General features: G+C 38.1%; 49 protein-coding genes and 1 other RNA gene. 39 read left to right on the top strand and 11 right to left on the bottom strand.

What is annotated here, in order from left to right:
- Positions 1–518: 518 nt before the first annotated feature.
- Positions 519–882, top strand: a transfer-messenger RNA (tmRNA) gene (ssrA, locus tag J2S08_RS17325).
- A 195-nt stretch (positions 883–1,077) separates the two neighbouring features.
- On the opposite strand, the gene J2S08_RS22620 is transcribed toward ssrA, so the two are convergent.
- The 3 genes from J2S08_RS22620 to J2S08_RS17315 form a co-directional block, all read right to left on the bottom strand.
- Positions 1,078–1,380 carry a tyrosine-type recombinase/integrase gene (locus tag J2S08_RS22620; protein ID WP_370875709.1) on the bottom strand — a complete coding sequence of 101 codons (303 nt, stop codon included), beginning with the start codon at positions 1,378–1,380 and terminating at the stop codon, positions 1,078–1,080.
- A gap of 234 nt (positions 1,381–1,614) precedes the next feature.
- Positions 1,615–2,538, bottom strand: a complete 924-nt coding sequence (locus tag J2S08_RS17320) for a hypothetical protein (RefSeq protein WP_307231749.1) — start codon at positions 2,536–2,538, stop codon at positions 1,615–1,617.
- Positions 2,539–2,917: 379 nt separating this feature from the next.
- Positions 2,918–3,703, bottom strand: coding sequence for a sulfite exporter TauE/SafE family protein (locus tag J2S08_RS17315; RefSeq protein ID WP_307231747.1), 786 nt, complete (start codon positions 3,701–3,703; stop codon positions 2,918–2,920).
- 160 nt (positions 3,704–3,863) lie between these two features.
- Here J2S08_RS17315 and J2S08_RS17310 point away from each other — a divergent pair, with 160 nt between their 5' ends.
- From J2S08_RS17310 to adhE, 16 genes are all read left to right on the top strand, one after another.
- On the top strand, positions 3,864–4,670 hold the full coding sequence (locus tag J2S08_RS17310; protein ID WP_307231746.1) for a PTS mannose/fructose/sorbose/N-acetylgalactosamine transporter subunit IIC: 807 nt from the start codon (positions 3,864–3,866) through the stop codon (positions 4,668–4,670).
- A complete protein-coding gene (locus J2S08_RS17305) occupies positions 4,663–5,481 on the top strand; it encodes a PTS system mannose/fructose/sorbose family transporter subunit IID (RefSeq protein WP_307231744.1) in 819 nt (272 codons plus the stop codon). Before J2S08_RS17310 ends, J2S08_RS17305 begins: the two co-directional genes overlap by 8 nt.
- 70 nt (positions 5,482–5,551) lie before the next feature.
- The gene (locus tag J2S08_RS17300) at positions 5,552–6,028 is read left to right on the top strand and encodes a PTS system mannose/fructose/N-acetylgalactosamine-transporter subunit IIB (RefSeq protein ID WP_307231742.1); all 477 of its coding nucleotides are present in this window, start codon (positions 5,552–5,554) and stop codon (positions 6,026–6,028) included.
- Positions 6,029–6,051: 23 nt separating this feature from the next.
- Entirely contained in the window at positions 6,052–6,903 is an 852-nt protein-coding gene (locus J2S08_RS17295; RefSeq protein WP_307231740.1) for a MurR/RpiR family transcriptional regulator, read from the top strand.
- Positions 6,903–7,829, top strand: coding sequence for an N-acetylmuramic acid 6-phosphate etherase (murQ, locus tag J2S08_RS17290; protein WP_370875708.1), 927 nt, complete (start codon positions 6,903–6,905; stop codon positions 7,827–7,829). Before J2S08_RS17295 ends, murQ begins: the two co-directional genes overlap by 1 nt.
- A complete protein-coding gene (locus J2S08_RS17285) occupies positions 7,822–8,001 on the top strand; it encodes a hypothetical protein (RefSeq protein WP_307231738.1) in 180 nt (59 codons plus the stop codon). The genes murQ and J2S08_RS17285 overlap by 8 nt, the downstream gene beginning before the upstream one ends.
- A 10-nt stretch (positions 8,002–8,011) precedes the next feature.
- Positions 8,012–8,962, top strand: coding sequence for a serine hydrolase domain-containing protein (locus J2S08_RS17280; protein WP_307231735.1), 951 nt, complete (start codon positions 8,012–8,014; stop codon positions 8,960–8,962).
- A gap of 24 nt (positions 8,963–8,986) precedes the next feature.
- Positions 8,987–9,409: a PTS sugar transporter subunit IIA gene (locus tag J2S08_RS17275; protein ID WP_307231734.1), complete on the top strand. Its 423-nt coding sequence runs from the start codon at positions 8,987–8,989 to the stop codon at positions 9,407–9,409.
- Between the two features lie 566 nt (positions 9,410–9,975).
- A complete protein-coding gene (locus J2S08_RS17270; protein WP_307231732.1) occupies positions 9,976–10,749 on the top strand; it encodes a GntR family transcriptional regulator in 774 nt (257 codons plus the stop codon).
- Position 10,750: 1 nt separating this feature from the next.
- Complete coding sequence (locus tag J2S08_RS17265; protein ID WP_307231730.1) at positions 10,751–11,182, top strand: PTS sugar transporter subunit IIA; 432 nt, start codon at positions 10,751–10,753, stop codon at positions 11,180–11,182.
- A gap of 12 nt (positions 11,183–11,194) precedes the next feature.
- Complete coding sequence (locus J2S08_RS17260) at positions 11,195–11,482, top strand: PTS sugar transporter subunit IIB (protein ID WP_307231728.1); 288 nt, start codon at positions 11,195–11,197, stop codon at positions 11,480–11,482.
- Entirely contained in the window at positions 11,482–12,750 is a 1,269-nt protein-coding gene (locus tag J2S08_RS17255; RefSeq protein WP_307231726.1) for a PTS ascorbate transporter subunit IIC, read from the top strand. Before J2S08_RS17260 ends, J2S08_RS17255 begins: the two co-directional genes overlap by 1 nt.
- A gap of 35 nt (positions 12,751–12,785) precedes the next feature.
- Positions 12,786–13,700, top strand: a complete 915-nt coding sequence (locus J2S08_RS17250) for a phosphotriesterase family protein (RefSeq protein WP_307231724.1) — start codon at positions 12,786–12,788, stop codon at positions 13,698–13,700.
- Between the two features lie 12 nt (positions 13,701–13,712).
- Positions 13,713–14,336, top strand: a complete 624-nt coding sequence (locus tag J2S08_RS17245) for a bifunctional 4-hydroxy-2-oxoglutarate aldolase/2-dehydro-3-deoxy-phosphogluconate aldolase (protein WP_307231722.1) — start codon at positions 13,713–13,715, stop codon at positions 14,334–14,336.
- Positions 14,337–15,089, top strand: a complete 753-nt coding sequence (locus J2S08_RS17240) for a creatininase family protein (RefSeq protein WP_307231720.1) — start codon at positions 14,337–14,339, stop codon at positions 15,087–15,089. It abuts the gene before it with no gap.
- A gap of 420 nt (positions 15,090–15,509) precedes the next feature.
- Positions 15,510–18,113 carry a bifunctional acetaldehyde-CoA/alcohol dehydrogenase gene (gene adhE / locus J2S08_RS17235; protein WP_307231719.1) on the top strand — a complete coding sequence of 868 codons (2,604 nt, stop codon included), beginning with the start codon at positions 15,510–15,512 and terminating at the stop codon, positions 18,111–18,113.
- Positions 18,114–18,252: 139 nt separating this feature from the next.
- Here adhE and J2S08_RS17230 read toward each other — a convergent pair whose 3' ends face one another.
- Positions 18,253–18,906: a lysoplasmalogenase gene (locus tag J2S08_RS17230; RefSeq protein ID WP_307231717.1), complete on the bottom strand. Its 654-nt coding sequence runs from the start codon at positions 18,904–18,906 to the stop codon at positions 18,253–18,255.
- Between the two features lie 599 nt (positions 18,907–19,505).
- Between J2S08_RS17230 and J2S08_RS17225 the strand changes: the two genes are divergently transcribed.
- The 7 genes from J2S08_RS17225 (at position 19,506) to J2S08_RS17195 (ending at position 29,583) form a co-directional block, all read left to right on the top strand.
- The gene (locus J2S08_RS17225) at positions 19,506–21,374 is read left to right on the top strand and encodes an anaerobic ribonucleoside triphosphate reductase (RefSeq protein WP_307231715.1); all 1,869 of its coding nucleotides are present in this window, start codon (positions 19,506–19,508) and stop codon (positions 21,372–21,374) included.
- A complete protein-coding gene (nrdG, locus tag J2S08_RS17220; protein ID WP_307231713.1) occupies positions 21,371–21,820 on the top strand; it encodes an anaerobic ribonucleoside-triphosphate reductase activating protein in 450 nt (149 codons plus the stop codon). Before J2S08_RS17225 ends, nrdG begins: the two co-directional genes overlap by 4 nt.
- Positions 21,821–22,542: 722 nt before the next feature.
- Positions 22,543–23,520 (top strand): thiamine pyrophosphate-dependent dehydrogenase E1 component subunit alpha, encoded by a 978-nt coding sequence (locus J2S08_RS17215; protein ID WP_307231781.1) that lies wholly within the window; start codon positions 22,543–22,545, stop codon positions 23,518–23,520.
- 15 nt (positions 23,521–23,535) lie between these two features.
- Positions 23,536–24,564, top strand: a complete 1,029-nt coding sequence (locus J2S08_RS17210) for an alpha-ketoacid dehydrogenase subunit beta (RefSeq protein ID WP_307231711.1) — start codon at positions 23,536–23,538, stop codon at positions 24,562–24,564.
- Between the two features lie 101 nt (positions 24,565–24,665).
- Positions 24,666–25,880: a dihydrolipoamide acetyltransferase family protein gene (locus tag J2S08_RS17205; RefSeq protein WP_307231709.1), complete on the top strand. Its 1,215-nt coding sequence runs from the start codon at positions 24,666–24,668 to the stop codon at positions 25,878–25,880.
- Between the two features lie 107 nt (positions 25,881–25,987).
- Complete coding sequence (lpdA, locus tag J2S08_RS17200) at positions 25,988–27,370, top strand: dihydrolipoyl dehydrogenase (protein WP_307231707.1); 1,383 nt, start codon at positions 25,988–25,990, stop codon at positions 27,368–27,370.
- Positions 27,371–27,705: 335 nt separating this feature from the next.
- Positions 27,706–29,583, top strand: coding sequence for a sigma-54-dependent Fis family transcriptional regulator (locus J2S08_RS17195; RefSeq protein ID WP_307231705.1), 1,878 nt, complete (start codon positions 27,706–27,708; stop codon positions 29,581–29,583).
- A gap of 187 nt (positions 29,584–29,770) precedes the next feature.
- Here the strand turns inward: J2S08_RS17195 and J2S08_RS17190 are convergent, their stop codons facing one another.
- From J2S08_RS17190 to J2S08_RS17180, 3 genes are all read right to left on the bottom strand, one after another.
- Positions 29,771–29,911, bottom strand: a complete 141-nt coding sequence (locus J2S08_RS17190) for a lmo0937 family membrane protein (protein ID WP_307231703.1) — start codon at positions 29,909–29,911, stop codon at positions 29,771–29,773.
- A 131-nt stretch (positions 29,912–30,042) separates the two neighbouring features.
- Complete coding sequence (locus tag J2S08_RS17185; protein ID WP_307231701.1) at positions 30,043–31,614, bottom strand: MFS transporter; 1,572 nt, start codon at positions 31,612–31,614, stop codon at positions 30,043–30,045.
- A 195-nt stretch (positions 31,615–31,809) separates the two neighbouring features.
- A complete protein-coding gene (locus J2S08_RS17180) occupies positions 31,810–32,235 on the bottom strand; it encodes a MarR family transcriptional regulator (RefSeq protein WP_307231699.1) in 426 nt (141 codons plus the stop codon).
- A 338-nt stretch (positions 32,236–32,573) separates the two neighbouring features.
- Between J2S08_RS17180 and J2S08_RS17175 the strand changes: the two genes are divergently transcribed.
- The 14 genes from J2S08_RS17175 (at position 32,574) to J2S08_RS17110 (ending at position 51,382) form a co-directional block, all read left to right on the top strand.
- Positions 32,574–33,452: a YIEGIA family protein gene (locus tag J2S08_RS17175; protein ID WP_307231697.1), complete on the top strand. Its 879-nt coding sequence runs from the start codon at positions 32,574–32,576 to the stop codon at positions 33,450–33,452.
- Positions 33,453–33,473: 21 nt separating this feature from the next.
- Complete coding sequence (locus tag J2S08_RS17170) at positions 33,474–33,659, top strand: capping complex subunit for YIEGIA (RefSeq protein WP_307231695.1); 186 nt, start codon at positions 33,474–33,476, stop codon at positions 33,657–33,659.
- A gap of 467 nt (positions 33,660–34,126) precedes the next feature.
- Complete coding sequence (locus J2S08_RS17165) at positions 34,127–34,714, top strand: beta-class carbonic anhydrase (protein ID WP_307231692.1); 588 nt, start codon at positions 34,127–34,129, stop codon at positions 34,712–34,714.
- A 379-nt stretch (positions 34,715–35,093) separates the two neighbouring features.
- A complete protein-coding gene (locus tag J2S08_RS22775) occupies positions 35,094–37,598 on the top strand; it encodes an NTTRR-F1 domain (RefSeq protein WP_307231689.1) in 2,505 nt (834 codons plus the stop codon).
- 207 nt (positions 37,599–37,805) lie between these two features.
- Complete coding sequence (locus tag J2S08_RS17155) at positions 37,806–38,909, top strand: tetratricopeptide repeat-containing glycosyltransferase family 2 protein (RefSeq protein ID WP_307231687.1); 1,104 nt, start codon at positions 37,806–37,808, stop codon at positions 38,907–38,909.
- 408 nt (positions 38,910–39,317) lie between these two features.
- The gene (locus J2S08_RS17150; RefSeq protein WP_307231686.1) at positions 39,318–40,571 is read left to right on the top strand and encodes a glycosyltransferase family 4 protein; all 1,254 of its coding nucleotides are present in this window, start codon (positions 39,318–39,320) and stop codon (positions 40,569–40,571) included.
- Positions 40,540–41,517 carry a hypothetical protein gene (locus J2S08_RS17145; protein ID WP_307231683.1) on the top strand — a complete coding sequence of 326 codons (978 nt, stop codon included), beginning with the start codon at positions 40,540–40,542 and terminating at the stop codon, positions 41,515–41,517. Before J2S08_RS17150 ends, J2S08_RS17145 begins: the two co-directional genes overlap by 32 nt.
- 158 nt (positions 41,518–41,675) lie before the next feature.
- Positions 41,676–42,602, top strand: a complete 927-nt coding sequence (locus J2S08_RS17140; protein WP_307231681.1) for an NAD-dependent epimerase/dehydratase family protein — start codon at positions 41,676–41,678, stop codon at positions 42,600–42,602.
- A gap of 700 nt (positions 42,603–43,302) precedes the next feature.
- Positions 43,303–43,926 (top strand): DUF1796 family putative cysteine peptidase, encoded by a 624-nt coding sequence (locus J2S08_RS17135; protein ID WP_307231679.1) that lies wholly within the window; start codon positions 43,303–43,305, stop codon positions 43,924–43,926.
- Between the two features lie 19 nt (positions 43,927–43,945).
- Positions 43,946–44,929, top strand: a complete 984-nt coding sequence (locus tag J2S08_RS17130; protein WP_307231677.1) for a polysaccharide biosynthesis protein — start codon at positions 43,946–43,948, stop codon at positions 44,927–44,929.
- 538 nt (positions 44,930–45,467) lie between these two features.
- Positions 45,468–46,367, top strand: a complete 900-nt coding sequence (locus J2S08_RS17125) for an NAD-dependent epimerase/dehydratase family protein (protein WP_307231675.1) — start codon at positions 45,468–45,470, stop codon at positions 46,365–46,367.
- Positions 46,368–47,007: 640 nt separating this feature from the next.
- Complete coding sequence (locus tag J2S08_RS17120) at positions 47,008–47,538, top strand: HXXEE domain-containing protein (protein WP_307231779.1); 531 nt, start codon at positions 47,008–47,010, stop codon at positions 47,536–47,538.
- A gap of 288 nt (positions 47,539–47,826) precedes the next feature.
- Positions 47,827–49,962: a DNA topoisomerase III gene (locus J2S08_RS17115; protein ID WP_307231672.1), complete on the top strand. Its 2,136-nt coding sequence runs from the start codon at positions 47,827–47,829 to the stop codon at positions 49,960–49,962.
- A gap of 220 nt (positions 49,963–50,182) precedes the next feature.
- The gene (locus J2S08_RS17110; protein WP_307231670.1) at positions 50,183–51,382 is read left to right on the top strand and encodes an FtsW/RodA/SpoVE family cell cycle protein; all 1,200 of its coding nucleotides are present in this window, start codon (positions 50,183–50,185) and stop codon (positions 51,380–51,382) included.
- Positions 51,383–51,635: 253 nt separating this feature from the next.
- Here the strand turns inward: J2S08_RS17110 and J2S08_RS17105 are convergent, their stop codons facing one another.
- Complete coding sequence (locus tag J2S08_RS17105; RefSeq protein ID WP_307231668.1) at positions 51,636–51,950, bottom strand: thioredoxin family protein; 315 nt, start codon at positions 51,948–51,950, stop codon at positions 51,636–51,638.
- A 297-nt stretch (positions 51,951–52,247) separates the two neighbouring features.
- On the opposite strand from J2S08_RS17105, the gene J2S08_RS17100 reads away from it, so the two are divergent.
- On the top strand, positions 52,248–53,456 hold the full coding sequence (locus tag J2S08_RS17100) for an FtsW/RodA/SpoVE family cell cycle protein (RefSeq protein ID WP_307231667.1): 1,209 nt from the start codon (positions 52,248–52,250) through the stop codon (positions 53,454–53,456).
- 20 nt (positions 53,457–53,476) lie between these two features.
- Here J2S08_RS17100 and J2S08_RS17095 read toward each other — a convergent pair whose 3' ends face one another.
- From J2S08_RS17095 to J2S08_RS17085, 3 genes are all read right to left on the bottom strand, one after another.
- Positions 53,477–54,826, bottom strand: coding sequence for a (Fe-S)-binding protein (locus tag J2S08_RS17095; protein ID WP_307231665.1), 1,350 nt, complete (start codon positions 54,824–54,826; stop codon positions 53,477–53,479).
- A complete protein-coding gene (gene glcD, locus J2S08_RS17090; RefSeq protein ID WP_307231663.1) occupies positions 54,823–56,232 on the bottom strand; it encodes a glycolate oxidase subunit GlcD in 1,410 nt (469 codons plus the stop codon). Before glcD ends, J2S08_RS17095 begins: the two co-directional genes overlap by 4 nt.
- 174 nt (positions 56,233–56,406) lie before the next feature.
- Positions 56,407–57,498: a CdaR family transcriptional regulator gene (locus J2S08_RS17085; protein WP_307231661.1), complete on the bottom strand. Its 1,092-nt coding sequence runs from the start codon at positions 57,496–57,498 to the stop codon at positions 56,407–56,409.
- Positions 57,499–57,671 lie beyond the last annotated feature (173 nt).

The raw sequence follows: 57,671 nt of genomic DNA, 5'->3' as shown, positions 1-57,671 counted from the left end.
CAAATATTAGTAATTGCAATTCAGCGAACATATGTTATAATAGAACATGCGCGGTAACGCATCTGCCGCCAGAACCGGAACGAAAACAATCAGACGAAGATTTTCACCGGTAGAATTAATTCCGACCAAACTTGGGAGAAATGATACCAAGAAAATCAAGGAAGCGCCGTGCAGAGAGAACCGGAACGTACAAAACGTACATGAGGATTCGAACAAACAAGCTGACACAGAGTTTCGCCGGTAGCATTTTTCACAAAAAATCTTGTGAGAAATTGTACCAAGAAAATCAAGGAAGCGCCGTGCAGAGAGAACCGGAACGTACAAAACGTACGTGAGGATTCGAACAAACAAGCTGACGCAGAGTTTCGCCGGTAGCATTTTTCACAAAAAATCTTGTGAGAAATTGTACCAAGAAAATCAAGGAAGCGCCGTGCAGAGAGAACCGGAACGTACAAAACGTACGTGAGGATTCGAACAAACAAGCTGACGCAGAGTTTCGCCGGTAGAATTTATCACAAGGGGACGTTACGGATTCGACAGGGATAGTTTGAGCTTAAGTTGCGAGTCGAGGGGATCGGCCTCGTTAAAACGTCAACGCCAATAATAACTGGCAAAGAAAACAATAACCTCGCTTTCGCTGCTTAATAACAGCTGAGCGGATCCTCCCTCCATCGCCCATGTGGTAGGGTCAGGGTCTCACTCTTAGTGGGCTACGCCGGATGTCCTCCGCCTGTGGACGAAGGAAGAGACCAATCAGGCTAGCACTTCCGACGCCCGTCGATAGGCAAACGAAGCTGTGAAACACTAATATATCGACTATGCTCGTAGACGCTTAAGTGGCAATATTTCTGGACGCGGGTTCGACTCCCGCCGTCTCCATTTTAAGAAATTAAGTAATTTCGGTAAACGTCAAAACCCTCAATAGATAAGGGTTTTGGCGTTCTTTCTATTTCATATGATTTCGTTCAATTATATTTAACCGTAGTTAAAGTCCTAGTTAAATCCGTAGTTGGATTTCAAACTAATTATTCAGGTAGTTATTGAATTTTCGAATAGCCTCCGATTTAGCTTTTTGGGTCAGGTGAGTATATATATCCATCGTGGTTTTAATATCAGAATGGCCCAAGCGGTCTTGAACTTCTTTAAACTCGCATCCGCTTCGAATAGGAGGGAGCAGTGTGTATGACGTAGCCCATGCGTAGTAATCGGCTTTAGGTTATATTTTTTTAGTATATCAACTAGCCATTTACGGGTTTTAGTCGGCTGTAAAAATTCATTTTTCGTATTACTAAAAACGAGCTGCTCTTTATTTAATGTATTAAACCCTAAAATTAGGTAATCCTTTCGTTGTTGCTTTTTCCATAACGCTAACGTATGCATCGTTAGGTCGACTTTTATTGTGTTTATTCATCTTCTTTTTATATTATTAGTTCAAACTTCCGCTTTACTAGAACTTCTATCCAAATACAAAGTTTGGTTTTAAATAAAACACATATCACTGTATAAAGCTAAAGCGATTCCTTTGTTTTAGGAATGGCTCCTTTTTGAGCACACATTATTTCCTAAAACTCCTTATGTAGATTATTTAAAAGCTGAAAGAATTATCCTAGTAGCTTAGAGTCTTTTCATAAGTTCATCTGACAAACCACTGTAATCCCTCCCCTTATTAGAAGGAGAATACCCACGAGTAACTATTTCAAATACACTATATACTTTTTTGTTGTCAAAGTTAATTTGCTTAAATTTCTCGATTAATGTTAAAAATATCGAACATCTACCATCAATTTTACCATTATGTTTATAGGAGTCATCAGTAAGTTCAACCGATATAGTGTGTTGTATATCGGTTTCTTCATATGGTTCATCATTTTCAATTCTATATTCCAAGTCATTCCATATATCCACTATAAAATCTTCTTCAGTAAAATTATAATTCTCTTGTAATTTATTGTTCTGAAAAACACTTCTTACCTTGGCTTCTAAGTCATTATAAAATGTCAATGTATCAAAAATAAGATATGAACCAACCTCACTAATAGATAAAAATTCTTTTATCTCAAAGGTCGAGATATTACTTTTAATCACTTCAACTATATGTTTTCTAGCTTCTGTCTTATTTTTTTCATTTAGACTATAACAAAGTGGTCTTCTAAATTTTATATCAAAAGGTAGGTCGTCGAAAGAACCATAATCTGTATTGAAAATGCATATTATTTTATTCCAGCCTAGCACTTTCGCTGCATAACCTAATTCAATTAAAACATTTGGATTAGGAGTTTTTCTTTTCTTGTAATCCGAATTGATAATACTAACGTCTGCAATAAATAATTTTGACTTCTCAATTTTTGAAAATATTGTTTCTGCAATATGAGGAGTCCCATTTTTATCTTTTGTATCTTTATCAATGCTAAATTCTATATCGTACCTATCAGTCATATTTAATTCCTTTAAAGCCTTTTCAATACAACCTTCAAGAAAGCCTCGGTTAGTATTATTCGGTAAATCTGATTGCCAAGAGTAAAAAACATAGTTTTTCATTAAACCACCTCGATTTTATTAAAATATTGCATAGATTTGTTAGAATTTTATTTCATTTACTATAATCAACTTATAAAAATTTCCTCTTTACTATCACTTGTGATACGGCTCATCATGGCTATAAACAAGAGTATTGTATTTCACAACTATAGCATATAATTCCTCATTGTTTTGAAGCCTTTAGACAGGTTTTTAAGAAATACAATAATCAAATAATGACTAATAATGATAAAATTCCATGAGTGGGGGTTTTCTCTCATCCCCCACTCATAAAAAATAGAACAAAGGCCAAGATCGTAACGTCCTGTTATTACTATCTTATTTCAGCTTTACAATCTTGAGACACCTAAATATTATAGTTCAAAATGTGAAAATAAAATCATTTAATACAAACCGAGATTAAATTATATATATTAATGAATATAATAAAAACGACAACAGCGTTATAAAAAAACAAGACCCGTTTTTCTGATAGCATGAAGCTAATTTTACTTCCTATATAACCACCTAACAATGCGGCAGGGATGATACAAAACAACATTTTTAAATCAAACATGCCAAAACCTGTTGTCAATGCGATAGTTGATAACTTTGCTAATTGTGAGAAAAAGATAGTAACGATCGAATACACAACAGCAGTCTTAATATCAAGACTGAACGCAAAAATGAACATAGCTACATTTATTGGCCCTCCTCCAATTCCTAAAAAAGTTGAAAGACTACCTAAAAGAATGCCTATAAGAATATAATAATGCAATTTTGATAGATTTAACTTCTTGTTACTAAACTTATTGTAATATAATATCAACAATAAAGTAAAAATCATCAATATATATTGAATGACTTGCACTTTATGATCATTTTTAAAAAAAGAGATAAAAAACGTTAAAATGATATCCCCGAAAACACCTCCAATTAAAGATCCTATAGAAAGTCCTAAAACATTTTTATAATTAATCATAACGCTATTCCTGATTTGTTTATAAATGGATGAGATAGACATCGTAAATACAGCGATGCTGGAATAGAAAGTAATAGATTTTAATGAATGTAGGCCAATTGTATCTAGAACAGGCTTTATAATGACACCTCCACCCATGCCAGAAATTGCCCCCAATGTATTTGAAAGGAGAATGGTAAAAAAATATATTAGTATTGTTTTCATGATGTTTGCTCCTTGCTCTACGCTGTTACTTTTATCATAATATATCTATCTAAGAAATTCAATTTCAAAATAAAAGAAAATAAAATTACACTTGAAATGATATTTCATAGATGTTACGATGATTTTGACTTAAAGAAAACGCTAGCAAGGAGGAGAAGCGATGGAAATTTCATTCGGTATCATTCTAATTTTATGTTTGTACACGGTGATAGGAGTTCTTGACCAGATCTCGATTCAAATTGGACCTTACACCCCACTTTTTGCAGCTACAGTAACTGGTCTTGTGATGGGAGACCTAGCTACGGGGCTTGCAGTTGGCGCTACATTACAATTAATGACATTAGGTGTTGCAACCTACGGAGGTGCCACAGTACCGGATTTCCTATCGGGAGCGATTATGGGTACTGCGTATGCAATTATTTCTGGACAAGGTGCGGAGTACGGAATTGGGATCGCAATTCCGATTGGATTGTTATTAACACAATTAGACATTTTAGGGCGTATGACCAATACAATCTTTCAACATAAAGCTGATCGATATGCAGCTGAAGGGAACTACAAGGGGGTTGAAAGATGTAATGTATTAGGAATGATACCTTGGACACTTTCTCGTGTGATTCCTGTATTTATCGGTTTAGCTTTCGGTGAACAAGTCGTAAATGTAATAAATGAATTAATTCCAGTTTGGGTAATGACAGGATTAAAGGCTGCTGGTGCGATTTTACCTGCGATGGGGATTGCCATTTTAATGCGTTACTTGCCGATTAAAAAATATTGGCCTTACTTTATCCTTGGATTTGTCTTGTTAGCATATGGTGCAGAATTCTTCTCTGTATTAGGAGTTGCTTTAGTAGGTCTTGCATTAGCTGCTATGTATGTAATGAATCAAAATAACAAAGGTGGTATGGTAACTACAGCTGGGAATGTTGTTTATGAAGATGATGAGGAGGTAGAAATTGATGACTAATAAATTAACAAAAAGCGATCTTAATAAAGTGTATGTTAGAAATTTATTTGGTCTTCAATGGGGTTGGAACTATGAAAAAATGCAAGGACTTGGTTATTCTTATGTCATGATGCCTGCATTAAAAAAGCTGTATGCAGACGATCCTGAAAAAATGAAAAAAGCATTGCAAACACAGCTTGGATTCTTCAACACGACGCCTGCGATGTCTCACTTAATTATCGGAGCAGATATTGCTTTTGAAGAAGAATTTGGAATTGAAGATGAAACCGCTATTACCGGGTTGAAAACAGGTTTAATGGGGCCTTTTGCCGGGGTGGGAGATACGATTTTTATCGCTATTTACCGAGCAATTGTTTTCTCCATCGCTGCTTATATGGCTCAAGGTGGACAAGTAGTAGGATTATTGATTCCTTTAATAGCTGGTTTAGCTGTTTTAGGGGTTCGCTATAAATTTACTTTTATAGGTTATAGTCAAGGGAAAAAAATAGCGACAGAATTTGCTGATAAAATGAAAATTTTTACTGCTGCAGCTGCTATCCTAGGATTAACCGTAGTCGGTGGCTTAATTCCATCTGTTATTACGTACAAATTAGATTTGACCTATAAGCTAGGTGAAGTATCACTATCAGTTCAAGAAATGTTTGACAAAATTCTACCGGGACTTGTGCCATTAGCAATTGTATTACTATCTTATTGGTTGTTAGGCAAGAAAAAAATGAATTCAACTCGTTTGATTTTCGTCTTAATTTTACTAGGAATGGTTTTAGGAAATTTACAAGGCGTCTTCGCTTGGGTTGGCGGACTATTCTAATTGTTCGATCATGTAAGCGCAATTGTTAAACGAAAGTAAATTATATTTTTATAGAAAGGATGTATGATGAATGTCAATTATACATGCAAGAGTAGATGAACGATTAATTCATGGGCAAGTAGCCACAGTTTGGACAAATTCGTTAGGAGCACAAAGAATCATGGTAGTAAATGATTTTGCTGTAAAAGATCAAATGCAAATTGGTGCTTTAAAAATGGCAAAACCAGCGGGAATAAAATTATCCATCTTGTCAAAAAGAAAAGCTGTTGAAAAAATCTTGGCTAATCATTATGAAGATGAAAAAGTATTTTTAATTACAAAGGATATTACAGATATGGCATATTTAATTGATAATGGCATTCCTTTGAAGTCATTCAATGTTGGTAATATGTCACAAAAAGAAGGAAGCAAAGCCATTAAAAAATCAGTAAGTGTGACAGATGACGATATCACAACAATTAAACGTTTGATTGATCAAGGAATAGAGATTACTGCTCAAATGATTCCTTCGGAGTCTAATGAATCTATTTTAAGTTTTATTAAGTAAGGTGTAAAAAGGGGAGTCTGATTATGAATGCATTAGTAAGAATAAGAAACCAGTATAAGGATTTTTCCAAGGTTAACAAGCAGATTGCGGATTGTATTTTACATGAACCTGCATCCATTTTATCATTAACAGCTACTGATATTGCAGAAAAGAGTCAGACTTCTCCTGCTTCTGTTATTCGCTTTGCGAAATCTTTAGGATTCAATGGATTGGATGATTTAAAATTAAGCATTGCTACCCAACAGGGAACACAAAAAAATAAAAAAATAGTAGATCCAATTATTTCTAGACAAGATTCTATTGATGTATTATGTGAAAAAGTTGAAGCACTCATTAATTCTACAATGACAGATTTATTGTATGTATTAGATAAACAGGAACTTGAAAAAGCAATTGCGGCAATAAAAAAAGCCGAAACAATTTATTTGTTAGGAATTGGAGCTTCTTCTTTAACAACTTACAATTTGTACCATAAATTTAATAGAGCAGGAAGAAAAGCTGTGTTTAATTTTGATGCACAAATGAACATTGAATTCATAAACTATGCTTCAGAAAAAGATGTTGTCATTGCAGTTTCTTACAGTGGCAAAACAAAAGAGGTTTTACATGCGTGTGAAACGGCTAAGAAAAATAACTGTCATACAATATTTATAACAAAGAATGATAGTCAAAGAATAAGAGAACTTTCGAATGAGATTCTTTTGGTTCCTGATAACGAACATATTATCAGGGTAGGTGCGATTTCTTCTGTGACTTCTTCTATGGCTGTGGGGGATATTTTGTATCTTGGATCGATTCAAGAAGAAATCGAAGAAGGCATTGAACAGAAGATGATTGAAACAAATAAATTAGTAAATCAATTTAAAGAGGACTAGTGGTGAAAAAAATGGATTTAAACTCTTTAACAACGGAAACAAGAAACGAGGCAAGCATCAACATCGATCAACTTGATACATTAGAGATCGTTAAAGTGATAAATAATGAAGATAAAAAAGTTGCAGCAGCTATTTCGAGGGTTTTGCCTGAAATAGCGGAAGCGATTGATGCGATTACGGAGAGATTCAATAAAGGCGGGAGAATCATTTACTGTGGTGCTGGCACATCAGGCAGATTAGGTGCTTTAGATGCCATTGAATTAACACCTACTTATAGTGTTTCTCCAGATAGAGCCTTTGGCATAATGGCTGGCGGTAAAGAAGCGATGTTTAAAGCCATTGAAGGCGCGGAAGACTCAAAAGAATTAGCAATTGCTGACTTAAAAGCAGTAGAGTTATCTCCAAACGATGTAGTAATAGCAATTGCTGCAAGTGGGCGTACGCCGTATACGATAGCTGCAATTGAATATGGAAATGAGTTGGGTGCTTTAACTGTTTCAGTTTCTTGCAACCAATACGGGCAAATGAATCAAATTGCACAAATTGGTATCGCACCAGTTGTAGGACCGGAAGTGATAACTGGATCAACTCGCATGAAGGCTGGAACTGCGCAAAAAATGATACTGAATATGATTTCTACTGGTGTCATGATAAAAACAGGGAAAGTATATCAAAATTTGATGATAAATGTGCAGCCGACAAATGAAAAACTCATTCAGCGTTCCATTAATATCATTGTTGATGCAACAGGAATCGAGAATCATCTAGCTGCGGATTTCCTAGAAAGAGCTGATAACAATGTTGCGGCAGCTATTGTGATGATTAAAACTGGTGTTTCAAATAAAGAAGCAATACAATTACTAAAGGATTACAAGGGACGAATTTCTGACATTTTACAAATGAATGAAAGTAAGTATAATGCCTAGTAAAGAACAAGCTTTTTCTAATAAAATTGTTTCATTCGTTCATCAAAGAATGATTGCTGGTGCTTCTTGGACGATAGTAAAAGGTTCAAAAAGTACACCATATTATGATGGCATGAAAGGAAGTATTCCTCCTTTCAACCAAGAATCATTAACCGTTTCTTCCGTAATATGATTTAGCGTCTTTGACAAAAGTTGTTGGTACTGCGACAAGAATTTTGCAATTAATTGATGAATGTAAAATTGATTGGGATTCTAAAATAAATGATCTATTAGTAGATTTCCCTAATCTAGCACTGTCAATTGCAGACTTGTTGTTGCATACGAGTGGATTACCGGCTGATTTTGAGAATAAGAATATATCAGAAGAAAAAGTGTATTCATTTTTTAAAAACTGGGTTTCTAATGAGAATGTTAAGCATAAAACAGTATATTCAGATATTGGTTTTATCTTATTAGGTTTTGTAATAGAAGCAATTGATAAAATGGATTTAGAAAGAAGTTTTAACAAACATATTTTCAAACCATTGAAAATGAATGAAACAAGTTATGCTCCAAAGAACAAAATGGATGTTATTCCTACTGAGGTAACGCCAAATCGAGGTGTTATTCAAGGAGAGGTGCATGACTCCAAAGCTTGGTTAATAGATAAACCAATTGGCAGCGCAGGATTGTTTTCTACATTAACGGATTTAACAAAATTTGTTCAAGCGATCATGAATAATAAAAAAGCAGACAATCGTTTATTTTTTCAGAAAGAAACGTATCAGAAATTAATCCATACAAATGAAAGAATGCGAACGTATGGGTGGGAGCTTTTATTTACAAATGTAGAAGCACCTGTGCTTTTTCATACTGGATTTACGGGTACATCTATAGGAATAGATGTGTTTAGAAAAGAATCTCTTATATTACTAACGAATCGTGTTCACCCAGATCGAGAAGACCGAGGATTTATCCCACATCTAACTGGCAGTAAGACCCCCACCTCGAAAGTAAGAGGAACGAAGAAGTCTAGGTGGGGGATAACTGCCAGTAAATGTCCGATTGGTTCAACTAACCATCAGTGGGGGATGGGAAAAACCCCCACTGATGGAAGTTTCATTTTATCAAGGCACGAAAACAGGCTTATATAGAATATTTTAGTTAGGAGGATAACGATGAAACCAAGTATTATTTTAATGAGTCATGGAAAAATGGCTGAAGAAACACTGCACTCTGCGCAAATGATTGTAGGAGATTTGGCAGATGCTCAAGCGGTATCTATGGATGATCATGATGGAATGTCTGGCACCAAACAAAAATTAGATCAAGCATTAAATTATGTCGCTGCTGAATCATCAGTGCTAGTCATTGCGGATTTAAAAGGGGGAACACCTTGTAATGTCGCAATGATGAAAATGAAAGAGCGTAAAAATATGCGTGTTATTTCTGGATTAAATTTAGCGATGGTTATTGAAGCATCTGTTTCTGTCATCGATGATGTAGATGAATTGGTAGATTATCTTATCCCTATCGGAAAAGAAGCTGTTGCTGCTATTGAACTTCCAGAAATAGCAGATGAAGAAGAATATGAAGATTAGGCTTTTATAAATATATGATATGAATCATCTCTAACTAGAAAAGTAATCTTAAATGGTTACTTTTCTTTTTTTTCCAGTAGAGGTTGAGGAGAAAACCTAAATGATAGCAGTTTTCCCTTATTAAGTGATTGATAATGGTATATAGTATATGAAGTCTTTTTATCATGACTAATATTCATAAGATGTATAAATCAAGACACCAAGTGAAAAATAAAGGATATAAAATAGCAATGAGAAGCCCCAAATCGATAGCAGTTTTACTTTATACAACGACCATCATGTAAACTGAGAACATCCTATAGAGAAATCAGATAGATATACTTTCACCTCTTTTCGAACCTCCATTAAAGAAGAAAATCTGCCCTTTATTAAATGACATACGTCATAACAAACTCCTTCTTTTTCTTTCTGTTTCCAAGAAAAATCCTATAAAGATCATGTTAATAATTTTTAAACATCATGATCTTTTCATTTTAAAAAATTTATTGACATGAATCATTATGATGTTTATACTCTAATTAGAGGTATTAAATGATATTCATTATGATGAATAGTTTGAAAGGGTGATGATTATCCATTATCTAGACAAAAAATCAAAAGAACCACTTTACAAACAGTTAAAAGCAGCACTATTAAATTATATTGAAGATCATTTAAAAGAAGGTGATGCGCTGCCAATTGAGTCAGAAATCGAGAAATTATATGGAGTTAGTCGTATTACTGTAAGAAAAACAATTGAAGAACTTGTAAAAGATGGAGTCGTTACGAAAAAGCAAGGCAGAGGAACTTTTGTTCAATCGAGAAAAATCATTCAAAAAGCGGGCACAATTACGAGCTGGACAGAAGAAATGCGATTGAAAGGCAAATCCATTGAAACGAGAAATTTGATTATGAATGAAATTGAGCCTTCCAAAAAAATAAGCGAAGAATTGAAGTTAAAGACAGGAGAAAAAATTATTTGTCTAAAAAGGCTTCGTTGTGCAGATGGAGAGCCGATTGCAATTATCATCAATTACTTTAGGTCAAAATATGTTCCAGGCTTTTTGGAGAAGGGTCTTACAAGAGATTCCTTATACGAAGTATTAGAACAAGACTATAATATACAACTTGAGAGAGCTAGTGAAACAATTCAGGCTAGACTTGCAAGTGATTTGGAGGCAGTGGAGCTAGAAATACCTTTAGATTCTGCTATCTTGCAAATAACCCGAGTTTCTTATTTACCAGATGGTACACCGTTTGAATTAGTAGAAATGTTTAATCGTTCTGACAGATATCAATATCACATCGATTTAATTGGCAGGAACAAATTAAAAACGATTACAGAAGAGAGCGAGACATAAAATGATCCCTTTAAATGAAAAGTTAATTCGTTTAGATGTTGAAGTCGAAACAGCGGAAGAAGCAATTCGGAGAGCAGGAGAGTTGCTAGTTGCAGAAGGAAAAGTGGAAGAGCGATATATTGATGCGATGGTAAAAGGATATGAGGAGGTAGGGCCATATATTGTTCTAGCTCCTTCTATCGCTATTCCACATGCACGTCCTGAACATGGTGCTTTAGAGCAAAGTGTCTCATTGATTCGTTTAAAACAACCAGTTGTTTTTGGTCATCCAACAAATGACCCTGTACAATTAGTCTGTGCAATATGCGGTGTAGATAGTTCCAGTCATGTCGGCATGTTGCAGCAACTGGCATCTGTGTTAGGAGACAAATCAAAGTTGAACGGTATTATGACGGCGAAAAACAAAGAAGAGATTCTTTCGATCATAAAATAAGGAGGGCTTCTAATGAAAGTTTTAACAGTCTGTGGAATGGGCTTTGGTACATCACTGATGTTACTCATGGATATACAAGAAATCGGAAAAAGACACGGATATGACATTCAAGGGGAAGCGGTAGATCTTGGTTCGGCAAAAGGAAAAGTGTGTGATTTCATGGTCGCTTCAAGTGAAATCGTATCTGAACTTAGTGATGAGTCTGTTGAAATCGTTTCAATCAATAATATCCTCGATAAGGAAGAAATCGAGAGCAAAGTGATGCCTGTAGTAGAAAGACTTGCCAAGGGGGCGAGATGATGCTGGATACCATTGTCTCTATATTAAGCAACCCTGCCTTTATATTAGCCATTATTGCAGCAGTTGGTCTCATCGCGTTAAAAAAATCAACTTCCGATATTATTAAAGGTACATTGAAAACACTATTTGGTTTTTTAATTCTTCAGCAAGGTTCGAATATCATTGTAAACGCCTTAATTCCTTTTAGTTCCATGTTTACGGAAGCTTTTGGTTTAACCGGAATTGTAGCAGAAGACAATGCATTAATAGGGGCAGTTCAAACATTATTAGGAAAAGAAACCGCGCTCATTCTCGTCTTTTCTTTTTTAATTAATATCGTCATTGCGAGGTTTACTAAATGGAAGTACCTTTTTTTAACAGGTCATATGATGTTCACTTTTGCCGGAACGATGGCAATTGTATTTAGTCAAATGGGCTTGTCATCGACTATGACTGTTTTATTAGGTTCCATTATTCAAGGGATTTCAATGGTTTTATTCCCAGCTATTTCTCAACCTTTTGTTCGTAAAGTTACCGGTAATGACAATGTTGCATTCGGTTTTTGGGGAAGTTCTTGGATCAGTTTGTCAGGATGGGTTGGGGGCTTAGTTGGTGACAAAAATAAATCGTCAGAAGATGTCAAAGTTCCAAAATCATTAGACTTTTTAAAAGATATGAGCGTTTTAATGGGAATTGTTATGGTTGTTATTTACATCATCACAGCTATCTTCGTTGGCCCTTCAAAAATGAATGAAATTGCCGACGGACAAAATATGATTCAATTTTCCATCATGAATGCGTTAACATTTGTTGTTGGGATTCTCATTTTACTTCAAGGGGTGCGTATGTTCTTAGGAGAAATTGTTCCAGCCTTTAAAGGGATTGGGGAAAAGATTGTTCCTGGGGCTAAGCCTGCATTGGATGTTCCAATCTTTTATTCCTTTGCTCCGATCGCAGTTTCTATCGGATTTTTATCAGCGTTGGTGGGCGGTTTACTCGTTACGCTATTTTCTAGTGTACTGCCAGTAGTTGTACTTCCTTCTGTCATCGGCCTCTTTTTCATGGGCGGTGCTGCAGGTGTATTTGGAAATGCTACTGGAGGACGGCGTGGAGCGGTTATTGGCGGATTTTTCCTTGGGTTCACTTGGACGTTGCTAGTTGCCCTTGCATATCCATTAGTTGATGTAACCCAATACGGTGTTGAAGGGCTATGGTTTGCTTCTCCAGACGCCATTCTTGTTGTCATCATTATTCGACTAATTGGCCTACTTTTCGGAATTGGAGTTTAAGAGTTTTCCAAACTTATATATTAGGAGTGATAGAAATGGCGAAAGTTCGTACTGTACTAGGAGATATAGATGCCAACGATTTAGGTTTTACTTATAGTCATGAACATTTGTGGGCCAATCCGCCTGCAAGCCAAAGTGACAGAGATTTAGAGTTAACGAATTATGAGGCAAGTGTTAGCGAGTTATGGAGATTTAAACGTGCTGGCGGTCAAACGCTTGTAGATGCAACAACTTTAGACTATGGACGTGAAGCACAACAACTCGTTAGAATGGCGCAAGAAACTGGAGTACATGTCGTTGCAACTACAGGTTTTAATAAACATATCTATTTTCCAAGATGGGTGCAATCATTAACAATTGAGGAAATATCACAAAAATTAGTCCGTGATGTCACGATAGGGATGGATGGAACAACAGCAAAAGCAGGCTTTTTAAAAGCCGGTTCATGGGATCAGCTCATTCATCCATTAGAAGAAAAAGCGACAAGAGCGATGGCAAGGGCGCAATTAGAAACTGGAGCACCAGTTTGGCTTCATACAGAAGCTGGAACGATGGGAGAAGAAATGCTTGATCTTCTTGAAGAAGAAGGTGTGGATGTAACAAAAGTTGCTGTTGGACATAGTGATCGCAACGCAGATCCTTATTATCATTTGCAGCTGGCAAAAAGAGGAGCATATGTCCAGTTTGATGGGACAAGCAAAATTAAATATTACCCGGATAGTGTTAGAGTTAGTCTGATTAAAAATATGATAGAAAATGGGTATGTTGAACAATTGTTAATCTCGGCTGATATGGGAAGACAAAAATACCTTCATGCTTATGGCGGCGGTCCCGGCTTTGAATATATTCTTAAAAAATTTGTTCCTCGTTTATTAAGTGAAGGAATAAGCGAAGATCATATACAAACTATTTTTGTTAAAAACCCGGCACGCTGGCTAGGGCAATTTTAGGGAGGAAATGCCATGAGTTTTAATAAAGGGAATATTGTTGCGATTATCCGAGGTGTAGATCCTTTAGAGGTCATTAGTATACAAGAGGCTTTACTAGAAGGTGGAATAAACTGGGTTGAAGTTTCTTTAAGTGAAGAAGGAAAGGGTCTTGCATGTATTAGAAAATTGCATGAAAAATTTCGACAAGATATTTATTTAGGTGTTGGTACAGTTACTACGGCCGACCAAGCAAGAAAAGCAATTGCAGCTGGAGCAAGATTTGTACTTACTCCAGGATGGGATAAAGAACTTATTCAAGAATTGAAAAAATTAAATGTTGACATATATCCGAGTGTATTTTCACCGGGAGAAGTAATGCAGGCGCTTCATCAAAACGTTCAAGTTCTTAAATTATTTCCTGCTGCTAATTTAGGAACTAACTATATAAAAAATTTAAAGGGACCTTTTCCAAACATTGATTTAATGGCTGTTGGCGGCATTACGGTAGATAATATTCTTGATTATTATCATGCTGGGTGCTCATATTTTGGCCTTGGCAGTGATTTAGTGCCCCGTGGAGCTACTAAGAAGGACAAAGAACAAATCAAAAATAAAGCGAGACAGTATGTATCCGTCTTAAAGAATGCAGGTGTTTAAATGAAAAAGGCTAAAGAACTCATTTATATGACAAGGGATGAAGTTAAAAAAGCAATCGAAGATTTTCCTGTCGCGATATTACCTTTAGGTGCAACTGAACAGCATGGGCATCATTTGCCACTTGGGGTAGATATATTTTTAGCTGAAGGGATTTCCCGAAAATTATCTGAAAGAACGGGGGCTATGATGCTGCCTTCCCTTCCCTTTGGTTACTCGTGGGTTTGGAGGGATATTCCAGGGACTGTGTCTTTACAGCAGCATCATGTCGAATCAGTTATAAAAGATGTTGCTCACAGTGTATCCCGTTATGGTATAAAATTATTAGTGTTAATAAATGGACACGATGCAAATAATGCGAGTATGAAATATGCTACTAGAGAGTTAATGGATGAATTGAGTCTCCCGGTTATCTATCTATTCTATCCTAACCTCCAGCTTAGAATGCAGGAGTATTGCGAGACACCTAGCTGGCATGGAATGATTCATGCTTGTGAATTTGAAACATCCATGATGCTAGCTTTAAAACCAGAATTAGTGGATATGAAAAAAGCAGTGAGAGAATATCCCGAACAACCGAAGTTATATGGAAAATCAGGGATATCGCTTGGAGAGATAAGCAAGAGCGGTGTATATGGAGACGCAACAAAAGCGACAAAAGAGAAAGGTGAAAAAATGCTAAACGTCTTCATTGATGAAATGGAAGAAATGATGTTAGAAGCTTATAAAGAAAAAATATGTTTATCCCACATCTAACTGGCAGTAATACCCCCACCTCAAGAGTAAGAGGAATGGAATAGAAGAAGTCTAGGTGGGGATAACTGCCAGTAAATGTCCGATTGGTTTAACTAACCATCAGTTGATGGAAGTTTCACTTTATAATTATGAACCCACCGTTCTGAAGAAGACGGTGGGTTACGTTTCGATAAAAAAATTTTTTCTTTTTTTTTCGATATGGTATAGACCGTTAAACATCTTGTTATTAGTGTATTGTAAACGCGTCCACTTTTTTCGCTATATGTTTATTGAAAAAAGATTGCTCAACATTTCACAAACTTTTTATTGCAAATCTAAAATAATGTTTTATAATAAACGTGTAAAGAGGTTTTCAACTACTTCTTTTATTTTTTCAAGAAGTATGCTCAACATTTCACAAACTTCAAGGAGGTTATATATATGGCAACAGAAGAACGTGTGTTAAACAAGGATAACAATGTATCGAATATGATTGATACTTTAGTAAAAAATGCACAACAAGCCCTTGCCCAATTTAAGGATTATAACCAAGAAGAAATTGATCACATTGTAAAAGAGATGGCATTGGCCGGACTTGATCAGCATATGCCACTAGCAAAGCTAGCTGTAGAAGAAACAAAGCGCGGTGTTTATGAAGATAAAATTATTAAAAACATATTTGCAACAGAATATGTTTACCACAACATTAAATACGATAAAACAGTTGGTGTTATTAGTGAAAATGAACATGAGGGCATAATAGAGATTGCCGAACCTGTCGGTGTCATTTGTGGGATTACTCCGGTAACGAATCCTACTTCTACGACCATGTTTAAAACATTAATCTCAATTAAAACCCGTAATCCGATTATTTTTGCTTTTCACCCTTCTTCTCAAAAATGCAGCAGTCAAGCAGGGAAGGTTTTACGTGATGCGGCAATAAAAGCAGGAGCTCCGGAACATTGTGTTCAATGGATAGAAATGCCGTCCATTGAAGCAACTCAGAAACTCATGAATCATCCAGGGATTTCACTGATTTTAGCTACGGGTGGAGCAGGAATGGTTAAATCAGCCTACAGTTCTGGAAAACCAGCATTAGGCGTTGGACCAGGAAACGTCCCTTGCTACATTGAAAAAACTGCAAACATTAAGCGTGCGGTAAACGATCTTATTCTATCAAAAACGTTTGACAACGGTATGATTTGTGCTTCTGAGCAAGCAGTTATTGTTGATAAAGAAATCTATGAAGCTGTAAAACAAGAAATGATTTATCATAGCTGTCATTTCTTAAATGAAGAAGAAAAAAGCAAAGTGGAAAAGTTAGTGATTAATGAGAACACTTGTGCAGTAAATCCAGCAATTGTCGGGAAATCAGCTTATGAAATTGCGAAAATAGCAGGTGTTACTGTTCATAAGGATACAAAAATGCTTGTAGCAGAGTTAAAAGGAGTAGGACCTGACAATCCACTTTCAAGAGAAAAGTTAAGTCCGGTGCTCGCATGTTTTAAAGCAAACAATACGGAAGAAGGTTTAACACGAGCAGAAGAGATGCTTGAATTTGGTGGATTAGGACATTCTGCCGTCATCCATTCAGAGGACGAGAAAGTGCTTAATGAATTTGGCAAACGAATGAAGGTTGGCCGCTTGATTGTCAATGCTCCTTCTTCACAAGGTGCAATCGGCGACATTTACAACGCCTACATGCCATCATTAACGCTTGGATGCGGTACATTTGGCGGCAATTCTGTTTCTACAAATGTCGGGGCCATTCATCTTATTAATATTAAAAAAATGGCGAAAAGGAATGTCAATATGCAATGGTTTAAAGTGCCAGAGAAAATATATTTTGAAAAACATGCGACTCAATATTTATCAAAAATGCCCAATATTAAAAAAGCTTTCATTGTAACAGACCAAGGGATGGTAAGACTTGGTTATGTTGATAAATTACTTTATTATTTACGCCAGCGTCCTGATTATGTTCATTGCGAAATCTTTTCTGACGTGGAACCAGACCCATCTTTTGAAACGGTGATGAAAGGCGCAGAAATGATGAAGAGCTTTGAACCTGATTGCATCATTGCATTTGGCGGCGGTTCGCCAATGGATGCGGCAAAAGGAATGTGGCTTTTCTATGAACACCCAGAAACTAATGTTGAAGGGTTAAAACAAAAATTCCTTGATATTCGCAAACGTATTTTTAAATACCCGAAATTAGGGCAAAAAGCTAAATTTGTAGGTATTCCAACTACATCAGGAACCGGATCTGAAGTAACACCATTCGCTGTTATTACGGATAAAACAAACAATACAAAGTATCCGCTCGCTGATTACGAATTAACACCTGATGTCGCGATTGTTGACCCACAATTCGTGATGTCTGTACCGAAGCACGTAACAGCTGATACGGGAATGGATGTATTGACTCACGCTATTGAGTCTTTCGTTTCAAATATGGCAAATGATTATACGGATGGGCTTGCTATTAAAGCCATTCAACTTGTATTTGAATATTTACCAAAAGCATATCGAAATGGGAATGATGAATTAGCTCGTGAGAAAATGCATAATGCATCGACTATTGCAGGGATGGCTTTTGCAAATGCCTTCTTAGGAATTAACCATAGCTTGGCTCATAAGCTTGGAGCAGAATTCCACATTGCTCACGGACGTGCAAATACGATTTTATTACCGCACGTAATTCGCTATAATGCAACAAAACCTACGAAGTTTGCAGCATTTCCAAAATACGAACATTTCATTGCTGACAAACGATATGCAGAAATTGCTAGAATACTAGGATTGCCTGCTCGTACTACAGAAGAAGGAGTAGAAAGTCTTGTCCAAGCAATTATAAGGCTTGCAAGAGAGCTTAATATTCCAATGAGCATTGAAGCATGCGGCGTGAGTAAGAAAGACTTTGATCATAAAGTAGATGAATTGGCAGAACGAGCTTTTGAAGATCAATGTACAACAGCTAATCCGAAGCTGCCGCTCGTTACCGAGTTAGCTGAAATTTATCGACAAGCATTTAAAGGAGTTTAATGTTTTAGATTAATTTTTAAGAGATTAAGAACAGCATGGGGATACCCCAATAGCCGCCTAAGCAGCTAAGGGGCATCCCCGTTAACTGTTCTAAAGTATTCCTTTTTTTTAATTGAAATGATCGATGATGATGACAACGTTAATTGTCTATATTGACTTTTTCAATACTTAATGTAATGAAAACTTGTGCGGTATAATACGTAAACATAATGATATAACCTGATATCGAAATCGGTTCAACAAATCTATCCCAAGCAAGAATGGAATCGGATATGATAAAGAAAAGGGAGCCGATGATTGCATGTTTATTACAGCTTATAAATGCACTCCAGCTCATAAAAGCAATCACAACAACATAAAACATAACCGGAATAAAAAAATAAGTTGTCTCGTGTGCAGCCATTCCTCTATAAAGATTTATTACAATTAGCAGTGCATAAAGTATCATTATAATGATTGGAGAAACATGGTCAGATGATCGGGACCATCTTGTAGAAAAGGCTGCAATATAAGTGAGGTGGGCTGTTAAAAAGGCAAGCAAACCGAATAAAAACCATTTCTCTCCTTCTAGTAATAAAAAAGCATCACCAATAACAGATAAGAAAAGCCCCAGAATAATGAGTGATTTATATTTCTTAGTTGGACTTTTCAACGTTCCAGCGAACAACATGATCCATACCATTGTACCAAGCTTAAATAGCCAACGAAAGAACACATTCTCTCCAGCAATGCTAATAAGACAACCGATGCCAAACAAAATGACCATACAGATTAAAAACTTCTTACGATTCATTTGCTTTTAACCCCTTTATCTCACATTAACTGGCAAATCAAGATCCCATCTTCATTTTGAATTGGATGATCAAAAGAGCATTGGAATTTGACCAGCATCAATAACCAAATCCTCTAATGAATTTACATTCTCAACTTCTTTTCATTTCATCATCGACAAAAATTGTTCAAAAAAACATGCTGCTAAAAAATTATTTTATGTTAGGATAGATTAAGACACAATATATAGGTTTAAATTTAACTATTTTACACTATATATTGATTTTAATTGCTTTTTCATCAGGAATTTGATAGATATCTATATTCCCTCGCATTTGTTATATAGATTTATCCCACATCTAACTGGCAGTAAGACCCCTACCTTAAGAGTAAGAGGACTCGAAGAAGTCTAGGTGGGGGATAACTGCCAGTAAATGTCCGATTGGTTCGGGCCGACAGGATGTCGGTCACAAAGGCGTTGCAACAGGACGTTGCGACCTTAGCCTTTGTTCTACTTCTTATCAGTGGGGGATGATAGAAAACCCCCACTGATGGAAGTTTCACTTTATTTTACATACTAAGATTTAACGGATTGTTGATGAAGATTTTGGGAGGTTCATAATGAAAAATGTAGCAACAGATTTAGAAACAGTTAATCTAATCAAGGCATTTAAAGAAATAGTTGAAACATCTAATCAAGATTTAATTCAAGAAAATGCCAATGTAGACGGAAAGACACCAATGGGACAAATGGGCAAATTTGGTTCCGAGAGCGCCAAATACTATGTGAAGCAATATATGTTATCACCAATTGTAAAGAAAGCGGTGGAGGATCATTATATCCATCCTCATGATTTAGATTATATGCCTACTGGCACAACAACATGCTGTCAAATTCCTTTAGGAAAAGTACTAAAAGGCGGCTTCAATACAGGACACGGACATATGAGAGAGCCTAATGATATTAGCAGTGCAATGGCTTTGTCATCTATTATTCTGCAAAGCAATCAAAATATGCAGCATGGTGGACAATCATATCCTACTTTTGATTATGATTTGGCGCCTTATGTGTTAAAAACGTTTCAGAAACATTTAAAAAGAATAAATGAATATCCAACCTCTTTTACAGCGGAAGAAAAAGAGGAACAAGCGTGGAAAGAAACTGATCGTGACGTTTATCAGGCATGTGAAGCATTTGTTCATAATTGCAACAGTATGCATTCAAGAAGTGGAGCCCAAGTTCCATTCGTATCAATCAATTATGGCACAGATACATCTCCTGCCGGTCGGATGGTAATAAAAAATATCTTGCTGGCAACACAAGCAGGTCTAGGCAATGGAGAAACGCCGATATTTCCTATTCAAATTTTTAAAATGAAAAAAGGAATTAATTTTGAGCCACATGAACCGAATTACGATTTATACCAATTGGCGCTCCAAACAACAGCAAAACGCTTATTTCCAAATTTTAGTTTTATTGATGCTCCTTTTAACTATCAATATTATAATGGGACACCTGAGTCGGAAGTCGCTTATATGGGTTGTAGAACTCGTGTAATGGGTAACTTGCATGGCGATGAAAACAGTGTTGGAAGAGGCAATTTATCCTTTACGAGCATCAATCTTGTCAAGATTGCTTTAACTTCTAATACGTTAGAGCAGTTTTATGAGAAGTTGGATTATTACATGGACATAACGATTCAACAATTGCTAGAGCGATATAAATTTCAAATGAAAAAGAAAGCGAAACACTTCCCATTTCTTTATTCACAGGGTATTTGGAAGGGCGGAGAAAATCTGAAAGAAGAAGATTCACTGGAAGATCTGTTAAAACAAGGGACATTGAGTGTCGGATTTATTGGATTGGCAGAAGCACTTAAAGCCTTAACAGGCAGCCATCACGGTGAAAATGATACAGCTTATCAAATAGGTTACGAAATCATTCAATTCATGAGAAAGAAGATGGATGATGCCATTGAAGAACATCGCTTGAATTTCTCCCTTATTGCGACGCCGGCAGAAGGGCTGTCAGGAAAATTCACGAAGCAAGATCAACAGGAGTTCGGTATTATTAAAGGAGTAACAGACCGTCAATACTATACGAATTCATACCATATTCCTGTCTATTATCCTATTAAAGCAATTGATAAGATCAGAAAAGAGGGTCCTTTCCACGCTTTATGCAATGCTGGGCATATTAGTTATATTGAGTGCGATGGTGATGTGTCAAAAAATATAGAAGCCCTTGATGTTTTAGTAAAAGCAATGGCGCAATATCAGATTGGATACGGTTCGATTAATCATCCAGTTGATCGCTGCAAGTGCTGTGGCTTTACAGGAACAATTGATAATGAGTGTCCTCGATGTAAAAATCATGATGAAACATATATAGAACGGATCAGACGAATCACAGGGTATTTAGTAGGGGATATGACAAAATGGAATACGGCAAAACAAGCAGAAGAACAGGAACGAGTGAAGCATAAATGAAAGTGATGAATATTCTTCATGATTCTGTTGTTGACGGTCCAGGTTTACGAACGGTCATCTTTTTTGCTGGCTGCCCTCATCGCTGCAACGGCTGCCATAACCCTCAAAGCTGGAATATGAAAAATGGAACGGATTTAACAGTTGAGGACATTATGGCAGAAGTTAGTTCCAATCCGTTAGCGAATGTGACTTTTTCAGGAGGCGACCCTTTCATACAGGCAAAAAAAATCGTCCCGCTCGCCAAAGAAATAAAAAAGTTAGGCAAAAACATCTGGATTTACACTGGGTACACAATGGAAGAGCTGCAGTCATCTAAAGATGTATACAAACATCAACTTTTATCATTATGTGATGTGCTCGTAGACGGTCCCTTTATTTTAGAATTACGTGATCTATCTTTACCTTATAGAGGAAGTTCGAACCAACGTATTATAGAACTCCATTAACATGTATAAAATGATCTCTCACATTATTTCAGCTTCATTTCATCTGAAAAAGCTGAAATAATGTGTTTTTTTATCCCACATCTAACTGGCAGTAAGGCCTCCACCTCAAGAGTTAGAGTAATCAAGAAGTCTAGTGGGGGACAACTGAAAGTCAAATGTCCAATTGGTTCGGGCCGACAGGATAAGGAAAGTTTCTTGAATCAACATCGCAAGAAGAAAAAGTGCTTTTCTTTTTCGAGGATGTCGGTTACAAAGGCGTTGCAACAGGACGTTGTGATCTTAGCCTTTGTTCTACTTCTTATCAGTGGGGGATGATAGAAAACCCCCACTGATGGAAGTTTCACTTTATCCTCTTTTTCTGCCTTGAGTTTTCATTCATCATCAGTAGACAATAAGAGACATTTTGAGAAAGGTGTCTCATTTTGTTCCTTCAACGAAGTCGTCTATGAAAGTTAAACCTCTACCTTTTAGCCTTTTTAAGTTGGCACGATATTTGCTTATATCATGTAGTGAAGGATGAAAGATGAGTATGAACGCTTATTAAGATAGCAAACTCATTTTTCGCTTCATTATGAAGTGAAGCTGCACAGCAAGAAAGTGGACGCGTTTTAAGCCGCACTTCAACATCGAGGAATGAAAAGAAATGTTTACTCGTATGATGGAAAGTGAGGCCTGAAGACGAAAAGAACAGGAGGTTGGAGATGTTGAAAAAAACAAAAGAAATGGAAGTATTATCAAATCAAGAAAAATCTCGCTGGATGTACAAGAAAATGTTGGAAATTCGCCTGTTTGAAGACAAGGTGCATGAGTTATTTGCAAAAGGGAATTTACCAGGTTTTGTCCATTTATATGCTGGAGAAGAAGCAATTGCTGTTGGAGTATGTGCACATCTTAACAATGAGGACAGCATTACGAGTACACATCGTGGACATGGTCATTGCATCGCGAAGGGCTGCGATTTGAATGGAATGATGGCAGAGATATTTGGCAAGGCGACAGGCCTTTGTAAAGGCAAAGGCGGTTCAATGCATATTGCAGATTTGGATAAGGGAATGCTTGGCGCCAATGGAATCGTTGGAGGCGGTTTCCCACTTGCTTGCGGTTCAGCATTGACAGCGAAGTATAAAAAGACGAATGCTGTAAGCGTTTGCTTTTTTGGCGATGGTGCAAATAATGAGGGAACTTTTCACGAAGGGATAAACCTTGCTGCGGTGTTAAAGCTGCCCGTTGTATTTATCGCTGAAAATAATGGCTATGGTGAAGCAACTCCGTTCACATATGCTTCCAGTTGTAAAACAATTGCCGATCGCGCCGCTGCTTATAGTATTCCTGGTGTTCGTGTTGACGGCAAAGATGTTATCGCCGTTTATCAAGCAGCTAAAGAGGCAATTGAAAGGGCTCGAAATGGGGAAGGGCCGTCACTTATTGAATGTGTAACATATCGAAATTACGGCCATTTTGAAGGAGATGCGCAAAAGTATAAGACTGATCAAGAGAAAGAAGAACATCTTTTCGAAAAAGATGCCATTCAGCTTTTTAGGAAACAATTGCTGGCAAAAAATACGCTAACAGAAAATGAAATAATGAAGATAGAAGAAACAGTAGAAAAAGCGATGGAACAGGCTGTAAGCTTTGCGGATAATAGTGCCTATCCAGAGGAATCGGAGCTTTTAGAAGATGTATATGTCTCGTATGAATAAGGGGAGGGAAAAACAATGACCAGAAAATTAATGATGTCAAAAGCAATTAATGAGGCAATGAAATTAGCAATGCGGAAAGATCAAGATGTTATCCTCCTTGGAGAAGACGTTGCTGGAGGAGCGAATGTAGATCATCTTCAAGACGATGAAGCATGGGGTGGTGTATTAGGTGTTACAAAAGGACTTGTTCAAGAATTTGGCCGTGAACGAATTATCGATACCCCTATTTCTGAAGCTGGCTATATTGGAGCCGCAATGGCTGCAGCGGCAACAGGTTTACGGCCAATTGCTGAATTGATGTTTAATGATTTTATCGGCACATGTTTAGATCAAGTGATGAATCAAGGAGCCAAATTTCGTTACATGTTTGGCGGAAAAGCCCAAGTGCCAGTTACGATACGTACAACCCACGGGGCAGGATTTCGCGCGGCCGCCCAGCATTCACAAAGTTTGTACGCTCTGTTTACAAGCATTCCGGGCATTAAAGTAGTAGTCCCTTCCACACCGTATGATGCAAAAGGGCTGTTGCTAGCTGCAATTGAAGATAATGATCCAGTCGTCTTTTTTGAAGATAAGACATTGTATAACATGACTGGAGATGTTCCGGAAGATTATTATACGATTCCGTTAGGGAAAGCAGATGTGAAACGAGCTGGTACTGACTTAACAATTGTTGCCATTGGAAAACAAGTACACACAGCAATCCAAGCTGCAGAGCATCTTGCTCAAAAAGGGCTGGAAGTAGAAATTGTTGATCCAAGAAGTTTATCGCCTCTTGATGAAGAAACGATTTTATCATCCGTTGAAAAAACAAATCGCTTGCTTGTCATTGATGAGGCGAATCCACGCTGCAGCATTGCAACTGATATTGCAGCACTCGTTGCGGACAAAGGCTTTGATCATTTAGATGCACCTATAAAAAGGGTTACAGCTCCGCATACGCCTGTGCCATTTTCACCACCATTAGAAGATATATATTTGCCAACACCGGAAAAAGTAATTGCTGCTGTCTCAGAAATGATTGGAGAAGAGTCCCTCGTATAAGTCCATAAAGGGAGCGGGTCTTTTGTCTTCAATCAATAGATGTTGCAAAGGTTTGCAACGCTAGGAACAGCAAAGCTAAAGCTATAAGGGAGGTTTTAATCATGGCAGTTGAAATCATCATGCCGAAAATGGGGATGGCGATGAAAGAAGGAACCGTCGCAATTTGGCATAAAAAAGTCGGTGATACAGTAAAAAAAGGGGAGCTAATTGCCAGCATTCAATCAGAGAAAATTGAAGCAGAAATAGAAGCACCTGCAGATGGTACGATAATCGATATATCTGTTTCGGAAGGGATAGGTGTTCCGCCTGGGGCTGTAATCGGCTATATAGGAAATAAAAATGAACAGGTTCCATCGCAGCCTGATCCTGCAACACAAGCAACAGAACACCAAGAGATAGCTGCAACGGTTGAAATCGATAAAAAACGAAAGAAAGCTACAAATCAAGCAAGTAATGGAAAGATTAAAATTTCTCCTGTTGCTCGAAAAATGGCGGAAGCTGCTGGGCTGTCCATCGAGCATATTCATGGGACTGGACCACAAGGCAGAATTACAAAAGAAGATGTGACAGAAGCATTAGCGCAAAATGATGCTGAAAAAGGAGAAATGAAAGCAGCTGCAGTTGAAGCAAGCAAACAATTAAAAGTAGAAGGGATGCGCAAAGTAATTGCAGATAGAATGTATACGAGTATCCAACATACAGCGCAATTAACACTCAATAGCAAAGCCGATGTTACTGAATTGCAAGCATTACAAAGGAAATTAACGAGCATCGCTGAAAAAAACCATCACAACAAATTAACGATAACCGATTTTATTGCGAAAGCAGTTGTACTCTCTTTGCAAAAACACGAACAAATGAATAGCGCATATGTTAATGAGCATATTCAACAATTTGCCAACATTCATCTTGGCATCGCAGTCGCTTTAGAAAATGGTTTAGTTGTGCCTGTTATCAAGCATGCTGAACAAGCTTCCTTGCTTCACATATCTCAACAAATAAAATTGTTAGCGCAAAAGGCAAGAGAAGGAACACTTGAAAGTGAAGAAATGGCTGGTTCTACTTTTACAATTTCAAATTTAGGCGCATATGGCATTGAACATTTTACACCAATATTAAATCCACCAGAAACAGGGATTCTCGGTGTCGGAGCGATTGAAGTCCGTCCTGCTTTTATCGGTGAAAATATTGAAAAACGCAGCTATTTGCCACTAAGCTTGACGTTTGATCATCGCGTTTTAGATGGTGCTCCAGCAGCAGCATTTCTCAAGACGGTAGTGCAATTGTTGGAAGAGCCACATGCCTTGCTTTTGTAAAAGATGAATGTTGTGTTTTTCAAAAAAATAAACGTCTCATATCTTAGGTTTTACGTATACGATAGCTCCACCCTTTGACGAAGTAGTGCAGATAGGAGTGATAAGTTTTGCGAAAAATTGTCATTATTGGTGGTGGTCCAGCAGGATATGTGGCGGCTATTACGGCCGCCCGCCAAGCACACGAGGTGATCTTGATTGAGGAGCATGAACTTGGAGGTACATGTTTAAATGAAGGCTGCATGCCAACAAAATCATTATTAGAAAGTGCAGATCTTTTTGAAAAAATGAAGCACACAAGCACATTTGGTGTGAAACTTCCAGTGGAGCAAATACAAATCGATTGGCCGCAAGTACAGCTGTTTAAAAATGGAATAGTCGATCAACTCGTACAAGGGATTCACTATCTTATGAGGAAAAATAAAATTACAGTTAAGACGGGAAGCGCTTCATTTTTAACCGATTCTTGTGTGAAAGTCGTAACAGAAGATATGGAAGAAAGAATTGAAGCGGATCGAATTATTATCGCTACAGGTTCCACACCTGCAGCGCTTCCAATTGCAGCTTTTGATGATAAATGGATTATTCATAGTAGGCAAGCATTGATGTTTGCCAGTATTCCTTCAACACTTTTCATCGTTGGCGGCGGCGTAATCGGCTGTGAATTTGCTAGTATTTATAGCAGAATGGGAACGAAGGTTACAATCGTCGAAGCAGCTGATCAACTGTTGCCGGGTGAAGATAAAGACATCGCGGCGATACTAGAAGCGAAATTAAAAGAAGATGGTGTTCATGTTTATACATCTGCAATCTTAAAGGAGCTAATACAATCAGAACAGAAAGTTATATTTGAACATCGAGGCGAAAATCATGAGCAAATTGCCGATTATGTGCTTCTTTCTGTTGGAAGAAAGCCTAGGGTCGAAAACTTAGATTTAGATAACATTGGCCTTCATTTTAACGAAAAAGGCATTATAGTGAATGAACAAATGCAAACGAATATTTCCCATATATATGCTTGTGGCGATGTGATAGGTGGCCAGCAGCTGGCACATGTTGCTTTTCATGAAGGGAAAATAGCCGCTTTGCATGCTTGTGGAATACAGGCTAGTGTAAATTATCATGCGGTTCCTCGCTGTATTTATTCGACGCCAGAAATTGCAAGTATCGGTTTAACAGAAACGCAAGCAAGAAAACAGTATGGTGATGAGGTTTTAATTGGTGAATGTTCTTTTGCCGCGAATGGAAGAGCCTTTATTTTAGGAGAGCCGGTTGGGAAAGTAAAAGTCATCGTTGAAAGAACATATCAAGAAATTGTTGGTATGACGATAGTAGGTCCACGCGCCACTGAGTTAATTGGACAAGGCACTTTGATGCTTCATTTAGAATTAACGCTCGATAGCTTAGAGCAATGGATCACTGCCCATCCTACATTATCCGAAGCAGTACAGGAAGCGTTGCTTCAAGCAACTGGACAGGCCATTCATATATAACCAAAATACAAGGGCGGTTGACATGACCGCTCTTTTCCTTTTAGCGCCTGAAACTTTAACAAATTTGGCAAAAGGTGCTGTGTTATCTTGTTGAAAACGCTTTATTTTTGTTTTATGATGAAATAAGAAGCATATTATCTTAAAGCAGGTGTCATAGAAAAACAGCGATATCAACTGTGGAAGCTTTCCTTGTCTTGTAAGATGGAACAAATCGACAAGTGGAATAAAAGAAAAAATAAAGTGACAAAAACTAGGATGATTTTCCTTCATTATATATTATTTCAGAATATTTAAATATATAGTTTTACTTCATTATGACAAGAGGAGAGGGAAGCATGTTAGAGGAGACACTTTCTTTAGACACATGGAAGCGTTTTGTCAACGAAGACAGTCTTGATACTTCACGATTGAATAAAAGAATCGCTGAGTCATGGCATCGCTGTAAAGAAGCTTGTGTCAATCCTTATCAAGGAAAAGCAGAAGCAATTCTATCGGATGAGCTTTTTCAAGCGAAAAGAGAGAAGAGCACATGTTTTCTTGAAACGGCTGTACGTTATATAAATCGTATTCAGTCTGATTTGGAAGAACTTGGTATGATTGCTTTGCTTATTGATTCAGAGGGTTACATTTTATCATCATCAGGAAATAAACAAGTGCTGCGGCAAGCGAGAAAAATTAATTTTATCGAGGGTGTGTGCTGGACAGAACAAGAAGTCGGTACAAATGCAATTGGAACAGCGCTAAAGACGCAAGAATCAATGATGGTGAGAGGAGCAGAGCATTATGCTGTTTCATCGCATGCTTGGAGTTGTGCTGCTGTACCTATTCGAAATGAAGATGGAATCATTGTTGGGATTCTAGATTTCACCTGTCCAATAGAGCGGACTCATCCATATATGCTTGGCATGGCGATATCTGCCGGATATGCAATTGAACAAGAAATACGTTCTCGAATAAAACAAGCGCATGTAGAACTGTTTGAAAGATCTTTTGCCATGGTGGATCTCGATATCCCTGCAATTATTTGTGATCAAAAGCAAGGTATCATTGGAGTAAGCCGCCCAATTAGGAAGGAGTTTTCTTTCTGGAGCGGTATGGACCTCAGTGAGATCATGCAATCTGGCTATCAAGTACAAAAAAAATCGCCAATTGTTTCAAACATTACGAATCAGCAAATTGGCCACTGTCTTTATTTACAGAAAAAACCGCAAGCATTACATTCTGTTCTTATTTCAAAGTCATTTTCTTTTAGAGGGGAAGCTGGAACTAGCGCTGCTTTTAAACAGACATTAAATGCGATAAAAAAAGTGGCATCAACAAATGCAAGTGTTGCGATTTTTGGCAAAACGGGCACAGGAAAAGAGGTTATTGCCCAAGCGGTTCATGAAAACAGCGAGCGGAAGAATGGGCCTTTTATAGCTGTAAACTGTGGAGCTATTCCAAAAGAATTAATGGAAAGCGAACTTTTTGGCTATGCAGAAGGTGCATTTACTGGTGCACGGAGAAATGGTTTTAAAGGAAAATTCGAACAGGCGCATCAAGGAACTCTTTTTCTTGATGAAATTGGAGAAATCACGCCATCTATGCAAGTTGCTTTATTAAGAGTGCTTCAGGAACGCAGTGTAACACCAGTTGGCAGCAGCCAGAGCATTCCAGTAGATGTACGAATTATTTCAGCGACGCATCAAGATTTACAACAGCTTGTCCATGCAGGAACATTTCGTTCAGATTTATTTTATCGCCTTCATGTTTTTCCTATATATGTTCCGACTTTACACGAACGCAAGGAGGATATTCCGCATTTAGTTCGATTTTATTGCCGTAAACATCATTGGCATATCACATTTCCACAAGCATTTTTTACTGCATTACAAGCCTACACTTGGCCTGGTAATATCCGTGAATTATTTAATGTATTGGAAAGGCTACATATCATGATGCAAGACGAAGAACTACATGATAGCCAACTCATATCATTAGTAAACTCCATGATTCTAAGCCCTAGACAAACATACAGCCAGCAGAATAATGGCATTCAGGAGCTCTCTTATCGAGAAATAATTCAGAAAGAGAGGATGATTGAGGCACTGAAGAAAACAAATGGAAACGTATCGTTAGCTGCTAAACTACTAGATGTTCCGAGAAGCACCTTTTATAAACGTTTGCAAAGATTTGGTTTATCTAACACGAACGGTTCGAGAGGAAAGAGATGAGAAGGTGCGATGAAGGTGTTTTCTCATCTCACCTCTAAATCATTATTTTTGATTGATTAGGCTCTTGGCAGGATAAGGATCGTAACGTATATGAGCATAACAAGCTTCTCAATATCGTTAAGCCATCTCCAGAATATTACAGGCAGGAATATGGGGAGCTTCAGCAGAGATAGTAAATGTGTTTAGGTTACTTTGGATTTCTTAGCATACGGAATATAAGTACAACTAAGGCTGCAATAAGCAATAGATGAATGAGTCCACCTGCCACCTTTGTTATAAGACCAATGATCCAAAGTAAAATGAGAATCCCAATAATCGTCCAAATCATTTACATTTCCTCTCTTTCAAATATCTTTATGCTATTAGGATACCCTGAAAGATTTATAATCAAACGAGAATTTAAGACTTACTGGGCGTTTCGATTTTTTTTAGATCGCATCCAGTTTAATAAAAAGAGCATTACAACATTTTTTCTTTATTTCTTGTACGAATGAGTGCTAAGATGCCAACTGCAAAGAAAAACAAGCAAGAAATGATAGCAACTGTTAAATATAATCCGCTAAATCCTTCGTACGCGATATCATGCAACGTGTTCATGATTGTTTGTTGAACTGTCGGGTCAGGTATATTTGTTATCGCCTCTTCAATGGCAGCTTGATCCATATTTTCGTGTAGGCTATTTAAGTATTCTAGAGGAATATCGTTTATATTAATACCAGCATCTTTCAAATGATTGATCATCTTTTCTCCGGCTGATTGAAAGCTTCTCGTAATAAAACCTGCGTAGATCGTTGGAGCAATTGTTAGTCCAATTTGGCGAACAACAGAGAGGGTGCCTAGTGCAGAGCCTTTATTTGCTCCTGCTCCTTCTGTTGCGAGGACACTAATTGGAGCTCCAAGTGTAATGCCAAATCCTATACCAGCAATAGTGCTTGCAACGATAAATTGCCATAAATTTTCGACCCAAAAAGGAAAGAGAAAAAAACCAATCATTGTAATGATGCTTGCTAAGAAGAGCGCTTTAATTGGACCGCGTTTATCGACGATAACGCCGCCTAAGCCAGCACCTATTCCAGATGCTAGTGCTAGTGGGGTCATCCAGTACCCAGATTTTTCAGCACTTATGCCTAGTACTTGTTCAACATAGGACGGAATGAAAATGACTGCTGCAATAAAGGCGCCTGATAACATGCCAATTAATAATGTCCATTGGAACTGCTTCTTTCTAATGAGAGAATAGGATAATATTGGATCATGGCCATTTTCTTCAACACGTTTTTCAAAGAATATAAAGAGCATCGCAAACACAATTCCTAGAAGCAAAAAACCATAAACTTTCAAAGTCAATAAACTTTTGATAAGTTCTGCACCACTTAGATTAGTCATTCCATACATGACACTTAAAATAGCAAAAGACAACAAGAGGCTTCCTAGAAAATCTAGTGGACCATCGTTGGGGTTGCTTGTTTCTTGAATAAATATTACCCCACAAAAGATTAAAACAATCGCAATAGGAATATTAATGAGAAATAGCCAATGCCAATTTCCTGTTAAATCAAGCAAAAAACTGCCAATATTAGGACCTAGTACTGCTGCAACCCCATTCATTCCTCCAAGTAATCCGAGAGCACGCCCTTGTTTTTCTTTTGGCAGGGTGCTCAATACGTGAGAACTACCAATAATAAAGATACCCCCGCCTCCTAATGATTGAATAAGTCTAGAGATTAAAAACATCGAAAAAGTTTGGCTTACTGCTACAAGTAATGAACCAATTCCAAAAAGAGCAATTTCAATCATAAAAAGCTTTTTTCGTCCAAACTTGTCAGAAAGCTTGCCAACGATTGGAACACTTACTGCAAGCCCAAGTGAATATAAAGTTACTCCCCATGCTCCCCATGAGGCAGAAACACCAAAAGAACGATTAATTGTGGTCAAGGCTGCACTAATAATCCCGTTATCAAGTGCGGCCATAAAGACGCCAACTGTAAACAACGTCAAAGCTGCTCGTTGGTTATTGTTTGTTGTTCCCATCTTGATTCCCCTTTTGTTTATTTAGTTAACTTTAAGTTAATAATTCATTTTATATGAATTAATTGTATGATGATATAAAAGAAGAAGTCAAGAGAACATTTATTGTAATTTCTTAAACATCATAAGGTATAACTAAAGTTTGTCGTCCTCATGATTCATTATTAACCAAATAAAAAAAGTGTGAGAGCATCGTTCTCACACTTTTTTCGTCTTATCTAAGGCATTTGCAAGCAGTCTCAATCCGTCTTTGACAATCGTTTTTTCCTCTTCTGTTAGTGTTGCTGCTGCTTGTTGGAGTTTTTCATGGCCAGATGCCAGCAAATTAATAAAAATCTGGTTTGCTTTGTCTGTTAATCGTACTAGTACAGAGCGGCGGTCGATTGGAGAAGGAAAGCGTTCAACGAATTGCATCCCTTCTAAACGATCTAAAATGCCAGTCATATTTGACAAGGATGTATGTAATGCTTCAGCGACATCACTTACTTTCATTTCTTTTTCTTTATTTAATAACATGAGTACTTTCATTTGTGTCATGCTAATATCTAGTTTTACCCATTCTTCGATATCTCCAAGCCCTGCTCCATGAATTACTTTCATATACGGCTCCCACATATCATTCATTTTTTCGACCTCATCTTTCGAAGTTTCATTCTATGTATCTTGTCTCACAGCTGCTAAATAATAAACAATTGATGTTTTTGTGGTAAAAGTACTAACTCGTACCGCTGATCGATACAGTTGTACATTAATCGACTTCTAGCCTCTATTGTACGAATGTTTCCTTTAAATTACTAGCAAAGGAAAGAATTTTGTATGCTTTGTTAAAAAATGATAAGGCTGGTCAATACCTAAAGGAATTATTTACAAGGGATTTTCGCATAACCAATAAGTAATCGGAAAGAATAACTATTAACGAAAAGGACGGATAAAAAATAAATATCGCAAAAAAGGAGAGCGAGATGGAAAAATATTTGCTATCTACGACAATTGGAATAGCTTTTGGATTTATTGCGAGAATCGTAATGATGCGAACCGATTCACGTCAATATCCATCTTATCCGCAAGGAAGAACGATTAATCTATCTTTTGGTTTTATTGCGTCCTTTATTGGTGCCGTTGCAGTTCCATCTTTTTTAGAATCGGATTGGACTGCTGTTACGTTTTTAGGGCTCGCCTCTACTCAATTTCGAGAAGTGCGAAATATGGAGCGACAAACGCTGGAAAAGCTCGATGAAATGGAACTTGTTCCAAGAGGAGGACCTTTTATAGAAGGGATGGCTCAAGCTTTTGAAGGACGCAACTATCTTGTCATGTTTACGGCAATGGCCACGACTTTAGCGGCGAGTCTGTTTCATTTTATGTGGGCTATACCAGTAGGGATTGTACTTTTAATCATAGATAAAGTAAAGATGGCGGGTAAGACGCTGCAGCATATTGCTGATTTTAAAGTAGGAGAGCTGCATTTCAAGGGTCCCAACCTCTTTGTAGATGGCATTCATTTAATGAATGTTGGGTTAGAAAATGATAAGAAGATTATCATGGAAAAGGGGATAGGCATCGTCGTAAAGCCGAAAAATGACGATAGTATCGTAACCTTATCCTATCTTGGCCAACGGCAGGCAATGCTTCATCATGTCTCGAATGTGCTAGGGGTTTATCGTGATTCTGGAGAGCCAACGTTGGTTCCCATTTCGAAGCGTGATATGAATAATGGCTCTATTGGACTGCTGTTGCTTCCACAGGAAAAAGATATAGAACAGATTATGCTATCTTTAAGGGATGTTCCTATTTTAGATAGTGCAATCCGATTGCCAAGTAAGGAGAAAAAGCGTAGTTAGCCAAATGGAGGGTCACTGAATATGGAAGTAACTGGATACATTTTAGCAATGATTACGACGCAAAAGGAAAAAGTAGGAGGGGGTGCGCCGATTTTTTTTGCAGAAAACCTTGAGGAGATGCAAGCGATTGCTTTTAACTTAGAGAAAATCATGGATGCATCTGCACATGAAGTTTCGGAAACGGTTTTTATTATGGTGAAGCACTAAAGGAACAAAAAACGATTATAATTTATGACTTCCAAAAATGATAGTATTTTTGTTATAATAATGCTCAAGAGAAGACAGCTCCCTTATCATGGGGTTTACTTAGTCTTCTCTTTCTACTTTTATCTCACCATTTAACTGGCAGTAAGCCCCCCATCTTTATAGAGGATAGTAGAGTTGGGAGTAAACAGGAGGTGAGATTTTTTCGCATCTCTTACTGAATCATATCTTACTTCTAAAATTAGAAGAGGACAAGGCAAGCTTCTGAAGACATCAACAAGAAAGAGTGTTTTTCGGAGAAAAGTTCCGTTTTTAATTGAGTTTCTGTTATAGAGAGATGCGAGAAAACTTTTAATAGAATGGTATGAGCAATGTGTGTCTTTCTTCATTAATAGGATAGGACAGCTAAGCGTGTCAAGATAAGGCATGGATTAGTTGAATCTGTAAAGAATAGCATGGAGGGAAGTATCATGACAAGTATTTCAGAGATTTTGGCTCATAATAAGAAATTTGTTGAGAACAAGGATTATGAGGCATATTTAACGAATAAATATCCCGATAAGAAAATGGCGATCCTTACTTGTATGGACACCCGTTTAGTTGAATTGCTGCCTAAAGCAATGAATCTACGCAATGGTGATGCAAAAATAATCAAAAATGCGGGAGCCATTCTTACACAGCCATTTGGAAGTGCAATGCGTAGTATTCTTGTTGCAATTTATGAAATGGGTGCTCAAGAGGTGTTTGTCGTTGGCCACCATGGATGTGGGATGACAAAGCTTGACACGGAGGGAATGGTTGGCAAAATTAGAGAACGTGGGATTGACGAAACGGTGCTCACAACTCTAGAGAATTCAGGAATTCGGATGGAGCGATTTTTAAGAGGCTTTGAAAGTGTAGAAGAAGGGGTTCTTCATAGTATTAAGATTATTCGTAATCATCCGTTGCTTCCACCTGATATTCCAGTGCACGGTTTTATTATGGATCCAACAACAGGCGCTTTAGAACTGCTCGTTGACGGTTTTAAAGAAATAGAAAGAGATCAGGAGTCCTATTGAGGGCTTCTTTTCATTTTTAAGGGACTGTATGATAGCTAACAAGTTTTGTCAGACAGTGAAAAGATATGTACAAAATATAATTTTTTTTGAAATTGGTTTTTATTTATTAGAAGAAAAGAAAAGTAAATCACTTAAATTTAATAAAAATCTTGGAGAATTAACTTAAAGCGAATAAAGATACCTAATTATATTTTTATAAATTAGAATATTATTTTAATAAGAAGTGGTACATTAGGCTAAAAAAGAAGAAGTCCTGAAATAATAAATCAGTTCTCTCTAAAATAATGAAAACGTTGTGTCCTTTTGAACTCAGAAGACATAGTATATTGAGAATTTCATTTTTGAAGGAATTCATTTGTATTGGAGGGAATTGACAAGAATGACCATTCAGAATTTAGTGACTAATGGAAGTTTCGAAACAGGAACTCTATCTCCTTGGATTTTTAGTAATACTACGATTACCAGCCAATTTTCGCATTCAGGCTTTTTTTCGGCAAGATTCCCAGGAGGTCCCGTTCTCTCTTTTATTGCTCAATTTGTTCCAGCTAATGCAGGAGAGGGATTGGAGTTTCTTGTTTCTTTAGCTAAAGAAGGGGACGCACCGGCTAGTCCAGTCTTCTTGCAAGTATCTTTTTTTGATAGTATGTTTAATTTCCTTGGCACCGGACTCTTAACTGATATACCAGCAAGTCGAATACCAAATGTATTAAATAGCACATGGCTTGAAGTCTATCAAACTACAACTCCTGCTCCACCGGGTACGACACAAGCATTTATTTTAATTAATAACCTGTCACAAGTAGGAGGGGCACCGATTTTAGTAGATGATGTAGCATTATTATCTGCAACCGGCGCGACCGGAGCTACTGGAGCAACCGGCGCGACAGGAGCAACAGGAGACACCGGTCCAACTGGAGCAACCGGAGCTACTGGTGCAACTGGAGCAACCGGAGCGACAGGCGATACTGGAGCAACCGGAGCGACAGGCGATACCGGTCCAACCGGAGCAACAGGAGACACTGGTGCAACCGGAGCAACAGGAGACACCGGTCCAACTGGCGCGACCGGAGCTACTGGTCCAACTGGCGCGACCGGCGACACTGGCCCAACCGGAGCAACAGGAGACACCGGCCCAACTGGCGCGACCGGAGCTACTGGCCCAACTGGAGCAACCGGAGCTACTGGTCCAACCGGAGCAACCGGCGATACCGGTCCAACCGGAGCCACAGGAGACACCGGTCCAACTGGCGCGACCGGAGCTACTGGTCCAACTGGCGCGCCCGGCGACACTGGTGCAACCGGAGCGACGGGCGACACCGGTCCAACCGGAGCAACCGGCGATACCGGTCCAACTGGAGCCACAGGAGATACCGGTCCAACCGGAGCCACAGGAGACACCGGTCCAACTGGCGCGACTGGAGCTACTGGTCCAACTGGCGGGACCGGCGACACTGGCCCAACCGGAGCAACGGGAGCTACTGGTCCAACCGGAGCAACCGGAGCTACTGGTCCAACCGGAGCGACCGGCGATACCGGTCCAACTGGAGCCACAGGAGATACCGGTCCAACTGGAGCCACAGGAGACACCGGTCCAACTGGAGCCACGGGAGATACCGGTCCAACTGGAGCGACTGGAGACACAGGTCCAACCGGAGCGACCGGCGATACTGGTCCAACCGGAGCAACAGGAGACACTGGTCCAACCGGAGCGACTGGAGACACTGGTCCAACTGGAGCCACAGGAGACACCGGTCCAACCGGAGCCACAGGAGACACCGGTCCAACCGGAGCGACCGGCGATACTGGTCCAACCGGAGCAACAGGAGACACTGGTCCAACCGGAGCGACTGGAGACACCGGTCCAACCGGAGCGACTGGAGACACTGGTCCAACCGGAGCAACCGGCGATACCGGTCCAACCGGAGCAACCGGCGATCCCGGTCCAACTGGAGCAACAGGTGACACTGGTCCAACCGGAGCAACCGGCGATACTGGTCCAACTGGCGCGACCGGCGACACTGGCCCAACCGGAGCAACTGGCGATACCGGCCCAACCGGAGCGACTGGAGACACTGGTCCAACTGGAGCAACAGGAGACACCGGTCCAACCGGAGCAACCGGCGATACCGGTCCAACTGGAGCGACTGGAGACACTGGTCCAACCGGAGCAACCGGCGATACTGGTCCAACTGGCGCGACCGGCGACACTGGCCCAACCGGAGCAACCGGCGATACCGGCCCAACCGGAGCGACTGGAGACACTGGTCCAACTGGAGCAACAGGTGACACCGGTCCAACCGGAGCAACAGGAGACACCGGTCCAACCGGAGCGACCGGCGATACTGGTCCAACCGGAGCAACAGGAGACACTGGTCCAACCGGAGCGACCGGCGATACTGGTCCAACCGGAGCAACAGGTGACACCGGTCCAACTGGTCCAACGGGTGCAACTGGTACAGTCTCTAGTGAATTTGCTTATGTATTTAACACTGGAGCACAAACAGTGGTTGCTGGAACCGATGTAACATTTAATTCGACTGGCCCAATAGCTGGAGGAGTTTCATTTACAGCTCCTTCTACAATAAATGTAGCAAATGGAGCCGACTATTTGGTTATCTATGAAATTGCACCACAATTTGCATTATTAAATATTGATGCAGCTTTTGCTATCACTTTAAATGGTGGAGTGCAAGCTTTTACAACGTATGGCCAAATTGGTGCAGTAGGCGATAGCTACAATCTTGTCGGGTCTGCTATTTTAACCATACCAGATGAAGCAACACTCACTCTTCGTAATGTAGGAGCATCGGATCATACTCTTAATACAACCGCAGATGGCGCTACAATCGTTAATGCATCCATTCGCTTAATAAGACTTAGCTAACCAGTAATAAGGCTGTCCCAAAATCAGTTATTAGATGACTTGGGGGCAGCTTTTTAATGTTCGGCTAATTCGTTGTAAAGAAAGTGTTTGAATAATTGCTTTTGAATAAGAATATATTAGAAATTTGTATACAATCTTTGTTTTATCAGAAATGTTATCAACAGACAGGTTTCACAGGCATATAGATAGTCAATGGAGGTGGTACGTATGGTAACGATAAGTTTATGTATGATTGTAAAAAATGAAGAAACAACGATTGGCCGTTGTTTAGAATCTGTAAAAAATATAGTGGATGAAATCAACATCGTTGATACTGGATCAACAGATCAAACGAAAAAAATAGTCTCTAAGTATACCGACCGTATTTTCGATTTTGAATGGGTGGATGATTTTTCGAAAGCAAGAAATTATTCTTTTCAACAAGCAACGAAAGATTTCATTTTATGGCTGGACGCCGATGATGTGTTTTTAGCTCCTGATCAAGAAAAATTAAAAATATTAAAGAAAAATCTTGATCTTTCAATTGACTCGGTGACAATGGATTATCACCTCTCATTTGACGAATATGGCAATGTTACAACAAGTTTAAAACGTAATCGACTTGTAAAAAGAACGAAGCAATTTAAATGGATTGGAGCAGTGCATGAGTATTTAGAAGTAGGTGGAAATATATTAAATAGCGATGTTGCTGTTACTCATAAAAGACATCGGCATGATGCAAATCGTAATTTACTTATTTATGAAAAACAATTAGCTGATGGAGTCGAATTTTCTCCTCGTGATTTATATTATTTTGCCAATGAATTAAAAGATCATCTAATGTATGAACGTGCCAAGGATTTTTATGAAAGATTTCTTTCAACTGAAAAAGGATGGATAGAAGATAATATTGCTGCCTGCGGAAAACTAGCGGATTGTTACGCTGAATTAGGAGAATGTAAGAACCAATTAAACGCAATCTTACGCTCTTTTCAATATGATCATCCGCGCCCAGAATTTTGCTGTAGGTTAGGGTATTATTTTTTACAACAACGAGCATTAAACGCAGCTGTATTTTGGTATAGATTAGCCACTCAAATTGAAGTATCAAAAGATAACTTAGGTTTTCAAAACTTAAGCTTTTCTACATGGCTGCCTCACTTGCAATTATGTGTTTGTTATGATCAGCTGGGACAACATGAAAAAGCGTACAAACATAATGAAAAAGCACGACGCTATCATCCAAATCATTCAAGTATACTACACAACAAAAAATATTTGGAATCCGTATTGCAAAAGAAGGAGGAAGAAGCTGTTAAAACTCGTGAATAATTCAAATATATTAAAAAACAAAATGAAGTCTATTAGCTAATAAAGTATTGAGTTTGACTATTAAATACTTGCATTCAAGTGATAAAATACTAGATTTGGCTATCGTATAATAGAAAAAAATCATATTCTCAAAAAGAACTCGAGCAGTTTCAAAAAAAGAATTTTTGAAGCTGCTCGAGTTTTGTATTTAGATTAAGTCGTTTTTATAAAAGTATATTTCGTGGAAAATGTATCGTTTCGTCTTATCGAAAAATAATTTACGACTAATTAAGGGAGGATAGTCAAAACCTTCTAATCTAGATCGCTCAATTAAAATTATTATATGAAGAATCAAGATAAGAGCCTACACCATAAGTAAGTCTTTTAAATATTCTAGGGTAATGACATTAATAAGGAGGATGTATTTTTATGAAAATACTACTTGCTACGTACTGGTCTATTCCACATGTAGGCGGAGTATGGAATTATATGCAGCAACTAGGTAAAAAGCTTGAAGAGCTAGGTCATGAAGTCGATTTACTCGGGTACGGTGACGATAATAATTATGTTCATATTGTAAATGAGGATCGAAAAATAACGAAAGATAAGTTGCTGCCTTTACTGAACGCAAAATTAACTGAACAAACTTATCCAGCAATGCATGCAAACGCATTGGTGCAGTACACAGAAATTCAACGTTATGTTTATGAGTTAAGTGTGGCATATTTAGGATTAGAAAAATATGATGTCATTCATACACAAGATGTTATCTCAACTGCATGTATGGAACGAATTAAACCCGAAAGGATTCCATTAGTTGCTACACTGCATGGTTGTGTAGCTCATGAGATAAGGCATCAGTTAACAACCATTCATCAATCCCCTACTTCAAATATGGCAAAAGTATATTATGATGAGCTGGAACGTGCTGGAGCTACGGCTGCAGAAGTAACAATAGTAGCGAATAATTGGTTGAAAAATATATTAACAAATGAGTTTAGCGTTCCCGATGAACAGATCAAAGTGCTGCACTATGGATTTGACACAAAGTCTTTTTTAAAAAAGTTAAAGGAGAAATCTTCGATTCGACGCCCAGCTAACAAGAAAGTCATTATTTTTACGGGGCGGCTAGTTGAGCTCAAAGGGGTTCATCATTTAATCGCTGCGCTTGGCAAATTAAAAGAAATTCGCGATGACTGGGTTTGTTGGATTGTTGGAACTGGCGACAAGCAAGGAGAGCTGCGAGTGCAAAGTAAAGTATTAGGTTTAGATGAGAATGTGTTATTTTTTGGCAAGCGTGGAGATATACCTTATTTATTGTCTCTAGCGGATATTTTTGTGCTTCCAAGTCTTTTAGATAATCAGCCTTTATCAGTTATAGAAGCGCAAATTGCTGGATTGCCAGTGATTGTAAGTGATGCAGGGGGACTGCCTGAGATAGTGGAGCATGAAGTAACAGGGTTAATATCACCTGCTGGAGATGAACAGGCATTATGCGATCATTTAGAACAACTACTAAAAAATGAAAAATACAGAAAGAAACTTGGTTCCAACGCCAAAAAATGGGGTATGACTTATTGGTCTATAGACAAAGCAGTTAATCATTTAATAGAGCTTTATCAAAGTGCTATTGCAAATAAGAGAAAGGACGATGAGAATGTCTCGACTGAAAACATTCTTTAAAGATTTTTGGCTTGGAGCGCGGTGGTGGAATAAGCTTCTGAATTGGAAACGAAAACAAGAGCATTCTCGTGATGGTGCGATTCAAAAAAATACGATAGAATCAACCAAATATAAACATTCGTTAGAATCTCACAATCATAAAAAAAGTTTTGAATCACTCAAGGATAGTACTATTAATGATTCTTTGCCATTGCTTCCAACAACAATTTCTGAAGTATTTGTTGATAACCAGGTTTGGGAACGAATTCAAACTTCAGTACCTGAAAACTATGCAATTCCTAATCCTGTCAGCATTGAAATTTTTAAACCGATGAGCAGCGAATGCTACGATTCACTGTTTTCTATTTCATCAACCCAAAAAGTATTTGTTGATCATCAAGTTTGGAAACGAATTATAGCTTCTGTTCCAAAGGAATATGTTCTTCCCAATCCTGTCTCCACTCGTATCTTTAAACCAATGAGCAGTGAACACTATGACTCATTATTTTCCATATCATCAACGCAAAAAGTTTTTGTCGATGATCAAGTTTGGGAGAAAATTAAAGTTTCAGTTCCAAAGAATTATGTCCTTCCCAATCCAGTCAGCACTCGTATCTTTAAACCAATGAGCAGTGAAAACTATAAATCATTGTTTTCGACTTCATCAATGCAAGAAGTATTTGTCGATGATCAGGTCTGGGAACGAATTAAAGCATCTGTACCTAAGGATTATGTCGTCCCTAACCCCGCTGCTGCTCATATTTTTAAACGAATGAGCAGTAGATCTTATGACACTTTGTTTTCTACTTCATCAACAAGAGAAGTATTTGTTGATCATCAGGTTTGGGATAAAATAAAAACCTCAATATCTGAAAAATATGTCCTTCCAGACCCGACTATAACGAGGATATTTAAACCGATGCAAGCTAAATTTTATAATAAATTATTTCCAACATTAACTCGCTGAAAACAATCAGCGAGTTTTTTTCCCTACATTTAACTGAGAAAGTCAAGACACCGAGTTTACTAGAACAAATCTATTTCTTATTATACTAGGAAGTTGTTTTGTGCCAATTTCATTTATCCAACATACGATACTAAAAAACGTATAAGAGGAGAATGATGATGAAGGCTGTTGTAACTGGAGGAGCTGGCTTTATTGGCTCTCATCTCGTCGAAGAACTTATTTTGAAAGGTGCTGACGTACATGTATTGGATAACATGATTTCCGGCAATATACACAATATACATCGGCTCGCTGTTATTCATCACCTTGATATATGCAGCAATGATACAAAGGAAATGATTTTACGGGAAAAGCCTGATGTCGTATTTCATTTAGCTGCTCAGGCCGATGTGGGAAAGTCTATCCTCGATCCAAAATATGATGCAGATGTAAATATTAACGGAACTATTAATATATTGGAGGCTTGCCAACAGGCTTCTGTCCAAAAAATAATTTTTGCTTCTACTTCTGCGGTATATGGAAATATACAAAAAGATATGGTAACGGAAGAAGACTTGCCAGTACCTATTTCTTATTATGGTTTATCTAAATTGACAGCAGAGTCTTATATCCGTTTATTTGGTAGGCTTTACGGATTATCCTATACCATTCTTCGTTATGCCAACGTCTATGGCCCGAGACAATCAGCCAAAGGAGAAGGGGGAGTAATTGCAGTCTTTTTAGACAGAATGAATAAAGGAATGCCTGTAAGTATCCACGGCAATGGTGAGCAAACACGTGATTTTATATTTGTGAAGGATGTCGTCCGAGCAAATTTAGCTGCTGTGGAAGGAGGACATCAGGAAATTATTCAAGTAAGTACGGCACAGAGAACATCGGTAAATCATTTATTAAAAATGTTGACACAAATTCATGGTTCCAACATTCATTCTATCAATACCGAAGCAAGGGCCGGTGATATTAAACACAGTTGCCTCCATAATAAGAAAGCACAAGAATTGCTGGAATGGGAGCCGCAAGTCAAAATGTTTAAAGGATTGAAAGAAACGTATACTTACTCACGGAATCACCCATTTCTTTCGTGAATCACTTATTAAAAATGGCAATATTGTTTCACTATTATAAAAGAAGCTAATGTGAAATCACTGAAAGCATTTTCCATTAGCTTCTTTTATGATTCATTATCTTATTTTGTTTTTCACTATCATAATAGCCTTGTGCAAATGACTATTTTTAAAAATAGTAGTTTTTTGCCCTATCATTTTAAATTTCTATGCATTTAATATGGTAACAACTAAAAAGGAGTAGAGTTATTTATCCCACATCTAATTGGCGAGTCAAGACCCCCACCTCGGGGAGTAAGAGGGAATCAGAAGCACTAGGTGGGGGATAACTGCAAGTCAAATGTCCTATTGGTTCGGGCCGACAGGATAAGGAAAGCTTCTTGAATCAGTATCGCACGAAGAAAAAGTGCTCTTCTTTTTCGAAGATGTCGGTCACAAAAGCGTTGCAACAGGACAAGGAAAGCTTCGGCAGCGATACATCGCACGAAGAAAAGCGGTTTCCTTTTCGAGGACGCCTGAGATCTTAGCCTTTGTTCTACTCCTTATCAGTGGGGGATAAGAGAAAATCTTCACTGATGGAAGTTTCACTTTATCCCTGCTTGTGACTGATGATAACAAATGAGAAGAAAAGTGATATCTAAAAAACTTTAGCGAAAATCGTCGATTGATTGTTTATAGAAAATGCACTTAGGAGACTACATCGTGCAAGGGAGGCTTAAAAATGAGCTTGGAAGATATAAAAGGCAATTATGATGCAATTTTTAGTTTAGGGGATCTTTGTTTAGCATCGATTCAGCTTAAAAAGAATAATTTAAGGCCTTTTTCAGGGGTGCTGGACTGGATAGCATCTCCGGCTTTGTCAGATGTCAATCGTCTTTTGCGGAATCGATTTGTCGGCTTTATGGATTTGCCCAATTTAAGAATCATTGGATATGCGGATGACAATATTTGTGTATCGGATGATGCTTATCATATGGTTTCTAATCACGATTTTCCAGCAGATAGGAATACACTTACTCATTTAGCTACTTATCCTGAAGTAAAGGAAAAATATGACAGACGTATTCGTCGATTTTTGGAAAAAATGAACACCAGCAAGCGCGTGCTTTTCGTTAGAACAGAAGGTACTTTTGAAGATATTTTAGAACTTGAATCGATTTTATCATCATTAGTAAAAAACGATTTTCGCATTCTTCTTGTCAATCATACGAATGTCGGCGGCATGATCGAAAAAGATTGGCCTTTAGAGAGAGTTTGCGCCGTTGAACTGCCAAATGAAGATAAATGGGAAGGTAATCATCATTATTGGCAAGCCATGCTGGATGAAGTTACCATAAGTGTTTAGATTTTAGGAGGCAAAGTATATGCTTAATAATGCTGTTATTTTAGTTACTGGCGGTACAGGTTCATGGGGATATGAACTTATACATCAATTATTATCCCTCAACCCTAAAAAAATCATCGTTTTTTCCAGAAATGAAAATAGTCAAGTACAGATGAGAAGAGATATAGATGACCCTAGGTTAAGTTTTTGTATTGGGGATATTCGAGAAAAAGAATCATTGATCACAGCTCTTAAAGATGTAGACTATGTATTTCATTTAGCTGCGCTAAAACATGTTCCCGTTTGTGAAATACAACCTCTTGAGGCGTTGAAAACAAACGTCACAGGCACCCAAAACGTGATTGAAGCTGCAATAGAAAATGGTGTGAAAAAAGTAATTAATGTATCAACTGATAAAGCAGCAGATCCGGCAAATTTCTACGGTATGACAAAAGCGCTTGGTGAAAGGCTGATGGTTCACGCTAATCAAATAAATTCAGATACGAAATTTATTTGTGTAAGAGGTGGGAATGTCCTAGGGACAAGTGGAAGTGTACTTCATTTATTTATGAAACAAATAAAAGAGAAGAATCAGATTAACATTACCGATAAAAGAATGACTCGTTTTTTCTTAAATCCGCAGCATACAATGAAACTATTATTAAAAGCGGCAAATGATGGTAAAGGTGGAGAAATCTTTGTCATGAACTCACCCGCATGCAGAATTATCGATTTGGCTGAAGTTTTAATCGAAGAGAATGGAAAAGATGTCAGCATTGTCGAATGCGGATCTAGACCAGGAGAAAAACTCCATGAAGTACTTATTTCCGACAATGAAATCGCTCATACGGTCGTATACAATAAAGACTATTTTATTGTGCTTCCTACGGTAGACATTCCAGGATTAAGGCAATCTTATTCTAACTGCAAGCCTATTAAAACAAAAAGCTATAGTTCTCATGATATTTTAATGACAAAAGCGGAAATCAAGCAAATGCTTATTGAAGGTCATTTTTTAGATTAGATGTCATTCAAGGTGGGGAGCTGTGTATACAAATATAATCGATTTAATCTCTTTTATTTGAGGAATCGGTTCCCCACGAATTATTTTTCGTTTCTCGGATGTTCAGCTCTTATTGGAATTGAACAGTATCTTATATGTACCGTAATAGCAGCTTTATTTTCTCCTAGCTTCTCATTAGGAGGGGTTCAATTAGGTGATTAAATGAAACTAAAAAGTATCTGCTTTATTCTAAGCAACCTAGCCATCTTATACCATAACCCATTATTTTAGAAAAAATTGTTCACATTTGATTATTTGTTTTTCATCATCATCTAAGTGTCCACTAAAAGAAAATTGCATTCGCTGCTGGCAAAAGCTATGAAATAATTTTTTTCATAGTAATTACATGATATTGCTAGAGTCCTATATTGATGTTTGAATTGGTTTGCAGCTTTAAAAATAAGATCAGATCAATTTTTCTTCGTCATAAAAATCGATCATAAAAGAAATCCCACTTCGGACTGATCAAGAGATGTGAGTGAAATGGATGTGAAATGAATTGAACGAACACCCGAAAATGTTAATTACAGGAGCGAGTGGATTTACAGGTAAGCATGCATGCAACCATTTTTTGAAGGCAGGATTTAATGTTGCTGCTGTTTCAAGAAAAAAAATAGATGTAAATAACGATATTCAAATTGAATTTTGCGACCTTGCAAATAAAAACCAAGTGAAAAGTCTAGTTAAAAAAATAAAACCTCAATATCTTCTCCATTTAGCAGGGCAAAATAACGTTGCACAATCTTGGCTTGACCCTATTTCATCATTAGAAGCAAATGTGATGTCAACAGCATATTTAATCGATGAGATTCGTTATGAAAATCCCTCATGTAAAATAGTCGTTGTTGGTTCAGCACTCCAATTTTATCCAGAAGACATGTCTACTCTTCTTCATCCTTATAGTTTAAGCAAAACGCTTCAAGTTTTAATCGCGAAATCTTGGGAAGTTTTATATAATATGGATATTGTGATTGCCAAACCATCCAATTTAATAGGACCTGGATTCTCAAATGGAGTTTGTTCAATTTTTGCAAAAAAAATCGTTGACATGGAAATAAATGAAGGGGAAAAAATGCTTAAAGTTAACAACCTCCATTCCCAGCGTGATTTTCTCGATGTCAGAGATGCTTTATGTGCTTATGAAATTCTTTTGACAAAGGGAGAATCTGGAGAAATATATGAGATTGCTTCAGGAAAGAGCCGTTCGTTAAAAGAAATCATCGACGGTTTTAAGGCTTTAACAGCTGTTGATTTTAAGATACAAACAAAAGTAAAGAATGAGATAGAACAGCTGGTTGAAATCAAGACTTTAAAACTTATAGAATTAGGCTGGAAACCAGTTATTCCATTTGAGACATCTCTAAAGGATATTCTTGATTTTTATCGTATGAATCAATGAAATGGGCTTAGATGAAATAAAAAAAACTAAGTACTATCAATGACATCCCTTGCTTTATGTCGGATATAGGTTATTTCCTCAACTGAAATCTAACAATTTGGGGTCTCTAAAGCGATGCAAACATAAAAAAGACAGAGATGATACACATCTGTCTTTTTTTCTACATTTAACTGGAAAGTCAAGACCCCAAAACCAGGGGGTTAGAGGAAACAGAAGCGTTAAGTGGGGAATAACTGAAAGTAAATATCCGATTGTTTCGGACCGACAGGATAAGAAAGCTTCTTGAATTAGCTTTGCACGTAAAAAATGATTTTCTTTATCGAGGATGTTACGTTAGTGAGGGATTAAGGACCTTCACTGATGGATGTCATATTATGACTAAATATAACAATTGGTAATCAGGAGGAAGAATCCGCCTATAAATATGTTGTACATAACTATTCTATTTTGGAAAAAAGTGGACTACGTCCAAAAATACTAGTTTCGTATCCAAAGGAGGAGCATTGGTTACTGTTACTTTAGACAAACATATTTCGCTAAAAAATGTTATATAAACAATTCATAATAATTGACTGCGATAAAAAATAGATTAGATTTTTTCACTTTTATTATTTAGAAGGGAATGCTCATTTTGAAAAAAATGCCAAACAGCGAAGCAAAGGGTGACCATATGAAAAGTTTGAGTCCTTATAAAATTCTTTGGCTGCTTCCGATTATTTTTGCGATTCATAATCTAGAAGAATTATGGTTATTAGAAGATTGGGTTAAGACCTTTACAAATGACAGGAAGTTTGCATTCATAAAAAATTTTTATCGATTTGAAACGTTAGCGTTTGCGATGATTTTACTCACATTAGCGGGAGCTGTCATTATCTTCTTCGCGTATCGAAAACAAAGCAATATAACATTTCATTTAATGATCCTTTGCAACAGTTTATTGTTTATTAATAGTTTGACTCATTTGGGACAATTTTTTCTATTTAGAAAATATGTTCCAGGATTGCTTTCTGCTGTGATCCTCATGATGCCTTTCACATTTTATACTTTGTTTTTGTATATAAAAAATAAATCTATTACCCCAAAAATGGCAGCTGTATATTTAGGGATAAGCGTTCTTGCGATGGGGCCTATTATCATTATTTTTCTAGTAATATCTAAATTATTTACATAATAAGTAAGGATTTAAATGCCAACAGCAATAATCGATTGCAAGTTGACCATTGAAAGTATTAAATAACATGATTATTTTGCAGTGTCAGTTAAAGTGCAATAAGGGTTGTTCATATTTCATTTCAAGAAGCCCTAATTCCTTATAACAATGTAATTATCACAAAAGACGGAGAACAGGAAGCCCTCTGTCTTTAATATTCCTATGATATGATAAAGGAAGCCAAAAGTGAACTATGTTAAAAAAATCTCGCATTTAGACTAGGAATATATTGACCAAGGAGCTAGCAACATGAAATTGATTATTGCTGAAAAGCCGGACCAAGGTCTAGCTTTTGTTTCTCAGTTTACTAATAGAAAAAGAGACGGTTATCTTGAAGTGGACGCAAATGAATTGTTTCCGAACGGCGCTTATTGTACGTGGGCGATTGGGCATTTAGCGCAGCTATGTGAGCCGGCTTATTATGATGCAGCCTGGAAAAAGTGGTCGTTAGCTGTATTGCCAATGATTCCAGATCGTTTTCAATATGAAGTTTCAAAAGCGACTGCAAAGCAATTTCATATCGTCAAGCGCTTGCTGAAAAGCCGTGAAGTGACAGAGATTATTCATGCGGGCGATGCAGGCCGCGAAGGTGAATTAATCATTCGAAATGTGATTCATCTTAGCGGTGTTCGGAAACCGATGAAGCGGCTGTGGATTTCGTCACTTACAAAAAAAGCGATTTATGAAGGATTTCAACATTTATTAGATGAATCTGAGACGAGACAGAAATATTATGAAGCTTATACACGCGCTTGTGCAGATTGGCTTGTTGGCATGAATGCATCAAGAGTCTATAGTATTCTATTAAAACAAAAAGGGATGAATGCCGTTTTTTCAGCGGGACGTGTACAAACGCCGACACTTGCGCTTATTGTCAAACGTGAAAACGAAATCGAACATTTTCATTCAGAGCCCTTTTGGGAAGTATTAGCCGCCTTCGACATAAATGGAAAAACGTATGAAGGACAGTGGGAAAAGGACAAAAATTCACGCTTAAAAGACCCAGAGATTGCAAACAAGATTGCTGCCTTTTGTGATCAAAAACCTGCCGAGGTGAAAGAGGTTAATACAGAGCGTAAAGTATATCAACCGCCGTTATTATTTAATCTATCTGCTCTACAGGCGACAGCAAATAAAGCTTTTGCCTTTTCACCAAAAAAGACATTGGATGTCCTCCAAGCTCTATACCAAAAAGGCATCGTTTCCTATCCACGTTCTGATTCAAATTATGTTACGAAGGGAGAAGCAGCCACCTTTCCTGGGGTTTTAAAGAAGTTAAGCAGCTTTGAAGCGTATCAGCCTTTTTTTCCGACAGCGAAGCAAACAATTAGCAGCAATAAGCGTTATGTCGATGACAAAAAAGTACAGGAGCATTATGCTATCATCCCAACAGAACAAGTAACAGATCCAAATAAGCTGTCTAATGACGAAAAGAAAATCTATGATCTTGTTGTTAAGCGGCTCATTGCGGCTCATTATGATGCAGCGATATTTGATTATACAACGATTACGACTGTCGTAGATGGACGTGCGATGTTTCTTTCGAAAGGAAAGCAGCTTATACAAGAAGGCTGGCGGAAAGTCATTTTTCCAGAAGAGAAAGAAGAGGATGTCCTGTTGCCGATCGTTCGAGAAGGAGAACAGGGAAACGTTAGTGACGTAAAGGTGAAGGAAGGAAAAACACAGCCGCCAAAGAGATATACGGAAGGTCAGCTCATTACATTAATGAAAACGGCGGGAAAATATCTTGACAATGAAGCATTAGAAAAAGTGTTGAAAAAAGTAGAGGGGTTAGGGACAGAAGCAACCCGTGCTGGTATTATTACAATGCTGAAGGATCGCGGTTATATTGAGGTGAAGAAAAACCAAGTATATGCGACAGACAAAGGCAGGGTGCTGATCGAAGCAATCGGAGAAAATATATTAGCATCTCCTGAAATGACAGCAAAATGGGAGCAGCGTCTTGCCGAAATTGGCGAAGGCAAAGCAGTGCCAGCTGCATTTATGGAACAAACAAAAAAATTAACGGCAAAAATTGTGCAGAATGCAATGGAGATGGCTCCGACTTGGGATTTTACGGGCATGCATGTTGAAGAGGAAAATAAAAAAAATTCACCCTATTCAAAAGGGAAAGCAGTAGGGAAATGTCCGTTATGTGAAGGTAATGTCATTGATAAAGGCAAGCTTTATGGCTGTGACAATTATACAAAAACAAATTGTTCCTTCACGATTGCAAAAAAGATTCTTGGAAAGAACATCACCCAAGCAAACATCAAAAAACTGTTAAAAACAGGTGAAACTAATACGATTAAAGGCTTTAAAAAAGGAGAAAAAGTCTTTGATGCCAAACTGATTTGGCAAAATGGGAAGATCCATTTTCATTAGCGGACTGCTAAAAAAGTGATAAAAGCAAGTTTATTACATATTCATTATGAGGCTTTTTTAGTAAATATTAGCTTGTAACGAATACGAGTTGTTTTTCGTCTTTTATAAAAGAGAAGAATGTATCACTTGTGAAGTTTTGTTAATAGAAAGGCTAAAGATGAAAAAACTCGGCGCTTGCCGAGCTTTATCCCACATCTATAAATAGAGGAGACGCAAAATCATGACTTCTCAGAAAAAAATTACTTCAAGAATAGATTATGGATTAGTATTATCGCTTATGTTGCTGGCAATCGTTAGTTTGATTGCCATCTACAGTGCTCAGCAATCACCACAATATAATAGAAATTTCGCAATGCTACAAGCTTTTTGGTACGGGGTAGGGACCGTGATCATTTTCATTGTCATTCAATTTGATTCCGAGCAATTAAAGAAGCTTGCTTGGCATCTCTATGGATTTGGTTTCTTACTAGTAGTTGCTTTGCCGTTTATGCCGCGTTCAATTGCTCCCGAACTAAATGGCGCGATTAGGTTGTACAAGGTTCCTGGATTGGGGACATTTCAGCCTTCAGAGGTTTTAAAGGTGTTTCTCATTATATTGCTTGCGAAAATTGTTTCTGATCATCATCATCAATATAAAATAAAAACATTGAAAACAGACCTGTGGCTGCTTATCAAACTCGGCGCCATTACGATGGTTCCTGCTGCGATTATTTTTAAACAGCCAGATTTGGGGACAGCGCTTGTATATGTTGCCATTTTTTGTGCGATTGTATTTGTTTCAGGTATTAATTGGAAAATCATTGTACCTCTTTTCGGAGGTGGCTTAGGGTTTGCTGGATTAATGGTTTATATCGTGCTCTGGTATCCTGATTTTGCTGAAAAGTTATTAGCAAGCCATCAGCTTGGGCGAATTTATTCCTGGCTTGATCCAGAAAGCTATCCGACAGAGGGCTATCACATTTTAAAATCGTTGAATGCGATCGGTTCTGGACAGACGACCGGAAAAGGGATCGGCAATGGCGAAGTATACATTCCAGAAAGCCATACCGATTTTATTTTTAGTGTTATTGGCGAGGATTTTGGCTTTATCGGCGCGAGTATTGTGATCGGTTTATTGTTTATGTTGATTTATCATATTACAAAAACAGGTTTGGAAACGAAAAATAGTTTTTACTCTTATATTTGCGCTGGCGTCGCGATGATGATCTCTTTTCAAGTGTTTCAAAATATTGGCATGACGATTCAGTTAATGCCAATTACTGGAATACAATTGCCGTTTATTAGTTACGGCGGCAGTGGGTTAATGGCTTATATGATGGCAATAGGATTGGTGTTTTCTGTCCGTTTTCATTATAAGAAATATATGTTTGCTACTGATAGCGACAAACCAGACTATTTTGACGAAAAAACAGGCTCCTAACCGATAGGAACTTGTTTTTTACTATAAACGTGTGTTTCTTTCAATGCTCCTTCTAAAAAGAGATAGACAATGTAGATAGCACGTACTTTCACATTAAGGCATTTCGTTCAATGCTGAACTTCATTTCCAATAGACAGCCTGGATTAGCATGACAGAAGACTATATCACTTGTGAACTTTTGTTAAATAGGGAAGGCTAGATAAAGAAGGAGAAACTCGGCGTATGCCGAGCTTTATTTCTGTCGTCTTTTACTTTAAAGCTGTGCCAAAAAGTCACGAACTTGTTGTGGTGTTTTTGCATTTGCACTATGTAAATGAGCTATTTTCTCTCCATCTTGAAAGAGCAATAAGCTTGGAATTCCCATTACTTCATACGTTTCAGCGAGTGTTGGAAACGCATCTCGATCCACTTCATACCATTTATATTGCGTGTATTCTGCAATGATATCATCAATGAACATTTCCATGCGCCTGCAGTCTGGACACCAGTCAGCAGTAAAAACCATAATCGCTGGTTCAGGCAGCGAGATGCATTGTTCAAACATGTCAAGGGATGTTATTTTTTCCATTTTATTAGCCTCCTATTCAGGTATATTGTAGAGTAATGCGTGAGGAAATTCAATTTTTGCTGACGAATGAATTGTTCTTTGTTTTATGGTTTTCTTTCAGTATAATGGTAATATGTGTTTGCTTACATAATTTTTTGCTGGTTCTAGTAATGTTCCATGATCAGCGATAGGAAAAAAGCAAATAAAGCTGCATGTAAGCTCTACATCATTCCCACGGATTGATGTATATATGTGTTGCTCAAATTTCGAGCAGTGAAGGAAGCTTCACTACATTTTAAATAGAGGAGACGCAAAAACATGACTTCTCAGAAAAAAATTACTTCAAGAATAGATTATGGATTAGTGTTATCGCTTATGCTGCTGGCAATCGTTAGTTTGATTGCCATCTATAGTGCTCAGCAATCACCACAATATGATAAGAATTTCGCTATGCAACAAGCTTTTTGGTATGGGGTAGGGACCGTGATCATTTTCATTGTCATTCAATTTGATTCCGAGCAATTAAAGAAGCTTGCTTGGTTTCTCTATGGACTCGGTGTCTTATTAGTAGTTGCTTTGCCGTTTATAGCGTCGATTGCTCCGTCGATTGCTCCTAAGATAAATGGGGCGATTAGCTGGTACAGGGTTCCTGGGATGGGGACTTTTCAACCTTCAGAGGTTTTAAAGGTTTTCCTCATTGTATTGCTGGCAAAAATTGTTTCGGATCATCATCATCAATATAAAATGAAAACATTGAAAACAGATCTTTGGCTGCTCATAAAACTTGGCGTCATTACGATGGTTCCTGCTGCAATTATTTATAAACAGCCGGACTTAGGAACAGCGCTCGTGTATGTTGCCATTTTTTGTGCGATTGTATTTGTGTCAGGTATTAATTGGAAAATAATCGCACCTCTTTTTGGAGGCGGCTTAGGCTTTGCTGGAATTATGGTGTATATCGTGCTCTGGTATCCTGATTTCGCTGCAAAATTTTTAGCAGACCACCAACTGGGACGAATTTATTCTTGGCTAGATCCAGAAAGCTATCCGAAAGAGGGCTATCACATTATGAAATCGTTGAATGCGATTGGATCTGGACAGACGACTGGAAAAGGGGTCGGCAATGGCGAAGTATACATTCCAGAAAGCCATACCGATTTTATTTTTAGCGTTATCGGCGAGGATTTTGGCTTTGTCGGCGCCAGTATTGTGATAGGCTTGTTATTTATGTTAATTTATCATATTACAAAAACAGGCTTGGAAACGAAAAATAGTTTTTACTCTTATATTTGTGCTGGTGTCGCGATGATGATATCTTTTCAGGCGTTTCAAAATATTGGCATGACGATTCAGTTGATGCCAATTACGGGAATACAATTGCCTTTCGTTAGCTACGGCGGCAGTGGTCTAATGGCTTATATGATGGCAATAGGATTGGTTTTTTCTGTCCGCTTTCATTATAAGAAATATATGTTTGCAACGGATAGCGACAAACCAAATTATTTTGACGAAAAAACAGGCTCCTAACCGATAGGAACCTGTTTTTGCTATAAAAGAGTATCTTTCTTGCCGCCTTTCGATGCTGCTTCTAATAAGACATCAACAATGTGGACAGCACGTATTTTAGAACTGAGGCCTTCGCGCTCAATACCAAGCTTCATTTGCAGCAAACAGCCGGGATTAGCGGTGACAATCGTTGTTGCTTCTGTGGCAATGGCATTGGCCATTTTATGATCAAGTATTTGCATCGACATGCTTGGCTCCACAATGTTATAAATGCCAGCAGAGCCGCAGCAGCGATCTGCATCCCTCATTTCTTGATATGTTGCTCCTTCAATTGCTTGCAGCAGTGTCCTTGGTGCTGTGTACGTATGCATCACATTTCGCAAGTGGCATGAATCTTGATATGTCAATATTTGTGTAGGCAATTGCAAAGGAATACGTTGATGAAAATTTAATTCCAATAATATTTGCGTGATATCCTTTAGTCTGCGAGTAAAGTTTTTTGCTCTTTCTGCCCAATCAAGTTCATCCTTTAATAAATGATCGTAGCGAATCAGGAATGCCCCACAGCCTCCAGCATTTGTAATGATATAGTCTGCATTTGTTTGTTCAAATGCTTCAATATTTTTTTTCGCCATTTCTTTTGCTTTTTCCTTTTCGCCGCTATGTCCATGCAAAGCACCGCAGCAGCCTTGTGCAGTTGGAATAACGATTTCGCAGCCGGCCATTTGCAATAGCTTTAATGTTGCATCATTTGTTTCTAAAAACATCGTATCCATAAGACAGCCGGAAAAAAAGGCCGCTTTCGCTGTTTTTTCATGATCTGCTGGCAAGTAAGCAGGCCGTTGTTTCATTTTTTTCATTGTAGGCACTTTTGGAAGTACGCTTTCCATTCCAGCGAGATGATCTGGAAACAGTTTCATAAAGCCGATTTTTCTTGCCGCCTTTTGCAGCCCTGATCGTTGATAAAAACCGAGCAAGCCTGTTGCTGCACGGATTCGCTTTTGATGAGGAAAAAGTCCTTCAAAGACAGTTTTTCTCACTTGTTTCACAGGGAAGCTCTGCTTGCGATGCTGCTTAAAAATATCTCTTGCTTCCTCTAACAAATGGCCGTAATTTACGCCAGCAGGACAAACTGGTTCACATGCGCGGCAGCCAAGACAAAGATCCAACGACGCTTCGACGTCATCATCAGGGGCAATCAGACCATCCGCAACAGCCTTCATTAGAGCAATCCGGCCGCGTGGAGAATGCTTTTCCTGGAAGCCTGTCTCGATATACGTCGGACATGCTGGCAAACAGAAGCCGCAGCGCATGCAATTTAACAATTCTTCTTCATCCATTCTTTCGGTAAATGCTTGTTGAATATCGGCTTGTTCTTTTGTCATTGTCATCTTGTGACCACCACACGTTTCCTGCTGTCTTTCGCAAAGATTTTGCCAGGGTTCATAATATTATTCGGATCAAAGCTTTGCTTCAATGCTTTCATTGCGGCAATGCCTTCTTTACCGAGCTTCCATTCGAGATAAGGTGCTTTCATTTCCCCAACACCGTGCTCGCCAGTAATAGTTCCGCCTAGTTCAATTGCTTTGGCAAAAATTTCAGAGAATGCTGCTTCAACACGTTTCATTTCGTCTTCATCACGTGCATCTGTTGGACAGGTAGGATGCAGATTGCCGTCGCCAGCGTGGCCAAATGTACAAATTGTAATTTGATGCTTTTTAGCAATCTCATTGATTGCCTTTACCATCGCAGCAATTTCGGAACGAGGTACAGTCGCATCTTCTAAAATCGTTGTCGGCTTAAGGCGTGCGAGTGCAGATAAAGCCGAGCGCCGCGCCGTTGTTAAAGCATGTGCTTCTTGTTCGTTTTTAGCAATGTCAACAGCTTCAGCTTGCTCTTCTCTGCAAATGGTCGCAATGCTGTTCATGTCTCGTTCAACGATGGCTGCGGGACCATCTTGTTCAATTAATAATATTGCTTTCACATTAGTCGGCAATCCGATCTTGGCGAAATCCTCGACAGCCTGTAATGTCGGCTGATCAAGAAATTCGACTGTGGCGGGAATAATTTTATTGGCAATGATGGCTGAAACAGAACGGGCAGCAGCCTCCATATCTTGATATAATGCGAGCATCGTCTTTTTTGTTTCTGGCTTTGGAATTAATTTCAATGTTGCTTCCGTAATAATGCCAATCGTACCTTCAGAACCAACAAATAACCTTGTAAGATCATAGCCAGCGACATCTTTTGCTAATTTCCCACCGGTGCGAATAATATCGCCGTTTGGCAGCACAACCTCAAGGGCCAGTACGTAATCACGTGTTACTCCATACTTGAGCCCACGGAGTCCGCCAGAATTCTCATTAATATTGCCGCCTATTGTTGAAATAGTCATGGAGCTGGGGTCAGGCGGGTAAAATAATCCATGTGCTTCCACTGTTTTCATTACATCTAGCGTAATGACGCCAGGCTGTACAGTAACGGTTAAATTTTCTTTATCTAATTCCAATATGCGATTCATATGATGGAATAGAAGTACAATCCCACCTTGTGTTGGACAAGTTCCGGCACAGAGATTTGTTCCAGAACCGCGAGGAACGAGTGGAATCTGATGTTTGTTGCAAAGTATTACTATTTCCGCTACTTCCTTTGTATTACGCGGTGAAACGACTGCATCTGGCATCGATTGAAATCCAGGTGTAGCATCATATGAGTATACTAATCTTCCAGCTGTTGAGTCATCAACATTTTCCTTCCCGACAATAGTGATCAATGCTTCTTTAAACGAAGAATTCATGTTTGTTCCCCCATTCTTCCTTGTTAACCATTTCCCCCTCTTTTTTGCGATTAATCCAGCCTTACAAAAGTACAAGATTTCTATGTTTGAAAGAGAACATAGAAATCATATCTATAGTATAAAAAGCATAGATAAGAATTTCTATGGATAAATGTACAACGATTAAGCATATTGTTAGCTTTCTTTTGGTTCTTTATCTAAAAATAATAAACTAAGATAGAGGATGACGAGGCTTTTTGTTTGCCGTGGATGGAGTGCTGTTAGTTCATTTATTTTTTTCAAACGATAATGGAGCGTATTAATATGAATATGCAGCGACTTAGCAGTTTCTTTCAAAGACTGGTTATGAGCGAAAAAGGCAGAAAGTGTTTCGAGCAATTCTTTTTCTTGCAAAATTGGCTTGATCGTCCTCTTGATCAATTCCTGCTTTGTCTCTTTTCGCAGATCGTCAATAATCATTTCCAGCGTAAGCTCTTCGTCAAACACAATGTCCGTTTCGCTTTGAGCTGCCTTTAAAGCACGGGTTGCTTGCCGTAATGACTGCTTTAAATGAGTGGGAGCGACAATACTGCCAACCCCGATTCGAACAGGTGTATGAAGGAGATTTTCGATTTTCTCTTTCCATTCTATGATTCTATGTTCTATATTTCCTTTGTCAGTTGCTGTTAGTAAAAGTAAAAAGCGATGATGGCCCCAACGAACGATCACATCACTTGAATGTTGAAGATCGAATCGGTGAATTAGTGGATGAAGCCCATCTGTTTGTCCAGCTAGCAAAGCTGCTTGCCGGGGTACATTCGTGTCGATTCCTAACAGCTCAGCACGATGGATAAAGGAATCATCCCATTCCCGAAGCTCCAGCCAATCAAAAACGAAAGATTCTAGATTTCGAGCCCGACGTTCCTTTTCTTCTATGTAGTAGCTTTCTTTAATCATGAGCTCTGTCATTTTTTTTAACAGCTCTCCATAAGGAGCAACCTTTTTCGGGTCGCCAGTAATACCAATGACTCCAATAATATGCTGGTGAAGAAAGATCGGTAAATTGATGCCTGCTTTCACACCTTTTAGCTTTTTTTCATCTAATTTTGTCATCATAAGTGTTTGTTTCTTCTGCATTGTTAGCAATGATCCTTCATGAAGATGGTCTATTCGTGAAGGATCTGAGCTTGCGATAATTGTTCCTTCCATATTCATAATGACAATATCTTCATCGATTAATTTTCGTACTTCTGTAACAATTTTTTGTGCAAGGGCTTTTTGTATCACGTTTAAACCGTTGCCAAAACCTTATAAAACTCTATAAGAAATTGTTTGCTTCCCTGTTCTACGTATCCGATTTTGCCCAAGCTACTCTCGTTTGGTGTAACACTCCGAGGGCGTAAATTCCGATACAACGAATCGTACATATTAGCAATAACTTTTAGGTGTTAATTTGCTAA

The organism is Bacillus chungangensis, from assembly GCF_030812995.1.
Taxonomy (GTDB): Bacteria; Bacillota; Bacilli; order Bacillales; family Bacillaceae_C; genus Bacillus_CF; species Bacillus_CF chungangensis.
The sequence above is the reverse complement of the archived record's forward strand: the minus strand, read 5'-3'. Positions and strand labels throughout refer to the sequence as shown.

Bases quoted from the DNA above. Each gene is read 5' to 3' on its own strand.
- J2S08_RS22620 (WP_370875709.1), bottom strand. From the start codon at position 1,380: ATGCATACGTTAGCGTTATGGAAAAAGCAACAACGAAAGGATTACCTA.
- J2S08_RS17320 (WP_307231749.1), bottom strand. From the start codon at position 2,538: ATGAAAAACTATGTTTTTTACTCTTGGCAATCAGATTTACCGAATAAT.
- J2S08_RS17315 (WP_307231747.1), bottom strand. From the start codon at position 3,703: ATGAAAACAATACTAATATATTTTTTTACCATTCTCCTTTCAAATACA.
- J2S08_RS17310 (WP_307231746.1), top strand. From the start codon at position 3,864: ATGGAAATTTCATTCGGTATCATTCTAATTTTATGTTTGTACACGGTG.
- J2S08_RS17305 (WP_307231744.1), top strand. From the start codon at position 4,663: ATGACTAATAAATTAACAAAAAGCGATCTTAATAAAGTGTATGTTAGA.
- J2S08_RS17300 (WP_307231742.1), top strand. From the start codon at position 5,552: ATGTCAATTATACATGCAAGAGTAGATGAACGATTAATTCATGGGCAA.
- J2S08_RS17295 (WP_307231740.1), top strand. From the start codon at position 6,052: ATGAATGCATTAGTAAGAATAAGAAACCAGTATAAGGATTTTTCCAAG.
- J2S08_RS17285 (WP_307231738.1), top strand. From the start codon at position 7,822: ATGCCTAGTAAAGAACAAGCTTTTTCTAATAAAATTGTTTCATTCGTT.
- J2S08_RS17275 (WP_307231734.1), top strand. From the start codon at position 8,987: ATGAAACCAAGTATTATTTTAATGAGTCATGGAAAAATGGCTGAAGAA.
- J2S08_RS17270 (WP_307231732.1), top strand. From the start codon at position 9,976: ATGATTATCCATTATCTAGACAAAAAATCAAAAGAACCACTTTACAAA.
- J2S08_RS17265 (WP_307231730.1), top strand. From the start codon at position 10,751: ATGATCCCTTTAAATGAAAAGTTAATTCGTTTAGATGTTGAAGTCGAA.
- J2S08_RS17260 (WP_307231728.1), top strand. From the start codon at position 11,195: ATGAAAGTTTTAACAGTCTGTGGAATGGGCTTTGGTACATCACTGATG.
- J2S08_RS17255 (WP_307231726.1), top strand. From the start codon at position 11,482: ATGCTGGATACCATTGTCTCTATATTAAGCAACCCTGCCTTTATATTA.
- J2S08_RS17250 (WP_307231724.1), top strand. From the start codon at position 12,786: ATGGCGAAAGTTCGTACTGTACTAGGAGATATAGATGCCAACGATTTA.
- J2S08_RS17245 (WP_307231722.1), top strand. From the start codon at position 13,713: ATGAGTTTTAATAAAGGGAATATTGTTGCGATTATCCGAGGTGTAGAT.
- J2S08_RS17240 (WP_307231720.1), top strand. From the start codon at position 14,337: ATGAAAAAGGCTAAAGAACTCATTTATATGACAAGGGATGAAGTTAAA.
- adhE (WP_307231719.1), top strand. From the start codon at position 15,510: ATGGCAACAGAAGAACGTGTGTTAAACAAGGATAACAATGTATCGAAT.
- J2S08_RS17230 (WP_307231717.1), bottom strand. From the start codon at position 18,906: ATGAATCGTAAGAAGTTTTTAATCTGTATGGTCATTTTGTTTGGCATC.
- J2S08_RS17225 (WP_307231715.1), top strand. From the start codon at position 19,506: ATGAAAAATGTAGCAACAGATTTAGAAACAGTTAATCTAATCAAGGCA.
- nrdG (WP_307231713.1), top strand. From the start codon at position 21,371: ATGAAAGTGATGAATATTCTTCATGATTCTGTTGTTGACGGTCCAGGT.
- J2S08_RS17215 (WP_307231781.1), top strand. From the start codon at position 22,543: ATGGAAGTATTATCAAATCAAGAAAAATCTCGCTGGATGTACAAGAAA.
- J2S08_RS17210 (WP_307231711.1), top strand. From the start codon at position 23,536: ATGACCAGAAAATTAATGATGTCAAAAGCAATTAATGAGGCAATGAAA.
- J2S08_RS17205 (WP_307231709.1), top strand. From the start codon at position 24,666: ATGGCAGTTGAAATCATCATGCCGAAAATGGGGATGGCGATGAAAGAA.
- J2S08_RS17195 (WP_307231705.1), top strand. From the start codon at position 27,706: ATGTTAGAGGAGACACTTTCTTTAGACACATGGAAGCGTTTTGTCAAC.
- J2S08_RS17190 (WP_307231703.1), bottom strand. From the start codon at position 29,911: ATGATTTGGACGATTATTGGGATTCTCATTTTACTTTGGATCATTGGT.
- J2S08_RS17185 (WP_307231701.1), bottom strand. From the start codon at position 31,614: ATGGGAACAACAAACAATAACCAACGAGCAGCTTTGACGTTGTTTACA.
- J2S08_RS17180 (WP_307231699.1), bottom strand. From the start codon at position 32,235: ATGAATGATATGTGGGAGCCGTATATGAAAGTAATTCATGGAGCAGGG.
- J2S08_RS17175 (WP_307231697.1), top strand. From the start codon at position 32,574: ATGGAAAAATATTTGCTATCTACGACAATTGGAATAGCTTTTGGATTT.
- J2S08_RS17170 (WP_307231695.1), top strand. From the start codon at position 33,474: ATGGAAGTAACTGGATACATTTTAGCAATGATTACGACGCAAAAGGAA.
- J2S08_RS17165 (WP_307231692.1), top strand. From the start codon at position 34,127: ATGACAAGTATTTCAGAGATTTTGGCTCATAATAAGAAATTTGTTGAG.
- J2S08_RS22775 (WP_307231689.1), top strand. From the start codon at position 35,094: ATGACCATTCAGAATTTAGTGACTAATGGAAGTTTCGAAACAGGAACT.
- J2S08_RS17155 (WP_307231687.1), top strand. From the start codon at position 37,806: ATGGTAACGATAAGTTTATGTATGATTGTAAAAAATGAAGAAACAACG.
- J2S08_RS17150 (WP_307231686.1), top strand. From the start codon at position 39,318: ATGAAAATACTACTTGCTACGTACTGGTCTATTCCACATGTAGGCGGA.
- J2S08_RS17145 (WP_307231683.1), top strand. From the start codon at position 40,540: ATGAGAATGTCTCGACTGAAAACATTCTTTAAAGATTTTTGGCTTGGA.
- J2S08_RS17140 (WP_307231681.1), top strand. From the start codon at position 41,676: ATGAAGGCTGTTGTAACTGGAGGAGCTGGCTTTATTGGCTCTCATCTC.
- J2S08_RS17135 (WP_307231679.1), top strand. From the start codon at position 43,303: ATGAGCTTGGAAGATATAAAAGGCAATTATGATGCAATTTTTAGTTTA.
- J2S08_RS17130 (WP_307231677.1), top strand. From the start codon at position 43,946: ATGCTTAATAATGCTGTTATTTTAGTTACTGGCGGTACAGGTTCATGG.
- J2S08_RS17120 (WP_307231779.1), top strand. From the start codon at position 47,008: ATGCCAAACAGCGAAGCAAAGGGTGACCATATGAAAAGTTTGAGTCCT.
- J2S08_RS17115 (WP_307231672.1), top strand. From the start codon at position 47,827: ATGAAATTGATTATTGCTGAAAAGCCGGACCAAGGTCTAGCTTTTGTT.
- J2S08_RS17110 (WP_307231670.1), top strand. From the start codon at position 50,183: ATGACTTCTCAGAAAAAAATTACTTCAAGAATAGATTATGGATTAGTA.
- J2S08_RS17105 (WP_307231668.1), bottom strand. From the start codon at position 51,950: ATGGAAAAAATAACATCCCTTGACATGTTTGAACAATGCATCTCGCTG.
- J2S08_RS17100 (WP_307231667.1), top strand. From the start codon at position 52,248: ATGACTTCTCAGAAAAAAATTACTTCAAGAATAGATTATGGATTAGTG.
- J2S08_RS17095 (WP_307231665.1), bottom strand. From the start codon at position 54,826: ATGACAATGACAAAAGAACAAGCCGATATTCAACAAGCATTTACCGAA.
- glcD (WP_307231663.1), bottom strand. From the start codon at position 56,232: ATGAATTCTTCGTTTAAAGAAGCATTGATCACTATTGTCGGGAAGGAA.